Origin of the sequence: Nonomuraea sp. NPDC005983 (assembly GCF_040614375.1) — a bacterium.
Lineage (GTDB): Bacteria > Actinomycetota > Actinomycetes > Streptosporangiales > Streptosporangiaceae > Nonomuraea.
Genome location: NZ_JBEXUP010000025.1, coordinates 1 through 56,889, shown reverse-complemented (window position 1 = coordinate 56,889; position 56,889 = coordinate 1). Strand labels below are relative to the sequence as shown.

Below are 56,889 nucleotides of genomic sequence, written 5' to 3'. Positions count from 1 at the left end.
CGGCTGGGCTCCTGGCTCAGGCCGGTGCCGGTGAACCAGAACACCCGCGCCTCGCGGATCGCGGTCAGGTCGAGGGACTCGGGGGTGACTCGCAGGTCGGGCGGGTGTTCGCCGCGGTAGAAGTAGATCGGGAAGTCGTCAGGCGGGAAGATCTCGCAGAACGTGACGGGGGTGGGCGGCCCCTCGACCGTGGCCACGAAGGCGTCGTCCACGCCGAACCCGCGGATCGCCTGCCGGACGAATCCCCCGAAGGGGTCGTCGCCGACGGCGGTCACCACCGCGGCACGCAGGCCGTGGCGCGCCGCGGCCACAGCCACGTTCGTCGGGCTGCCGCCGAGGAACTTGCCGAAGGTCTCGACATGGGCCAGCCCCACGCCGGTCTGCAGCGGATAGATGTCGACGCCGGAGCGGCCGATCGTGATCAGGTCGAACAACGCACCCTCCTGGGACGAGCCTGCACTATGCCATATTGTCATGACATTCGGATGTCCGCTATGTTCCAGGCGGTAGCCCGGCAGGGAGCCGCTCGCGTACTGTCGGACGGTTGGCGGAACCCTTGCGTTACAAAGACGCAGCATGCGGGCAACTCTCCTGAAATATGGTCAGGTCTTTACGTCATATGGATGTCATGACATATTGGCCTTGACTTCCTCCCCCTTTTAGGACGTGTCGGAGGGTTTGCATGGGATTGCGGAAGAGATCGATGGTCGCGGTCCTCGCCGTGTCCTCGCTGGGGCTCGCCGCCTGCGGCCAGTCGTCCGGCAGCGGTGACACGATCGAGCTGACGATCGCCCAGAACGCCATCGCGGGCGGCAAGAACGCGGCCGCGGCCGACTTCATCGCCAAGTGGGTCATCCCCCAGTTCGAGGCGGCGGAGAAGGCGAAGGGGAAGGACGTCAAGGTCAAGTTCGTCCCCAGCGGTGTCGACGACGAGCAGTACAAGACCAAGCTCTCCCTCGACCTGAAGTCGGGCAAGGGCGCGGACGTGATCGACATCGACGGCATCTGGGCCGGCGAGTTCGCCGAGGCCGGCTACATCAAGCCGCTGTCGGACGTCGTCGGGGCCGACGCCGACAAGTGGGACGGCTGGCAGCAGATCCCCGAGTCCGTCCAGGGGCTGGCCACGTACAACGGCAAGAAGTACGCCCTGCCGATCGGCACCGACGGCCGGGTCCTCTACTTCAACAAGAGCCTCCTCCAGAAGGCCGGGCTGCCCGCCGACTGGCAGCCGAAGAGCTGGCAGGAGATCCTCGACGCCGGCACGAAGCTGAAGTCGTCGGGTGTCCCGGTGCCGATCCAGATCAACGCGGGCACCGCGATGGGCGAGGCCACCTCGATGCAGGGCATGCTGCCGCTGCTCGCGGGCGCGGGCGGCGAGGTCCAGAAGGACGGCAAGTGGACCGGCGCGTCCCAGCCGCTCAAGGACGCCCTCGGCCTCTACCAGAAGATCTACGGCGGCAGCGGCCTCGGTGACCCCAAGCTCCAGCAGGAGGCCAAGGGCCGCGACAAGTCGTTCCAGCAGTTCGCCGAGGGCAAGATCGGCATCCTGATGGAGGGCGACTACTTCTGGCGCGGCGTCGTCAACCCCAAGGACGGCATCGCCAAGATGGCCGACCGCGACCAGAACGTCGGCTACGCCATGATCCCCGCCATCGAGCCCGGCAAGGGGCTGCGCGGCCAGGACTTCGTCAGCATGTCCGGCGGCGCGCTGCGCACGGTCAACCCCAACAGCAAGCACCCGAAGGAGGCCTTCGAGCTGCTGACCTTCACGCTCTCGCCCGACGCGCTGAAGGAGGAGACCAAGAACGGCAACGTGCGCATCACCCCGCGCACCGACGTCAACAAGGAGATCCTCGCGGGCGAGCCGCTGCTCACCTTCATCTCCGAGAAGGTGCTCCCGCTGACGGCCTACCGCCCGCCGGTCGCCGTCTACCCGCAGGTGTCGGCGGCGCTGCAGGAGGCGACGGCGGCCGTGGTCGGCGGCAAGACGCCCGACCAGGCGGCCGCCGAGTACCAGACGAAGCTCGAAGGACTCGTCGGTGGCGCAGGCAACATCGCCTCCTGAGGTCGTCAGGGACGCCACGGCCCGCCGCTACAGTTCGGACGCGGCGGGCCTGGGCAGGCTGAGAGCGGGCGCGTTCGTGGCGCCCGCGATGGTGCTCATCGCGGTGTTCCTGGTGTTCCCCGCGCTCTGGGTCATCTACCTCGGCCTCACCAACTACCGGCTCACCGGCGTCGAGGCCGCGGAGCCGCGGGTCGTCGGCCTCGACAACTTCGTCAAGGCGCTGTCGGACCCCACGTTCTGGAACTCCACCTGGCTGACCGTCCAGTTCGTGCTCGGCTCTGCCGTGATCGGCCAGGTCGTGCTCGGCTTCACGATCGCCTGGCTGCTGCGCGACAGGCGCGGGCCGCTGAAGCGGATCGTCGAGGGCCTGGTCATCCTGGCCTGGATCCTGCCCAGCGCGGTCGTCTCGTTCCTGTGGGTGGCGCTGCTCGACCGCGACGGCGGGACGCTGAACACGCTGCTCGGCATCCCCGGCTTCGCCTGGCTGCTCGACCACCCGATGCTGTCGATCATCGTCTTCAACACCTGGCGCGGCACCGCGTTCTCGATGATGCTCTACGGCGCGGCCCTCGGAAACGTGCCCCCCTCGCACCTGGAGAGCGCCCGCCTGGCCGGAGCCTCCGGCTGGCAGCAGCTCAGGGACGTCGTCTTCCCGCACATCAGAGGGCACATCCTGACCAACCTGCTGCTGATCAGCCTGTGGACGTTCAACGACTTCACCCCGTTCATGCTCACCGCGGGCGGACCCGACGGAAAGTCGGAGGTGCTGGCCGTCTACGTGTACAACGTGGCGTTGAAGGGCGGCCAGCTGGGCTACGGCGCCGCGGTCTCCACGGTCATCCTGCTGATCAACCTGGTCGTGGCGGTGTTCTACCTGCGCCTGCTCAGGAGTAAGAAATGACGCGGTTCGTGCTGGGCAGGATCGGCTTCTACACGCTGATCGCGGTCCTGCTCGCCTTCTTCACGATCCCGCTGCTCTGGCTCGCCTCGGCGCCGTTCACCTCCGACCCGACGTACGAGGTCAAGGTGCCGGACTTCACCTGGGAGAACTTCCAGGCGATCCTGGAGCACCCGTACGCGCTGCCGTCGCTGTTCAACTCGGTCCTGCTGGCGGTCGGCACCGCCCTGCTCGTGGTGCTGCTCGCCGCGCTGGCCGCGTACGCGCTCAGCCGGGTCCGCCTGCCGGGACGCGACGTGCTCCTGTACGCGCTGCTGCTGCTCTCCTCGATCATCACCGGCACGGCCGCGATGGTGCCGATCTTCCAGCTCGCGGTGGAGCTCAACCTGATCGACTCCCAGTTCGGGCTGATCCTCATCCTGACCGGCGGCCTGCTCCCGGCGGCGATCTTCATGCTCAAGGACTTCATGGACTCCACCCCGAAGTCCTACGAGGAGTCCGCCCGCGTCTTCGGCGCCTCGCCGCTGCAGATCGTCCGCCACGTGGTCGTCCCTCTGGTGCGTCCCGGTCTGGCGACCATCGCGGTGTGGGCCGTGGCGAACGTCTGGGGCAACTTCCTGATGCCGTACCTGCTGCTCAGCGACGTGGAGAAGCAGCCCGCCGCGGTGATCATGTACACCCTCTACACCGAGGGCGGCCAGGCCAACCTCCAGCTCCTGTCCACGTTCGGCCTGCTCTACTCGGTCCCCGTGGTGCTCATGTACCTGTTCGTCAGCAAGAAGTACGGCTTCCGCTTCCACGGAGGGATCAAGCGCTGATATGGCCGCAATCGAACTGCGAGGCCTCACCAAGGTCTACCCCGGTGGCGTGACGGCGCTCGACTCGCTCGACCTGGTCATCCCCGACGGTGAGTTCTTCGCCCTGCTCGGCCCCTCCGGCTGCGGCAAGACCACGCTGCTGCGCACCATCGCGGGGCTGGAGACCGCCACCGGCGGCGCCGTCGTCATCGGCGACCGCGACGTCACCGGCGTCCAGCCGGGAGCCAGGGACGTGGCGATGGTCTTCCAGGACTACGCGCTCTTCCCGCACATGGACGTCGCCGACAACATCGCCTACCCCTTGCGCATCAAGAAGGTCGCCAAGGCGACGCGGCGCGACAAGGCGCAGGAGGTGGGGGCCAGGCTGGGCCTGGACCACCTGATGGACCGCCGCCCCGGGCAGCTGTCCGGCGGGCAGCAGCAGCGCGTCGCGCTGGCCCGCGTGATGGCCACGCAGGCCCAGGCGTTCCTGTTCGACGAGCCGCTGTCCAACCTGGACGCCCGGCTCCGCCTGGAGGCCAGGACGTTCCTGAAGAAGCTCCAGCGCGAACTGGGGGTCACCACCGTCTTCGTCACCCACGACCAGGCCGAGGCCCTGGCCATGGCCGACAGGATGGCCGTCATGGAGGCGGGGCACATCCGGCAGATCGGCACCCCGGCCGAGGTGTTCCAGCGTCCCGCCAACACCTTCGTCGCCGGATTCATCGGCTCGACCCCGATGAACCTGCTCGACGGCGTCGTGCGCGGCGACACACTGGAAGTGGCCGGGTGCAAGGTGCGGGTGCCCACGTCCGCCGACGGGACTCTGACCGATGGCGAGCCGATCGTGTTCGGGGTACGCCCGGAGTACATGTCCTACTCCGTCGAGCCCGTCGAGGGGGCGCTGGGAGGGAAGGTGGCCATCGTGGAGAACCTGGGAGCGTCCCATCTGGTGACGCTGGAGGTCGGCGACGTGCCCGTGCAGGCGGTCGTGCCCGAGGGCAGCGAGCCGTCGCCGGGCCAGACCGGATACGCGCTGCCGCGCCGGGACCGCGCGCTGGTCTACCGCGACGGAGAGCTGGTGACGGCGTGACGGTGATCAAGGGCCGTTGGAGCCTGGACGACCGGCTGGAGCGGATGCTGCGCGAGGTGCCGTTCGAGGTGCCCCCGGGCACGGCCGCGGTGACCGTGCGGCTGCGCTTCGACCGCTCGCTCGGGGTCCTCGACCTCGGATGCGGCTCGCCACGGGGCTTCCGCGGCTGGTCCGGCGGCGCGCGCGACGAGTACACGATCACCACCGACTGGGCGACGCCCGGCTACCTGGCCGGCGAGCCGGAGGCGGGCACCTGGCAGGTGTGGCTGCGGCTGCACCGGGTGCCGGCGCAGGGGCTCGACTACACGCTGGAGATCGACACGGCGTCCACGGCGCCCGAGCGGCCCGTCGTGGTGGAGCCCCCCGTCGGGGAGCGGCCACCTCGCCGCGACATTCCCGAAATAGACGGCATGAGGTGGCTCGCCGGCGACTTCCACGCGCACACCCTGCACAGCGACGGCGCGCTCACCATCCCCGAGCTGGCCGAGCTGGCCAAGGCGCAGGGGCTCGACTTCCTGACCGTCACCGACCACAACACGGTCAGCCACCACCCCGAGCTGGCGCGGACCCGCCGCGGCATCGCCCTGCTGCCCGGCCAGGAGGTCACCACCGACCGCGGCCACGCCAACGTCTTCGGCGACGTCGGCTGGGTGGACTTCCGCCGCCCCGCCGACTCCTGGGTCGCGCACGCCCGCGACCACGGCGGGCTGATCTCGATCAACCACCCGCTGGGCGGCGACTGCGCCTGGCTCCAGCCGCTGACCGAGCGCCCCCGGATCGCCGAGGTCTGGCACTCCGGCTGGTGGGACCGGCGCTGGGGCGCCCCTCTGGCCTGGGCCGCCGCCTGGCGCGACGACGTGATCGCGATCGGCGCCAGCGACTTCCACCGCCACGGCGACGACGGCCTCCCGGGCGCACCGACCACCTGGGTCCTGGCCGAGGACACCGGCCAGGTCTTCGACGCGGTGGCCGCCGGTCGCACCGCGATCTCGGCCGGCCCCGGCCGGCCGCTGCTCGTCAGGCTCGGCGACGAACTGCTCGCGCTGGACGCCGAGGGGCTCGTCCTGGTGCGTCCGGACGGGGACCGGCAGGTGATCCGCGGCGAGCGCGTCCTCGTGCCCGCCGGAGCGGGATCGCACCGATTGGAAACCTACGAGAACGAGGTGATGGCGATATGCGCCTGACCAGTGTCGCCAACGCTCCCGTGAGCTTCGGCGTGTTCGAGCTGAGCGACGCGCCGCCGCCGCTGACCGCCGATGAGATGGTCCGCGCGATCGCCGACGCCGGGTACGAGGGCATCGACAGCGGCCCGATCGGCTACCTCGGCACCGGCGACGACCTGGCGAAGCGCCTCGACGGGCTGCTGCTCGCCGGCGGCTGGGTCGATCTGCGCTACAGCGACCCGGACGCGTTCCAGAGCGGCCTGGCCGGGCTCGACGCGGCCCTCGACGTGTTCGCGGCGGCCCCCGCCGCCCCCGCGCACCTGGCTCCGCGTCCGACGCTCGCCTGCTCGGGCACGCCCGCGCGCTTCGCCAGGCCGGGCGGGAACGCTCCAGGGCTGGAACCGTCGGAGTGGGCGGGCTACGCCGCGCGGGTGCAGCAGGCCGTCGACCGCTGCCGTGAGCGCGGTTTCGAGCCCGCCTTCCACCATCACCTCGGCACCTACGTGGAGACCCCCGAGGACGTCGAGCGCCTCCTGGAGCTCACCGACGTGCAGCTCTGCCTCGACACCGGCCACCTGCTGCTCGCAGGGGGAGACCCGGTGACCGCGCTGCGCGACTGGTCGAGCCGGGTCGGGCACGTCCACATCAAGGACGGCGACAGGCAGATCCTCGCGCAGGCGCTCGCCGACGGCGTGGACCTGCGCGAGCTGATGGGCCGCGGCGGCTTCGCCCCGCTCGGCGAGGGCGAGCTGGACCTGCCGGGCGTGGTCCGCACGCTCGACGAGATCGGCTACCAGGGCTGGGTCATCATCGAGCAGGACACGCTGCCGGGCCGCCGGACGGTCGCGCAGAACATCGCCGATCAGGCGGAAAATCGCGAGAAGTTGAGAGAGCTGGGACTTTGACGCGGGAGGATCGGGCTGTGAGGATCGCGCTGGTCGGATGCGGAGCCGTCACGCAGGCGGTCTACGTGCCGCTGCTGTCGCGGCGGCGGGAGCTGTTCGAGGTGACCGCCGTCTGCGATCTGTCGGCGACACTCGCCGACGCCGTCGGCGACCGGCTGGGCGCTCCCGGCCGCTACACCGAGCTGGAGCGCATGCTGGCCGACGGCGGCTTCGACGCCGTCCTCATGCTCGCCTCCGGCTCGCACGGCGAGGCGGTCCGGCAGGCGCTGGCGGCCGGGTACGCGGTGCTCTGCGAGAAGCCGCTCGCGCTGACCAGGGCCGAGGTCGAGGCGCTGCCCGAGGGGCGGCTCATGGTCGGCTACATGAAGCAGTACGACCCGGCTGTGCGCCGGGCCGAGCAGCTCCTGGCCGAGCTGGGCGGGGCGGAGGCGATCAGGTCGGTCGAGGTGACCGTCCTGCACCCGAGCGGGGAGTCGCAGCTCGCCTTCGCCAACCTGACCCGCGCCCAGGACGTCGTGCCCGGCCTGCTCGCCGAGCTGCGCAAGGCCGAGGACGCCCTGGTCTCCGCCGCTCTCGGGGAGGCGGCCGACCCGGCCACGCGGGCGCTCTACAACGTCGCCCTCGGCTCGATATGTCATGACTTGTCGCTCTTGCGGCGCTTCACCGGATCGCCGTCCGTCATCGACCACGTGGAGACCTGGGGCCCCGGGCCCGGGTCGATCGAGATCTCCGGGCCGCTGCCCGCCACCGGACGGTTCAGCATCCGCTGGCACTACCTGGAGGACTACCCCGCCTATCGCGAGACCGTGGCCATCCACCACGAGCGCGGCACGCTGGAGCTGGTCTTCCCCGCGCCGTACCTGATGAACGCGCCCACCACGCTCACCGTGGTGTCGGGTGCCGAGACCCGCACCGAGTTCCGCGACGTGACCGAGGCGTTCGAGGTGCAGCTCGCCGCCTTCCACGCCTACGTCACCGAAGGCCGGGCGCCGCTCACCGGCGAGGCCGGCGGCCTCGAGGACATCGTCACCGCCCAGCGCATCGCCGCCCGCTACGCCGTCCAGCACGGCCTGCCCATCGGAGGGGAAGCAGCGTGACCACGGAGATCGTCGTCGTCCCGCACACGCACTGGGACAGGGAGTGGTACGAGCCGTTCCAGCGCTTCAGGCTGCGGCTCGTGGCGCTGCTCGACGAGGTGCTCGACACCATGGAGCGCGAGCCCCGCTACCACTTCACCCTCGACGGTCAGCTCGCCTGCGTCGACGACTACCTGGAGGTGCGTCCGGAGAACCGCGACCGCGTCGCCGCGCTCGTCGAGTCCGGACGGCTGGCGGTGGGCCCGTGGCAGATTCTGCTCGACGAGTTCCTCTGCTCGGGCGAGAACATCGTCCGCAACCTGGAACTGGGCATGGACCGGGCCGACAAGCTCGGCGGGGCCATGCCGGTGGGCTACCTGCCCGACATGTTCGGGCACACCGCGCAGATGCCGCAGATCCTGAGGCTGGCCGGGCTGCTCCACGCCTGCGTCTACCGAGGGGTGCCGTCGTCCGTCGTCACCGACGCGTTCGCCTGGGTCGCGCCCGACGGCACCGCCATCCGCACCCAGTACCTGCCCGCCGGCGGGTACGGCAACGGGGCGCACCTGTTCGAGGACCCGGGCCGGCTCGCCGAACGTGCCGAGACCTTCACCCGGACGATGCGCGAGTGGCACGGCCCCGACGGGCCGCTGCTCGCCATGTACGGCACCGACCACTCCGCCCCGGTGCGCGGCCTGCCCGAGATGGTGGCCGCCCTCGGCGCCCGCATGGACACCCTGACCGGCTACGTCACCGCCCACTCCGCGGACGTCGACGGGCTGCCCCGCGTGACCGGTGAGCTGCGCTCCCACGCCCGCGCCAACATCCTGCCCGGCGTCATCTCCGTGCGCGCGCACGTCAAGCAGGCCATGGGACGCGCCGAGCGGATGGTCGAACGCTACGCCGAACCGCTGGCCACGCTCTGGGGCGCCGACTGGCCCGGCCGCTTCCTCGACATGGCCTGGTGGCGGCTCGTCGACGCCAGCGGCCACGACTCGGTGACCGGCTGCGGCGTCGACGACACGGCCCAGCAGGTGGCCGCCCGCATCGCCGAGGCGGAACAGCTCGGGCAGGCCGTGCGCGACATGGTGACGGCCAGGCTCGCCGCCGCGGTGCCGTCCGGCGGGATGCTGGTCGTCAACCCGACGCCGGCCACCCGGCGCAGCGTCGTGCTGCTGGACGTCGCCGGCACCGACCCGCTGGTGGACCCGTCGGGGGCGCGCGTGGCCACGCAGCCGCTGGAGCACGCGCCGATCCTGCTGCTGGACGAGCGGATGGACCCGGCCACGGCCCTGACGTTCATCCACGGCACCGAGTTGTACGGGCAGCACATCACCGGCTGGAACGTGAAGGGCGAGACCCTCACCTTCACCGTGGCCCGCGAGTCCACCGTGCCGTTCAACGTGGCGGAGCTGCGCGGATCGCTCGACGGGGTGTCGCGCGTCCGCATCGAGGCCGAGCCGCGCCGCACCGTGGCCGCGCTCGTCGAGGCGCCGCCGCTCGGCCACACCAGCGTGCGGCCCGCGCCGTTCGACGCCGCGGCCGAGGCTCCCGAGATGCCCGAGTCGCCGGTCACGTTCGACGGCGGGCGGGTGCTCGACAACGGGCTGCTGCGGGTCGAGGTCGCCCTCGACGGGACCCTCACCCTGACCGGCGCCGACGGCACCACGCTCACCGGCGCCGGGCGCATCGTCGACGGCGGTGACATGGGCGACACCTACAACTACGCGCCCCCGGTCAACGACCTGCTCATCACGCTGCCGGAGGCCATCGAGGTCGACCTCGTCTGCTCGGGCCCGCTCGTGGCGGCGCTCGACGTCCGGCGCACGTACAGGTGGCCGGCGGCGGGCGACGGCGTCGAGTTCACCCCCGAGCTGCCCGCGAAGTCCCGCACCGCCGAGATGGAGCGGATCGTCGTCGACACCCGCGTCGAGCTGCGGGCGGGCGAGCCGTTCGTCCGGCTGCGCGTCGCCTTCGACAACCGCTGCGTCGACCACCGGGTCCGGCTGCACGTGCCGCTGCCCGCCAAGGCGTCCGTCTCGCACGCCGAAGGCCAGTTCGCGGTCGTCGCCCGCGGCCTGACCGCGGAGGCCGGCTGCGGCGAGACCCCGCTCCCGACCTTCCCCGCCTCCTCCTGGGTGGCGGCCGGGGGAGTCGCGGCCCTGCTGGAGCACGTCACCGAGTACGAGCTGGTCGAGGGCGGCTCCGAGCTGGCGCTCACCCTGCTGCGCTCGGTCGGCTACCTCTCCCGCAACCGCAACGCCCTGCGCCCCGAGCCCGCGGGCCCCCAGCTGCCGACCCCGGCCGCCCAGTCGCGCGGCCTCCGCTCGGTGAACCTCGCGCTCATGCCGTACGGCGGCACCTGGCAGGACGTCCTCCCGGCGGCCGAGACCTTCAGGCACGACCTCGTCGTCACCCCCGGAACCGGCGCCCCCAGCCTCGCCCAGCCCGACCCCGCCCCCGGCCTGTCGGTGACGGGCGACGGCGTGGTCATGACCTCGCTCAGGTCCCGTGAGGAGTGGCGGGAGCTCCGCGTCGTCGCTCTCACCCCGACGCCCACGCAAGCGCTCGTCGAAGGGAGTTTCACCCAGGCCCGCCGAGCCGACCTCCGCGGCCGCCCCGGCGACCCCCTGCAGGTCGAGGACGGCACTCTCCGCCTCTCGCTGCGTCCCTGGGAGATCGCCACCATCCAGCTGACCACCTGACGCCCGTGAGAGGATCCCTTCGCAGTATGTGCTGGTTCGACCGTGAAGGGGCGGAATGTACGCGATATCTCTGGGTGACGACGGCGCGGAGCTGCGCCCGCTCGAGCCGTGGCGGGCCGAGGAGTTCCTGACCCACATGGATCGAGGACGGGAGTTCATCGGGCAGCACATCGCGATCGCGGACGCCGTGACCGACCTGGAGTCGAGCCGCTCGATTCTCCAGTCATACGCGGAGAAGGCCGCGGCCGACACCGGACGGATCTACGGCATCTGGACGGACGGCAACCTGGTCGGCGGAGTCCTCTTCCGGACGATGGACATCGGGCACGGCACCGCCGAGGCGGGCTGCTGGCTGGAGCCGTCGGCGGTGGGCAAGGGGCTGGTGACCAGGGCCGCGCGCGTGATCATCGACTGGGCCGTCGAGGAGCGCGGCATCCACCGCGTGGAGTGGCGGGTCTCGGCGGCGAACGAGGCCAGCATCGCCGTGGCCCGGCGGCTCGGGATGACCAAGGACGGTGTGCTGCGCGAGAGCTACCTGTACCGGGGTAAGCGGGCCGACATGGAGGTCTGGTCGGTGCTCGCGCCGGAGTGGCGCGCGGGCAAGCGGGCGTCCTAGAGCCGACGGCCCGCCGGCTGTCGCGGAGTGCGGGCGCGCGCGCCGTTACTGGTCGTGCAGGCCCAGCTGGCGGGCGGCGCGAATGGCCAGCCAGACCTCGGCGAAGGCGGTTGCGGGCCATCGCCACCTGCAACGCCGCCACGGTGGCGATGTGCTGCACCATCGCCAGCCCCGCCGGGCGCGCGCCCTCACGCTCGAACGCCACCAGGAAACCCGCCGCGCCACCGGGCGCGGGCACCGGGAGCACGAAGCCGCCGGGGATCGTGGGCGGCGCGTCCGGCTGCGAGGGCAGCACGTCGCGAGGCGGCACCGGGACACCCGGCAGCGGTCGGTGCCGCTGATCGTCAGCGCCGCCGCCGAACCGGTCAGGTGAGACCGGTGGAACGGGTGGGTCAGCGGGTACCCCAGGAGTACGTCTGCTTGCGGAGTTTGAGGTAGACGAACGACTCCGTGGCGCGTACGGCGGGAATGGCGCGGATCTTGCTGAGGATCTCCAGCAGGTGCCGGTCACCCTCGCAGACCACCTCGACGATCACATCGAAGGAGCCAGCGGTGAGCACCACATAGTCGATCTCGTCGATCGCCGCCAGCTCGTCGGCCACCGACTCCAGGTCGCCCTCGATGTTGACGCCGATCATCGCCTGGCGGGGGAACCCGAGCGTGAGCGGGTCGGTGACCGCGACGATCTGCATGACCCCGGTGTCCTGCAGTCGCTGGACGCGTTGCCGCACCGCCGCCTCCGACAGGCCGACGGCCTTGCCGATGGCCGCGTAAGGCCGTCGTCCGTCGCCCTGGAGCTGCTCGATGATCTGTTTGGAGAGATCGTCGAGCACCACCTGCCCGGGAGTCGCGTCACTGCTGCGGCGTGCGCGCGGGGGCGTGGTCATTACGAGGAGACCTCCTAGCGGTCCGGCGTTATGGGGGCGTTCCCTCCACATGGCCGTCCTGTGTGCGACATGTTGTCAGTTCTGCTGGCCCTGTCAAGCGAATTCGTAGCAATTTGGTATCTTCACCACGAAATCCCTTGTCCTGATGCACCTGACCTGTAAGAGTCACGGCATCTCAGCCACCTCACCAGGAGGTCATACCTTGACCACCCGTCTGCAGAACTTCATCAACGGTGAGTTCGTGGACGCCAAGAGCGGCCGATTCTCCGACGTCATCGACCCGTGCACGGGCGAGGCCTACCTGCAGGCCCCGATCTCCGGCCAGGAAGACGTCGATGCTGCCTTCGCCGCCGCGGCTGCCGCGTTCGAGTCATGGGGACGGACCACCCCGGGAGAGCGGGCGAACCTGCTGCTCAAGGTCGCCGACGCGATCGACGCGCGGGCCGACGAGATCAACGAGGCGGAGTGCCTGAACACCGGCAAGCCGCGCGCCCGGATGGCCGAGGACGAGACGCCCGTCGCGGCGGACCACTTCCGCTTCTTCGCCGGCGCCGCCCGCACCCTGGAGGGCCCGACCGCGGGCGAGTTCCTCGCCGACCACACCAGCGTCATCAGGCACGAGCCCATCGGGGTCGTCGGCCAGGTCACGCCCTGGAACTACCCGATGATGATGGCGGTCTGGAAGATCGCCCCTGCGCTGGCCGCGGGCAACACGATCGTGCTCAAGCCGTCCGACACCACGCCGGCCGCCACGCTCAAGCTCGCCGAGATCCTCGGCGACGTGCTGCCCGCGGGCGTCTTCAACGTCGTCACCGGCGACCGCGAGACCGGCGCGCTGGTCGTCGGCCACCCGACGGCGGCGATGGTCGCGATCACTGGGTCGGTCGGCGCGGGCATGTCGGTGGCGCGCACCGCCGCCGACGACCTCAAGCGGGTCCACCTGGAGCTCGGCGGCAAGGCCCCTGTCGTGGTCTTCGAGGACGTCAAGGACCTGGCCAAGGCCGCGGCCGACATCGCCACCGCCGGCCTGTACAACGCGGGCCAGGACTGCACCGCCGCCTGCCGCGTGCTCGTCCAGGAGAGCGTGCACGACGAGTTCGTGGCCGCGCTCGCCGAGGCCGCCGCGGCCACCGTGACCGGCGACCTGTCCACCGAGGACGCCCTGTACGGCCCGCTCAACAACGAGAACCAGCTCGCCAGGGTTCAGGGCTTCATCGAGCGGGTCCCGGCGCACGCCAAGGTCCTCACCGGCGGTCAGCGTGTCGGCGACAAGGGGTACTTCTTCGCCCCCACGATCGTCGACGGGCTCAAGCAGGACGACGAGATGGTGCAGAACGAGGTGTTCGGCCCGGTCATCACCGTCCAGACGTTCACCGACGAGGCCGACGCGCTGACCAAGGCCAACGACGTCAAGTACGGGCTGAGCGGCTCGGTCTGGACGTCCGACCACGGCCGGGCCATGCGCATGTCGAACCGGCTCGACTTCGGCGTGGTCTGGGTGAACACGCACATCCCGTTCGTGTCGGAGATGCCGCACGGCGGCTTCAAGCACTCCGGGTACGGCAAGGACCTGTCGGTCTTCGGCCTGCACGACTACACCAGGGTCAAGCACGTCATGCACTACATCGGCGAATAACGCGAAAAGTTGGGACAAGTCCTGGATATGACCGAGCACCGGGAGAGCGAACCCGGCGCGATCGAGCAGAGCGCGATCGAGCTAGAGGACGTCGTCAAGGAGTACCTCTCGCATGGCGAGGTCGTCCAGGCGGTGAAAGGTGTCACGCTGGGCATCGCCGAGGGGGAGTTCTTCTCCCTCCTCGGCCCGTCCGGCTGTGGCAAGACCACGACCATGCGGATGATCGCCGGTTTCGAGGAGCCCTCGAAGGGCCTGATCAAACTGCACGGCCGGGACGTCACGAACGTCCCGCCGAACAGGCGTGACGTCAACATGGTCTTCCAGTCCTACGCGCTCTTCCCGCACATGAGCGTCTGGGACAACGTGGCGTTCGGGCTGAAACAGCGCAAGACGCCGCAGGACGAGATCAGGCGGCGCGTCGGCGAGATGCTGGAGATCGTCGATCTCACCGGCAGGGAGAAGCGCCGGCCCCGCGAGATGTCCGGGGGCCAGCAGCAGCGCGTGGCGCTGGCCCGCGCCCTGGTCAACAGGCCCAGGGCCCTCCTGCTCGACGAGCCGCTCGGCGCGCTCGACCTCAAGCTGCGCCAGGCCATGCAGATCGAGCTCAAGCGCATTCAGCGCGAGGTCGGCATCACCTTCGTGTACGTGACGCACGACCAGGGCGAGGCCCTCACGATGAGCGACAGGATCGCCGTCATGAACGACGGCCTGGTCGAACAGCTGGCAGGGCCGCGCGAGATCTACGAGCGGCCGGCGACGGCGTTCGTGGCGGGCTTCATCGGCACCTCCAACCTGCTGACAGGGCCCGCGACCGGCGGGGTGCTCAAGATCGGCGGCGGCCGGGTGCTGGTGCCGGGGCAGGACGGCGAGGTCACGGTCACCGTCCGTCCGGAGAAGATCACCATCTCCACGGACGAGCCCGCAGGCGACGTCAGCGCGGTGCCGGGCACCGTCGCCGAGGTGGTCTACCTGGGCACGTACAACAGCTACGCCGTGAGCCTCGCCGACGGGGCCGAGGTCACGGTGTTCCAGCAGAACGCGCACGACTCGACGACCACCGCGGAGCGGGGCGACTCCGTGTGGCTCTCCTGGCGGGCGCAGCACTCATATGCGATTGGAAGCTGATAGCACCTCATGAACCCCCTGAACAACCCCGCCCTCCTGAGGGGTATGACGCAGCCCCGCACCCGTCGCGACGCCTTCAGGATCGCCGGCCTGTCCGCTGCCGGGCTCGCCCTGGCCGCGTGCGGCGTGGAGGGCAAGAAGGCCGCGCCGCCCAAGGCCGACGCGGTCAAGGACTTCTGGTCCAAGCAGACCAAGCACGGCCACGTGGTCTTCGCCAACTGGCCCGAGTACATGCCCGAGGACCAGGCGCCGCTGAAGAAGTTCCAGCAGCAGACCGGCATCTCCTACGAGTACAAGGAGGTCATCCAGGAGAACGCCGAGTTCTTCGGGAAGGCCGACCCGGTGCTGCGGGCCGGGCAGCCGCTGGGCTACGACATCGTGGTGATGACCAACGGCGTCCAGCTCCAGCACATGATCGAGCTGGGCTACGTGGTGCCGCTCGACCACTCGCAGATCCCGAACTTCCTGGCCAACGCGGGTGACAAGTACAAGGACCGGTCCTACGACCCGGGCAACGTGTACACGATGCCGTACTCGTCGGGCGTGACCGGGATCGCGTACAACACCAGGTACGTCAAGGACGACATCAAGAGCATCGAGTCCCTGTTCGACCCCAAGTACAAGGGGCGGGTCGGGATGATGAACGACGCCCAGGAGATCGGCAACTTCGGCATGATCGCGCTGGGCATCGACCCGGAGAAGTCGACCGAGGCCGACTGGAAGAAGGCCGGGGAGAAGCTGAAGGCCCAGCGCGACGCGGGAATCGTCCGGAAATATTACGACCAGAGCTACATCGACGCCGTGTCCAAGGGCGACATCTGGATCTCCATGGCCTGGTCGGGCGACGTCTTCCAGCGCCAGCTCGCCGGCGAGCCGGTCAAGTTCGTGGTGCCCGAGGAGGGCGGCACGATCTGGACCGACAACATGCTCATCCCCAAGGGCGCCGCGAACCCGCTCGACGCGCTCATACTGATGGACTACCTGTACCAGCCCGCCATCGCCGCCGAACTGGACGAGTTCATCCAGTTCGTCACCCCGGTGCCCGCTGTCCAGGACCTGCTGCGTGAGAAGGCCGGGGCCGCGAAGGGCGGGGCGAAGAAGTCGCTGCTGCAGATGGCCGACAGCCCGCTGATGTTCCCGTCCGAGGCCGACTACGCCAAGCTGCGCAACTACACCAAGCTGACCACCGCGCAGGAGCAGGTCTTCAACCCGATCTTCCAGTCGATCACGCAGGCCTAGATGAGACGGCTCACCCCCTACCTGCTGGCGCTGCCGAGCTGGATGTGGCTGGCCATCTTCCTGGTCGTCCCGATGGTGGCGATGGCGTCGGTGTCGCTGCAGACCGGCAACGCGATCGACGGCTTCGCCATGACGTTCAGCTTCTCCAACTACACCGACGCCATCGGCACGTACAGCACACAGCTCCTGCGCTCGCTGCTCTACGGCGCGCTCGCCACGGTGGCCATGCTGGTGATCGGCTACCCGGTGGCGTACTGGATCGCCTTCAAGGGCGGCACGCGCAAGTCCGTGTACCTGTTCCTGCTGCTGCTGCCGTTCTTCGTGTCGTTCGTGCTGCGGACGATCTCGTGGAGCTTCCTGCTGGCCGACAACGGCGTCCTGTTCGGCACGCTGAAGAGCTGGGGCGTGCTCCCGGCGGAGTTCCACGTGCTGGCCACCACCCTGGCGGTGGTGGGCGGCCTCACCTACAACTTCCTGCCGTTCATGATCCTGCCGATCTACGTGGCGCTGGAGCGGGTCGATCCGCGGGTCATCGAGGCCGCCTACGACCTGTACGCGTCCAGAGGGGCGGCCTTCCGCAGGGTGGTGCTGCCGCTGTCGCTGCCGGGGGTGTTCGCCGGGGTGCTGATGACGTTCGTGCCCGCCACGGCCGACCCGGTCAACGCGCAGATCCTCGGCGGCACCGCCAACACCATGATCGGCAACATCATCCAGACCGCGTACCTGACGAACCTCGACTACCCGACGGCCTCGGCGCTGTCGTTCACGCTGATGGCGGTGCTGCTCGTGGGTATCTTCGTGTACGCGAGGGCGCTCGGCACCGAGAACGTGCTCGAGGCGGCGGCGCGATGAGGGGCGGCAGGCTCGGCGACAGGCTGCTGCACGGCTACACCTGGCTGATCATCGCCTGGCTGTCGTCGCCGATCGCGGTGATGATCCTGTTCGGCTTCAACGACAAGAAGAGCAAGTCGAACACCACCTGGCAGGGCTTCACGCTGAAGTGGTACCAGGAGCTGTTCAGCATCTCCGACCTGACCGTCGCGCTGCGCAACTCGCTGGTGATCGCGGTGGTCAGCACGGTCATCACCGTCGTGATCGGCACCATGCTGGGGCTGGCCGTCGGCCGCTACCGCTTTCGCGGGCAGGGCACGACCAACTTCCTGGTGTTCGCCGCCATCTCGACGCCCGAGCTGGTCATGGGCGCCTCGCTGCTCTCGCTGTTCGTGTCGGGCAACGTGCCGCGCGACGGGACCACGATCATCGTCGCGCACGTGCTGTTCTCGCTGTCGTTCGTCGTCGTGACCGTGCGGGCCAGGGTGATCGTGCTCGACCCGGCGCTGGAGGAGGCCGCCAGGGACCTCGGGGCCACCGCTTGGGGGACGTTCAGGCAGGTGACGCTGCCGTCGATCATGCCGGGCGTGCTGGCGGGGGCGATGCTGTCGTTCGCGCTCTCGATCGACGACTACGTGGTGACCAGCTTCGTCAACGGCTCGACCATCACCTTCCCGCTGTGGATTGTCGGGTCGGTGAAGACCGGCATCCCGCCGCAGGTCAACGTCATGGGTACGCTCATCTTCGGCATCGGGGTGCTGATCGCGATCGCGAACGCGGTGGCGGCCCGCCGCCGTAGCTGAACCCGTCCCATCAACTTCCCCCCGTGACCGCGGGGGGGTTTGGTGTATTCCGGCAAAGAACAGGGAGGCGAGATCGGATTCCGGCGGGGGGAACCCGCGCGCGATCACCCTTTTAGATCCCGCAATTTCACAACAAACTGACTGACTCTTCGTAGGGAAGTGGGATTTGTGGATCCGCTGAAGGCGCTTGCTGATGCGGAGCGCAAGCCGTACTGGCTGGACAGTCCGGCCAGACCCGAGCCGCGACCGCGGCTCGTCGGAAACACCACCGCCGACCTGGTCGTCGTCGGCGGAGGCTTCTCGGGGCTGTGGACCGCCCTGATGGCCAAGGAACGTGACCCCGAGCAGGACGTCGTCCTGCTCGAAGGCCGCAGGATCGGCTGGGCGGCCACCGGCCGCAACGGCGGGTTCTGCATGGCGACCCTCACGCACGGCCTGGCCAACGGGCTGGAGCGGTGGCCGGACGAGATCGACCAGCTGGAACGCATGGGTGTGCGGAACCTGGACGAGATCGAGCAGACGCTGCGGCGTTACGGCGTCGACTGCTCCTTCGAGCGCACGGGAGAGCTGGTCGTCGCCACCGAGCCGTGGCAGCTGGAGTCGCTGAACGAACACCTCGACCTGATCGACGAGCTGGGCCTCGACTACCAGCCGCTGGACCAGGACCAGGTGCGGGCCGAGGTGAACTCGCCGACCTACCTCGGCGGGCTCTGGGAACGCAGCGGCTGCGCCATGCTCGACCCCGCCAGGCTGGCCTGGGGGCTGCGGGAGGTCTGCCTGCGGCTCGGAGTGCGGGTGTACGAGCGCAGCCCCGTCCGGGCGCTGGACGACGACGGCGTCATGATCAGCCTGCGAACCCCGTACGGCACGGTCACCGGGCGGCGGGTCGCGCTCGGCACGGGGGTGTACCAGCCGCTGCTGCGGCGGCTCAGACACCTCGTCGTGCCGGTGTACGACTACGCGCTGATGACGGAGCCGCTGTCGGACGCCCAGCTGGACTCCGTCGGCTGGCGCAACCGGCAGGGCGTCGGCGACGGCGCCAACCAGTTCCACTACTACCGGCTGACGGACGACAACCGGGTGCTGTGGGGCGGATACGACGCCGTCTACTACAACGGCGGCCTGGTCAAACCGGAGTACGACCAGCGCGACGAGACGTTCGTCAAGCTGGCCGGGCACTTCTACGACACGTTCCCGCAGCTCTCGGAGGTGCGGTTCACGCACCGCTGGGGCGGCGTGATCGACACGTGCAGCCGGTTCAGCGCCTTCTACGGCCAGGCGCACGGCGGGCGGCTCGCCTACGCGGCGGGTTACACCGGCATGGGCGTGGGGGCCACCCGGTTCGGGGCGAACGTCATGCTCGACTTCCTGTCGGGCGAGCGCACCGAGCGGACCGAGCTGCAGATGGTCCGCGAGACGCCGATGCCGTTCCCGCCGGAGCCGGTGCGGTCAGGGGTGATCCAGTTCACCCGGTGGTCGATCGCCCAGGCCGACCAGCACCAGGGCAAGCGCAACCTCTGGCTCCGCACCCTCGACCGGATGGGGCTGGGCTTCGACTCCTAGCCGCCCGTCCACCCGGTGCGGGGAGCCTGCTCGGCTGCCCGCACCGGTTCGCACGGTGCGGGCGGCCTGGCCGGTCGAGGCTCGGTCGGGCCGCTTGCGCGTCACCAGTTCCTTACCTCGTGGGCCCACGCGGTCAGCCCTGCCACGAACCCCTGCCTGTCCTGGGGCGACAGGTTGTCGAGGACGCGCAGGAGAGGTGCGGCCCGGAGGGCGACGAACCCCTCGACCATGGCGCGGTGGTGTGCGGCCAGCGACACCAGGGTCCGGCGGCGATTGGCCGGATCCTCCCGGCGCTCGACCAGCCCGGCCCGGCTGAGGTCGCCGACGAGCTCGCTCGCCGTCGTCAGTGACATGCCCATCCTGTCGGCCAGTTCGCTGACGCTGAGTGACGGCTCGACCGTCAGCTGCGGGATGACCGCGCCGTGCCTGGCGGTGAGCCGGTGACTGCGGAAGATCTCCCGCAGCTCGTCGGGCATCTCGGCCTGAGCTCGCCGGAAATAGGCCTCCACCAGGGGCACGAAGCCCAGGGCCTCCTTGACCTCCTCCGGTCGTGGCATTCGAGGGGAGGGCGGGGTGTCATCCATCACGGTCACAGGATACAGTCCCTATATCCAAACAGTTCGGATATCCGAAGTGAGGCAGTCGTGATACTGGTGACAGGGGCGACCGGCAACGTCGGCCGTCATGTGGTGAACCTGCTGCTCCAGGCGGGAGAGCAGGTCCGAGCGACCAGCCGGAACCCCGAGCGGGCCGGCCTGCCCGAGGGCGTGGAGGTGATCAGAGCCGACATGTCCCAGCCGGAGGACCTGCAGGCCGCGCTGCAGGGAGCGGATCGCGCGTTCCTGCTCCCCGTCGCGGGCCAGGTGCGCGGCTTCCTCGACGTGGCCGCGAAGGCCGGCCTCGGGCACCTGGTGCTGCTGTCCGCGCTGGCCGTGACCATGGAGCACGCGGGCGTGCTCGGGAGCGTCAACGCCGAGTACGAGCAGGCCGTGACCGAGTCAGGGCTGCCGTGGACCTTCCTGCGTCCCGGCGCGTTCATGGCGAACGACCTGCGCTGGGCGCCCGGCATCAAGAACGGCGGCGTGGTGCGCGCCCCCTTCGGGGAGGCCGCGACCGCGCCGATCGACGAGCGCGACATCGCCGCGGCGGCCACGCGGGCGCTGCTCGACGACGGGCACGCGGGCAAGGCGTACGAGCTGACCGGTCCCGAGTCGCTGACGACGGCCGAGCGGGTACGGATCCTCGGCGAGGTCCTCGGCCGTGACCTGCGCTTCGAGGAGCTGTCTCCCGAGCAGGCCCGCGAGCAGATGATCGCGCAGACCCCCGCGGTGGTCGTGGACTCGATGCTCGCGCTGTTCGGCTCGTTCGTCGGCAAGACCGCGGAGGTGTCGCCGGTGGTGCGGGAGCTGACCGGCAGCGCCCCGCACACCTACGCCGACTGGGCCGCCCGGAACGCCACGGCGTTCCGCTGACGGACGAGCCGGGTACCGGCGGATCGCCGCCCCTGGGCGACGGTCCGCCGCGTCTCACGCGAGACTGTACGCATGAGGGTTGAGTTCGCCGTCGACGGCCTCACACTGGTGGGGGAGCTGCGGGTGCCGGAGGGGGCGGGGCCGCGTCCGGGCCTGGTCTTCACCGGCCCGTTCACGGGGGTGCGCGACCAGGTGACCGGCCGGTACGCGGAGCGCCTGGCCGCGGAGGGGTTCGTCACGCTGGCGTTCGACCACCGGAACTGGGGCGAGTCCGGGGGGGAGCCGCGCCAGCACGAGGACCCGCAGGGCAAGCTGCACGACCTCCGGGCCGCGGTGTCGTTCCTGCGGGCCAGGCCGGAGGTCGACCGCGACAGGATCGGCGCGGTCGGCATCTGCTTGGGTGGCGGATATGCCATGAAATTTGCCGCCTTCGACCCTCGGGTGCGCGCCTTCGCCGGCATCGCGGGCGCCTACAACAACACGTACGCCATGCGGGCGACCATGGACTCCACGCTCGGCTCGCTGACGGAGACCCTGGAACGCGAGGACCTCGGCGGCCCGGTCGAGTACCTGCCCGCCGTCGCGACCGAGGGCGAGGCCGCCATGCCGGGCGACGAGCCCCACGCCTACTACGGCACGGAGCGGGGCGCGTCGCCGTCCTGGGTGAACCGGGTGACACGGGCCGGCATGCGCGAGCTGATCACGGTCGACAACATGATGGGGGCCGACTTCCTCTCTCCGACCCCGGCGCTCATCGTGCACGGCCTGATCGACCGGGTCTGCCGTCCTGAGGGGGCCGAGGAGGCGTTCAAACGGCTCGACGAGCCCAAGCAGCTCATCTGGGTGGACGCCAAGCAGCACACCGACCTCTACGACCGCGAGCCGTACGTGACCCAGGCGGTCGAGGCGACGGCGGCCTTCCTCCGCGAGCACCTCTGAGCGAGAGTCCGGGCGCACGCCTCGATCATCGCGGCTCGGGCAGGATCGCGGCGATCTCCGCGTAGCTCGGAACGGGTGGGGCGGGCGTGCCCTGCAGGGCCAGGAGGGTCGACAGCGCGCCCTGCAGCGAGGCGCGGTAGAGCAGCGAGCCGGTGCTCACCCTGGCCACGCCCGCCTCGGCGAGCTGCGCGAGCGTCGGTCCTCCCGGCTGGTACAGCACGTTGACCGGCAGCGGCGTGCTCGCCACCACCTCGGCGATCCCGGCCAGGTCGGCGAGCCCCGGCACGAAGACGCCGTCGGCGTGCCCGTAGGCGCGCACCCGCTCCAGGGTGTCGCCCGCCTTCAGCCAGTGCGTGTCGGTGCGGGCGTTGACGAACACGCCGTGGCCCAGCGCGCCCTCGATGATCCGCTGGTGCAGCTCGATCGGCCGGAGAGTCCCGTCGGGGCGGCCGTCCTCCAGGTTGACGCCCGCGACGCCGAGCGCCGCCAGCGCGGCGACCAGATCCGACACCTGGGCGGGGTCGTCGCTGAAGCCGCCCTCGATGTCGACTGTCACCATGACACCCAGCTCGCTGACCGTCTCGGCCAGTTCGATCGTCTCCGCCCTGGTGGCCGCGGCGCCGTCGGGCTTGCCGTGGACGGCCGCCACGCCCAGGCTGGTCGTGCCGATCGCGGGGAAACCGTGCGCGGCGAGCAGCGCGGCCGAGCCGTAGTCCCAGGCGTTCGGCAGCAGCAGCGGGTCACCGGGACGGTGCAGGTCGCGGAAGGTCACGACTCCTCCGGGAGGGCGTCCAGGACGCCTGCCGCGAGAGCGAGGGCATGGGCCGGCGCGGGGCAGGGCCGCACCCCGTACCCGAAGGTCAGATGAGGTGTCTCGCCACGGGCAGGGTCGAAGCGGGCGGCCTCGGGGAACACGTCCGGGTCGCGGTTGGCTGCCACGAGGTCGATCACCACCTCGTCGCCCGTCCGCAGGTCGAGCCGGCGGGTCGCCTTCAGCGGCGGGTCCTGGCGCAGCGTCTCGTGCAACAGCGCCTCCACGGTGTCACCGGGCCGGGCGTGGGCGAGCGCGTTGCCGACGAGCCCGGCGATGGCCGTGTGCGCCTGCAACAGGACGCAGACGCGGGCGACCGTCTCCGCCTCCTCGCCGGGGAGCAGCCTGACCAGCTCGGCCACTCCGGCGTCGGCCTCCGGGCCGACCACACCCGACAGGTAGCCGGTGGACGCGGCCTCTACCGCCGCGACCAGCTTCGCCGCGTCGTCGACGCCGAGCGCCCTGCCGAGCACCGCCGTGGGCACGCCCTGCCAGTCGCCGTGCCGCTCCAGCGTCATCGCACGGGCGGCCGACCGCAACGCGCCGGGGTCGAGCGCCGCCAGCAACTCGGTGACCAAGCGGCGCCGCTCGGCGTGCGCCGCGCCGGTGCTGAACCGCGACACCCGGGCACGCAGCCAGGCGAGCGTTCCCTCGGGCGCGTCTTGACGGACGGGCGGCGGGACGTAACGGATGTCCGAGAGCACCGCCCTGGCTTCCTCGTGGCGTGTGATGAGCATGCCCCCACGCTAGGTCGGGAACGTTTCGCCGCAGATCGAAGTGTTTCAGGCGGCGACTCGTGCCTCGACGGCGGGCGACTCGGGGGCGGACAGGGCGGGTTCGGCGGTGGCGGGAGCGTGAAGTTGCCTGGACGCCGTCGCCATCACCACGACGAGCGCGATCTCGGCCAGCACCAGCCCACGCTCCAGCAGCCCGTAGTAGGAGGCGCCGCCGATCAGGGACGACGTGACGGACGCCGGATGCGCCGCCAGGTAGACCGCCAGGGCCAGCGCCGAGGCCGCGCTCATGGCCCGGACCAGGTTCCAGCGGGGAAGCGCGGCACGTCCCCTGGCAAGGGCCCAGCCGGCGACGGGCAGCGTGGTGAAGACCACCGCGGCCGCCCAGCGGTGGATCTCGCCGGGCCAGGTGCTGAGCGCGCCGCCACCCGGGTCGGTGGGGAAGACCGCGGTCAGCATCAGCCCGCCCGCGGCCGCCAGCAGCAGCACCCGGGTGGCCGCCGTCCGCGCGGGCTCGTGCACCGCGAGCCCGTACGCCAGCGACAGGCACGCCACCGCGAACGCCAGCATGCCGAGCATCACGGGCACCAGCCCGCCGGAGACCAGCACGTAGTCGCTGATCAGCGGCTGATCGGGCAGCGCCAGCTGGGCGTAGCCGAGCGCAAGCGCCGCAGTGGCCGCGCTCACCGCGGTCACCGGGACCGAGTGCCGGAAACCTTGCGAGGTCATAGCGTCACCTCATCGTAGATCTGCTCAAAACGGGCCAGGGAGGACTGGTGGTCGTGGGTGAGCGCCAGCGCCCGGCTGGCCCTGCCGAACCGGGCCCGCAGCTCCTCGTCGGTCAGGATCGTCGCCAGGTGGCGGGCCATCGAGAGCACGTCACCCGGCTCGAACAGGAAGCCGTTGCCGTTGACCAGGTGCGGCAGGGCCATCGCGTTCGCGGCCACCACCGGCAGCCCGGACGCCATCGCCTCCAGCGTGGCGATGCTCTGCAGTTCGGCGACGCCCGGCATGGCGAACGCGTCGGCGGCGGCGAAAGCCTGCGGCATGTTCTCGTCAGGGACGAAACCGAGGAAGAACACCCGGTCGCCGACACCGATCCGCTTGGCCAGCCGCTCCAGCTCGGACCGCTGGTTGCCCTGCCCGACGAGCGCCACCTGCGCCTCGGTGTCGTTCAGCACGAACGGCAGCGCCCGCACCAGCTCGTCGAGCCGCTTCTCCTCGTCCAGACGGCCGACGAACAGGACGGTCGGCCGGTCCGGCAGGCCGAACATCTTGCGCGCCCACACCTGGGGCTCGGTGTGCGGGTGGAAGCGGGTCAGGTCGATGCCGCAGGAGACGGACTCGACCTCGCGGGTGAAGCCCTGGTCCGACAGCAGCTTGGCGGCCAGGGGGGTGGGCGTGGTGATGTGGTCGGCCCTGGAGAAGATCCGGCTGAAGTCGCGCCAGGCCAGGCGGCCCGCCTTGACCCTGAGCCGCTCGGGGATGTGCCCGAACTGGAAGAGGTTGTCGGGCATGAAGTGGTTGGTCGCCACGATCGGGGTGCCACGGCGCCGGGCGGCGGCGATCGCGGCCCTGCCGACGACGAAGTGGCCCTGGGTGTGCAGGACGTCCGGGTCGATGGCGCGCATCAGCCGGTCGAGCCTGGTCGGCACGGTGACCCGCATCGTCGGGTGGACCAGCAGCGGCGCCGAGCGCAGCCGGTGCACGATGACGCCGTCGACCACGTCCGCGGTGGCGGGCCCCTCGGCGGACTGGCAGATGACGTGCACCTCGTTGCCGCGGGCGGCCAGGCCGGTGGCCAGGCGGTGGGTGAAGACCGCGGCGCCGTTGACGTCCGGCGGGTAGGTGTCGCTCGAGATCAGGATCCGGCGCGGACGGGCGGGGGCGGGGGCGAGCTCGGCGACGGTGCTGTGCAGGGGCATGGCCATGACGTTTGACTCCGGTTTCGAATCGTGTGCCGGCTTGGGGAGAGCCGGATGAAGCGGGTTGGACCGGCTGGGGAGAGCCGGTCGAGATCGGCTGGGGGGCCGAAGGGGCACGGGTGACCGGGGATCAGCTGCGCGCCTCCAGCGGAGTGGTGCGGGCCAGGGCGACGGTGCCCGCCGCCGCCAGCCCCGCCGCGACGACGGGCGCGACACCGGTGGGCAGCGGCTCGTCGAGGAGCAGCGCGCCGAACGCCACCGCGGTCAGCGGGTCGGCGATCTGGAGCGAGGCGAACGAGACTCCGAAGTGGCCGACGGCGTAGGCCCGCTGGAGCATCATCAGGGCCAGCAGCGCGGGCACCGGCAGCGCCAGCAGGTACCACCAGTTCCACGTGCCGTCCACCAGCACCCGCATGAGCGTGGCGGTCGCGCCGTACAGCACGCCCGAGCTGGTGGCGAGCAGCGCGGCCCGGCCCGCCGGCGAGGCGACCTTCGAGCCGGCCCACAACAGCACCGACGCGATGCCGGCGACCCCGAGCAGGGTCACCACCCCGGCCGGGGCGAGGTAGGTCGGCCCGCTGGACTCCGGCACCAGCAGCACCAGTCCGACCAGCCCGGCCGCCACCAGCCCGGCCGCCGACAGCTCCCTGCGCGAGGGCCTGCGGCCGTGCAGCGCGGCCGCGATGGGCAGGGCGAAGAGCAGGCTGGCCACGCCCATCGGCTGCACGATGGTCAGCGGGCCGAGCCCGAGAGCGACGATGTGCAGGCCGCCTCCCGTCAGGATCGACACCCCTCCGAGCACCCACCGCGGACGCCGCAGTAACGCGAGCAGGCCGGACTTGGCCGTCTCCGCCGCCTCGAACTGCTGCAGGGCCGCGCCGAGCGCGAAGAACAGCGAACCGACCAGGGCGATCACCGCGGCCAGCACACTCATGCCCACTCCTCTCGCTGTGGATGGTTACCGGGCAGGGTCAAACGGACGTGTCCACGGGAAGGCGCTCCGGGGAAGCCTGGATGGCGCGTCGCTTCCTGACCCACCGGACCGCCTCGACGATCCCGGTGATGGACAGCGCGATGCCCAGGCCGAGGAGCAGGCCCTTGATCGGGTCGTTCTCGAACGCCATGCCGCCGAAGAAGCCGATCAGCCCGGAGTACAGGGCCCACGACGAGGCGGCGATCGCGTCGAAGAAGCTGAACGAGCGCAGCGGGAAGCGGACGGCGCCCATCGTCAGCGTGGTCGCCGTGCGCCCGCCCGGGATGTAGCGGGCCACCACCAGCACCAGCCCGCCACGCTCGGCCAGCGCCTTCCTCGCCCACACGAACGCCTTGCGCTCGCGCAGCCTGCTCGCGGACTTGTAGCCGATCAGGTAGGAGACGTGGTCACCGGCGAACGCGCCGAGCGCGGCCACCACCACCACCAGCGCCAGGTTCGTCTGGCCGGAGGCCGCGAACACCGCCGCGGTGATCACCGACGTCTCGGCGGGGACCACCGGGAAGAAGCCGTCGAGCAGCGCCAGCGCGAACAGCGCCAGGTACAACCACGGCGACGACATCACCTGTTGGACCAGGTCGAGAATGGCGTGCGACATTGTGTGTACTCCGATCGTTGGGGCGCACTCACAGCCTGGGGGTGCGAGGTGCCGCGGGACATCCGGGAAATCCCCGGTGGAACGCGGACCTGTCCCCGATAGGGGTCAGGGCGCATACCCCAGGACGCTAGAATCTCCGCAGGTCACGGCACATCGGACGATCGGCACATGGCATCCCCTACTTTCGTCGGGGGTCGGGGTGCGACCTCCGGTGACATCTACGATCAAACCGGCTGCCGAGGCGGGGCACAGGAGTGCGACTATCCGCCTTTCAGGTGGTGCTAACCCCACTCCCACCGGGCATCTCGCCCCACCTGCGCCGCTGGGTCCCCCGTGCGGGGGAGGAGGTTCCCCTGCTCGCGTGAGGAGGGCGGGCTCTTCGCGGAGGACGCTCGGAGCATGGGCACTCAGAGGGCCGGAATCGGCCGCATCACCGCCGCGCTGGTCGCGGTCGCCTCCATGCTTCCCTACCTCACGCTGAAGGTGCTCTGGCTGACAGGGCATCCCATCGGCGTCACCGACCCGAATGTCATGAACGACCCGACCATGGTCGGGATGAACGCGATGACGTTCGGCATGGACGTCGTCGGGTTCGTCCTGGCGGTGGCGTTCACCTCGCAGTGGGGGATGCGGCTGCCCTCGTGGCTGGTGCTCCTGCCCCTGTGGGTGGGCACCGGGCTGCTCGGGGTGGTGGTCGCCACGATGCCGATCGCCCTGCTCGTCGAGGGGATCTCGATGTTCGCCACCGGAGGCCCGATCGAGCCGTGGGTCTACATGATGGTCTACGGCGGCTTCATCGGTCAGGGCGTCGGACTGATGGCGGCCTTCGTCCTCTACGCCCGCGACCGCTGGCCCGTGGCCTTCACCACCGCGCTCGGCCACCCGTTCGTCAGCCGTACCAGGGCGTTCCAGACCGTCGTCGCCCGCGGAGCGCTGCTGGTCGGCGCCGTGATCGGCGCGACGCGTCTGTACTGGGCGTTCGGCGGCACCGCGGGCCTTCCCACGGAGGCGGTGGGCAAGGCGTCGTTCATCGGCGCCTTCCAGGACGGGTTCAAGGGGCTGGCGGTGATCGTCGGCGCGATCGCGCTGATCGTCCTGGTCAGGGCCCGAGGGCGACGCCCGTTCTGGCAGCCGCTGATCGTGGCCTGGTTCGCGTCCGGGAGCATGTTCGGATGGGGGCTCTACGCGATGATCCTCGTCGCGGTCGGCGGCCCGCTCGGCCCCGTGCGGGGCACGGTGACGCTGGTGGAGCTGTTCACCCTGCTGACCGGGCTGGTCATGGGCATGAGCGGGGCGTTCCTGCTGACGGAGCGGTCACGCGTGGGCGACGTGCAGGCGGTGCAGGAGCCGCTTGAAGGCGAAGATCGAGAAGGTGATCGCCAGGCCGCTTATCACGGCCACCGCTGACGTCCTGAGCAGCATGAACGTCCCGAGCGACTCGTGCACGGCCAGCCAGATGCTCACCGTCGAGTTGGCCAGCAGGACGAACGCCCACAGCAGGGTGATCCTGGCGAAGAACCTGCGCACCCGCTCGTGCCGCAGCACCGCGGACGGCAGGTGGATGTAGTCGAGCGTGAGCTTCTGCACCAGCGGCCTGTTCAACCGGACGGATGCGAGGAACGCCATGCTGATGCAGATGGTTCCCAGCTCGGGCTGGATGAAGAACCACACCCAGCTGCCCGTCCAGAACGCCACGGCGGCCCGCGCGGTGATCGCGATCGCGGCCAGGAACATCGTCGCGGGCACCCGGACCCCGCGGACCAGCCGCCACCCGATCCCCGCATACACCCACACCACGACCGCCGCCAGCGCGAGCTTGAAGTCCAGCAAGGTCATCGCGCCGTAGAAGACGGCCAGCGGTGCCACCACCCCTTCGAGCAGCCGGGGGATGGCTTGCCGGACGAGGGCGGTGAGGCGTGGCAGGGTTACCGGAGGATGACTCAAGGTTGCTCCGCAGATAGGCCGACGATCAGCGACTACCCGGGCTTCGCGAGACCGGGTTTGCCGGGGTGGATCGTGCGAGGTGACTTCTGGGTTACCTCGGTACGCCGAGCGAGCGCACCGGTGGCTTACCGTACCCGAGGTCTGCCGGTGCCACGGCCTCTTTTGCCACGTTCCGCCTACATCCACCGGTAATCGATCACCCAGAGTGACGTGTGTGACAGGAGAGGCCCCCACCTCACCGCCGCATCGACACCGGACAGCGGCGCACGGCCTCGCGGCAAAGCAGCCGAAGGTGTACTTTGACTCTGTGACCCGATTTGAGAATCCGGTCAACGGGTCATAGGGAGATGTGATGAGCGACGAGCGGGCCGACCGGATCCTGGACGCCGCCGGGGAGCTGCTGGTCGCGTGGGGGTACCGGCGGGTGACGATCGAGGACGTCGCGCGCCGCGCCGGGATCGGCAAGGGCACGGTCTACCTGCACTTCAACACCAAGGAAGTGCTGTTTCTCACCGTGCTGATGCGTGAGCAGGCACGGCTGCTCGACCGGTTTCTGGGCGCGTTCGAGGCCGATCCGTCCCACGCGCTCCCGAGCGAGCTGGCCAGGCTGACCTACCTGCTGGTGCACGAGGACCCGATCGTCCAGGTGATCGTCACCGGCGACACCGAGACGCTCGGTGTGCTCGCCCGCAGCGGCGCCGACCACGTCGGCCCGCTCATGAAGGCGCGCCGGCGGACGATCGCCGACTACTTCGAGGTCATGCGCGAGCACGGTGTCGTCCGCGACGACCTGGCGCCCGAGGAGCGCCTGCACGCGTTCACCGCGATCCTCACCGGATTCCTGACCGTCGATCCGTACCGGACGGACGACGAGATCTCCCGCGAGGCGAGGGGCGACTTGCTCGCGCGCACCGTCAGGTCGTCCTTCGAAACCCCGGACGCGGCCGGGCGGGTGGGCCGCGCCCTGCCGCAGGTGCTCGAGCTCTACCGGAACATGCGCGAACTGCTGGTCGAGGAGATCAGCCGACAGAAACTCACCTGAACCTCTCCTGAGTGGAGGAATCGTGGACGTCGTCAACCTGATAGACCCGGCACTCATGCAGGACCCCTTCGGCGGCTTCACTCGCATCCGGGAGGAGGGGCCGATGGTCAGGGGCTCCTTCCCGGGAGCTCCCCCGATGTGGCTGATCACCCGCTATGAGGACGTGAAGAACGTGCTCGGCGACGCCCGGTTCGTCAACAGTCCGGCGAGCGTGCCCGGGGCGGAGGTGGGCAACATCCGCGAGCAGATGATCGCGGCCAGGGCCATCGACCCGGACCTGGCCCCGTACCTCCTCGACAGCATCCTCGACGTGGACGGCGCCGACCACCTCCGGCTGCGCCGCCTGGTCTCCCGCGAGTTCACCGCCCGCCGGGTCATCGACCTGCGCCCCCGCATGACCGAGATCACCGAGTCGCTGCTCGACCGGCTGGACAACGAGACCGACCTGATCGAGGACTTCGCCTACCCGCTGCCGATCACGGTCATCTGCGAGCTGGTCGGCGTGCCCGAGGCGGACCGTTCCGCCTGGCGCGAGCAGGGGCAGGCCATGATGACCTTCACCCCCGGCGCGGTCAACGCACCGCTGCGGGCGATGGTCGAGCTGTCCCAGGACCTGATCGAACGACGGCGCGCGGAATCGGGGAACGACCTGCTGTCGGCGTTGATCCGCACCCACGACGAGGACGGCGACCGGCTGAGCGACCGCGAACTGATCCAAATGCTCGTCACGCTCATCCTGGCCGGGCACGAGACGACCACGCACCTGATCGGCAACGGCACCCTGGCCCTGCTCACCCACCCCGACCAGCTCGACCTGGTGAAGAAGGACCCGGGGCTGTGGCCGCGGGCCGTACACGAGCTGATGCGCTGGTGCGGGCCGGTACACGGCACCCAGATGCGGTACGCGGCCGAGGACGTCGAGATCGGCGGGCAGACGATCAAGAAGGGCGAGGGCGTCATCCCCATCCTGGTGAGCGCCAACTACGATCCGCGCCGCTTCGACGACCCCGAACGGCTCGACGTGACCCGTGAGCAGGACTCCCGGCGCGAGGTGCACGTGGGCTTCGGCCACGGGATGCACTACTGCCTGGGTGCGGCGCTGGCGCGCAGCGAGGCGGAGATAGCGTTCGACGCGCTGTTCCGCCGCTTCCCCGACCTCGCCCTGGCCGGTGAGCCGGAGCGGCAGTACATGCCGATGTCCTGGCGTCTCGCCAGGCTCCCCGTCCGGCTGTCCTGATCCAGGACGCGTTCGTCACGGCGAGCACCACGTGAGCCTTCACGACCGGCCGTGACGGGCGGCCACCCACGTCGGCGGGTGGGTCAGGTCGGCCTTGCCGTAAAGAACGGGTTCATCCCAGCGACGTGGTGGCGAGCTTCGCGCCGAAGCCCAGGAACAGCGCGGCCACGCCGGACGTCAGGCCCGCACTCAGGCGGCGGCGCGCCCGGAACTGCGAGGCGAGGAACGTGCCGCCGAAGATCAGCACGGTCAGGTAGAGCACGCTGAACAGCTGGATGATCGCGCCGAGGATGATGAACGACAGCGCCGGGGCGCCGTAGCCGGGGTCCACGAACGGGATGAAGAACGAGACGAAGAACAGGATCGCCTTCGGGTTCAACAAACTGATCGTCAACGCCTTGCGGAAGGGGTGCGGCACCGGACCGCCGGCAGCGCCGGGAGACGGCGCGGTCGGAGAAGAGGATGCGGGGGCGGCCACGGATGCCGACGGGGAAGGCGGAGAAGGCGGAGAAGGCGGGGAAGCCGGGGAAGCCGGGGAAGCGGATGGCGGGCGGCGCCAGGATCGCCAGGCGCCGCGGAACATCTGGATGGCCATCCACGTCAGGTATCCCGCGCCCGCGTACTTGACGATCGTGAAGAGCAGCGGGTTCGAACGCAGCAGCGCCGCCGCGCCCGCCGCCGCGAGCGCCATGAGGACGGTGTCGCCGACGAACACGCCCGCGGCCGCCCGGTATCCCTGGCGCACGCCGTGCTGGGCGGCGAACGTCAGGACGTACAGCGAGTTCGGCCCGGGCAGCAGGATGATGAAGAAGGCACCGAGGACGTACGTCCAGAGGTCGATGATGCCGAAGAACATGCCGCGCTCTCCAGGGGAAGTGGTGACACACCACGGTAGCGCGTGATTAATCGCTCGCCGCGAACCATATCCCCCCACGGAGCTGCCGGTAGCCGAGCGAGCGGTACGCCGCGTCCGCCAGCGCCTGCCCTCGGGGGATTTTCCGAATTCATCACGAAAAGATGTGCCGGGTACTCCGATCCCTTTCCCGGCGACCGGACATCAGTACCGGACAGTCGACGAAAGGACCCGATGAAGGAAACCTATTGACCGTGTAGGGAAAATAGTGAATAGCTGAGAAGATGACGCTCTGGACACCCGACCCCACGTTCTACCCCTCGCCCCGCGACGCCGCCGCGGCTCCGGCCGAGAAGCTCGCCTACGTCGCCGCCTTCGACCGCGCCGCGCAACGGCCCGACGCGCTGGCCGTCCTCGACACCGACCCCGCCTCGCCCGGTTACGGCACCGTCGTCGGCTGGACCGACCTGCCCAACACCGGCGACGAGCTGCACCACTTCGGGTGGAACGCGTGCAGCAGCGCGCTGTGCCCGTACGCGCCGCACCCGCACGTCGAGCGTCGTTACCTGGTCGTGCCGGGCCTGCGGTCCTCGCGGATCCACATCTACGACACCAAAGGCCGGGTCAGCCCGGAACTGGTGAAGGTCATCGAGGCGGAGGAGCTGGCCAAGCGGGCCGGCTACTCGCGTCCGCACACCGTCCACTGCGGGCCCGAGGGCCTGTACGTCTCCGCCCTCGGCGGCGCCAACGGCGACGAGGGTCCCGGCGGCATCGCGCTCCTCGACCACACCTCGTTCGAGGTGCTCGGCCGGTGGGAGATCGACCGGGGCCCTCAGTACCTCGCCTACGACTTCTGGTGGCACATCAACCACGACGTGCTCGTGTCCTCCGAGTGGGGCACGCCGTCCATGATCGAGGACGGTGTCGTCGGGGAGCTGCTGCTCGGCCGGAAGTACGGCCACAAACTGCACTTCTGGGACCTGCGCAAGCGCCGGCACGTCCAGGAGGTGGACCTCGGCGACCAGCATCAGATGGCGCTGGAGCTCCGCCCCGCCCACGACCCCACCCGCACCTACGGGTTCGCCGGCGTGGTGACGAGCGTGGAGGACCTGTCGGCGTCCGTCTGGGTCTGGTTCCACGAGGACGGGCGGTGGCAGGCCCGCAAGGTGATCTCCATCCCGGCCGAGCCCGCCGCCGCCGACCTGCTGCCGCCGGTCCTGCAGCCGTTCGGCGCCGTCCCGCCGCTGGTCACTGACATCGACCTGTCCGTGGACGACCAGCGCCTGTACGTCTCCTGCTGGGGCACCGGCGAGATCAAGCAGTACGACGTGTCGGACCCGTTCAAACCCGTCGAACTCGGCTCGCTGCGGATCGGCGGCATCGTCCGGCAGGAACCCCACCCCGCCCAGCCCGGCCTCCCGCTCCGCGGCGGCCCGCAGATGGTCGAGGTCAGCCGCGACGGACGCCGCGTGTACGTCACCAACTCCCTCTACGGGGCCTGGGACGACCAGTTCTACCCCGAGGGCGTCGGCGCCTGGCTGGCCAAGATCGACGCGGACGCGTTCACCTTCGACGGCCGCTTCTTCCCGCACGGCGACGACTTCCGCGGCCTGCGTCCGCACCAGGTACGGCTCCAGGGCGGTGACGCGTCCTCCGACTCCTACTGCTACCCATGACCGTCGCGACCGTGCTCCTGCTCGGTGCCTTCCACGGGCTCAACCCCGCCATGGGCTGGCTCTTCGCGGTGGCCCGCGGCCTGCAGGAGCGCAGCAGGGACCTGCTGCTGCAGTCGATCCCGGCGATCGCTCTGGGGCATCTGGCCTCGGTGGCGCTGGTGGCGGTCGTCGTGGGGGCCACCGGGTCGCTCGTCACGGGCACGGTGCTGTCGATCGGCGGCGGCGTCGTCCTGGTGGCCTTCGGCCTGTGGCGGCTGCTGTCGAAGCGCCACTTCCGCTGGGTGGGCATGCGGCTGTCGCTCTGGCAGCTGGCGGGCTGGTCGTTCCTGATGTCCTCGGCCCACGGCGCCGGTCTCATGCTCCTGCCGGTCTTCACGGGCCTGCGGGTGGAGGGCCATCCGGGCCACGCGCTGAGCGGCGGCCTGGCGGTGGCGGCCCTGCACACGCTGTCGATGTTCGTCGTGGCGGGGCTGGTGGCGATGCTCGTCTACGAGGTGTTGGGGCTCGCGGTACTCAGACGCGCCTGGTTCAACGTGGACCGGATGTGGGCGGTGGCCCTCATGGGCGCGGGCGTCATCACCCTGGTGCAGGCGTGAGTCTCAGTCGAACAGCTCGTCAGCCGACTGAGCGGTGATCGCTCGGCGGATCCACTTCGTGAGGAGGTCGGTGTCGTTGCACGTCATGATGCGCTCGCGTGCGGAGTCGTCGACGGGGATGTCTCTCGCTTTCAGAACCACCAGCACGTTACGTGCTGCCTCCTCCGCGCGTCCTTCCGCGCGGAGCTGCTCTGCGTACTCCGATTGGTAGCGGTACGTCTTGGTGGTCATCGGGATTCTCCGCACCCTTTCGCACGGCCGCGTTTGGGCGTGCCGTGGTTACGTGGACCGGGTGTGAGGGGTGGTCCTCGTGGGCGTGGGCGCCGTCACTGTGGCGCGTGCGTGAGTCTCAGTCGAACAGCTCGTCAGCCGACTGAGCGGTGATCGCTCGGCGGATCCACTCCCTGAGGAGGTCGGTGTCGTTGCACGTCATGATGCGCTCGCGTGCGGAGTCGTCGACGGGGATGTCTCTCGCTTTCAGAACCACCAGCACGTTACGTGCTGCCTCCTCCGCGCGTCCTTCCGCGCGGAGCTGCTCTGCGTACTCCGATTGGTAGCGGTACGTCTTGGTGGTCATCGGGATTCTCCGCACCCTTTCGCACGGCCGCGTTTGGGCGTGCCGTGGTTACGTGGACCGGGTGTGAGGGGTGGTCCTCGTGGGCGTGGGCGCCGTCACTGTGGCGCGTGCGTGAGTCTCAGTCGAACAGCTCGTCAGCCGACTGAGCGGTGATCGCTCGGCGGATCCACTCCCTGAGGAGGTCGGTGTCGTTGCACGTCATGATGCGCTCGCGTGCGGAGTCGTCGACAGGGATGTCTCTCGCTTTCAGAACCACCAGCACGTTACGTGCTGCCTCCTCCGCGCGGAGCTGCTGTGCGTACTCCGACTGGTAGCGGTAGGTCTTGGTGGACATCAATCCCCTCCACAGCTTTCGGGCGGCGGTGTTGCCGAGGCCCACTTCGGTGAATTCGGCGAAGAAACCGGCGGTATCGGTGTCGATGGTGTCCAGGGCGGTGGCCAGGACTTCTAGTATGTCACCGGCCTTTGGCGAGCGCCCGTGGATGAGTGCGGAGAAGACGGTGAGTACCACATCCGACGACGCCTCGGCCTTCTCGATGATCGCCGGGACGTTGTCGGGGCCCAGCGCGATCGTGTACAGCACGAGCGACGGCCACTCGGCGAGGCCGATCTTCTTGGGAAGCCGCGCCCATCTGGCCGTGACGGCGTCCTGGCAGATCACCAGCAGGGTTACCGGACATTTGTACTTCTCGTGCAAATAGCTGAGGTAGTAGGCCCAGCTCCCGGTCTTTCTGTCGTCGCGCCGGGACTGCGACTCGATGACCAGAAGGTGGTCGCCCAGCTTCGTCTCGAGCTTCAGCAGCGTGTCGACGCGCCGCTCGATCGGGGCGATTTCGGTGAGTTCGGGGTTGAGCACTGAGACCTGGAGGGGTTCGGGGAAGGGGAGCTCCAGCCGCTCGAGGGTGCGGGCGAGGAGGGAGGTGTCCTCCTGGAAGATCCGATGGAGCGCCTCGTGCTGCGACGTGACCATGAGCGGAACGTTACTGAACGATGACACCGAGTTTAGGTCATCCATAACTTCTTGTTATCGCCTGCATTGTGAGCCGCCCGGCGCGTTCGCGACGAACACGCCCACAGAAAAAGCTTTACCTAAATTCCCTAGGGGTTTAGTATGGATTTATGCCTGACACCCCCCGAAGCCGCTGGTCGATCAACGAGGACTGGGCGGCGACGATCGTCGGACTGGCGTTGCTCGTGCTGGTCATCGCAGGCGTGATCCCGGTGGGGCTGGTGCCGTGATGAGCACCGAGGCTGCTCGGCAACGCCGTTCTGACCGCCACCGGGTGGCGGGAGGCGCGCCGCCGATCTGTGGCACCGGTTCCCGAAGTTCGTGCTCGGCTTCGTCGCCGCGTCCGTGATCGCCACCTGGTATCTGGCCGCAGGGGGCGACAAGGCGGCCGTCGGGGTGACGAACGACCTTCGGGTGTGGTTCCTGATTCTGGCTTTCGTCAGTATCGGGCTGGAGTTCCGCGTCTCCTCGTTGAGGGAGGCGGGCTGGCGTCCGGTCGGCGTCTTCGCCGCCGCGACGGCGGTGAACCTGCTGCTCGCGCTGGGGCTGGCGGCGCTGTTGTTCGGCGGGTTCGCCGTTTGAGATGAGTACGGCTCGCGCGGCTAGGGGTGGTCGCGCGAGCCGTACCGCATGTCTGGGCCCTTGCCGGGCGCAGAGGTCCGATCTATGCTCCGATTTGCTCGTTAGTTAACTTTCTTAATAAACGAGTTTGGAGCACCCCCCATGCACCGATCCGTGCGGCTGGCAGCCCTGGCCGCGATCGTCGTCCCCTTCATGCACGTCACCCCAGCTCAGGCCGCCGCCACGAGGTACGAGGCGGAGAACGCCACGATCTCCCAGGGCGTCGTCGAGTCCAACCACGCCGGATACAGCGGCACCGGCTTCGTCAACTACGACAACGTGACCGGCTCGTCCGTGGAGTTCACCGTCAACGCGGCCACGGCAGGCACCGCCACCATCACGCTCCGGTACGCCAACGGCACCACGACCAACCGGCCGATGTCCATCGCCGTCAACGGCACCACCGTCACCCGTGACTTCCCCGGCACCGGCGCCTGGACCACCTGGGCGTCCGCCACCCTCACCGCCCCCGTGAACGCGGGCGCCAACACGATCAAGACCACGTCCACCACCGTGAACGGCGGCCCCAACCTCGACTACGTCGACGTGGCGCAGCCGTTGAACGACTACCAGGCCGAGGACGCCGTGATCACGCAGGGCGTGGTCGAGTCCAACCACGCGGGCTTCACCGGCACCGGCTTCGTCAACTACGACAACGTGACCGGCTCGTCCGTGGAGTTCACCGTCAACGCGGCCACGGCGGGCAACGCGACGCTCGCCTTCCGCTTCGCCAACGGCACCACCACGAACCGTCCGATGGAGATCACGGTCAACGGCACGACCGTGAACCGTGACTTCCCCGGCACCGGCGCCTGGACCACCTGGCAGGACGTCACCGTCCCCGCCGCGCTGAACGCTGGTGCGAACACGGTCAAGGCCACGTCCACCACGGTCAACGGCGGGCCGAACCTCGACCGGCTGAGCGTCTCGGTCGCCGGGCCGCCCGACACCGAGAAGCCCTCGGTGCCCGCCAACCCGCGCGCCACGGGCACCACGTCCAGCTCGATCAGCCTGGCCTGGGACGCCGCCACGGACAACAGCGGCACGATCAAGGACTACCGGGTCCGCGAGGGTGACACCGTGGTGGCCACCGTGACGGGCACCAGTGCCACGGTCACCGGGCTGGCCGCGTCCTCCACGCACACCTACACCGTCACCGCGCGCGACCCGTCCGGCAACGAGTCGGACCGCGGCGCACCTGTCACCGCCACCACCGCGGCGGGCGGCACCGGCACTCCCGTGGCCGCGAACGGCCGGCTCCACGTGTGCGGGGTGCGGCTCTGCAACGAGCACGGCAAGGAGATCCAGCTCCGCGGGATGAGCTCGCACGGCCTGCAGTGGTACTACCAGTGTCTCAACACCGCGTCGCTGAACGCCCTGGCCGACGACTGGAAGGCCGACGTGCTCCGGATCTCGATGTACGTCCAGGAGGGCGGGTACGAGACCAACCCCCGGCAGTTCACCGACCGGGTGCACAACCTCATCGAACAGGCCACCTCGCGCGGCATGTACGCCATCGTCGACTGGCACATGCTCGACCCCGGCGACCCCACCTACAACCTGGCGAGGGCCAAGACGTTCTTCACCGAGATCGCGCAGCGGCACAACGGCAAGAACAACCTGCTCTACGAGATCGCCAACGAGCCCAGCGGCGTGTCCTGGTCCACCATCAGGAACTACGCGAACCAGCTCATCCCGGTGATCAGGCAGTACGACCCCAAAACGCCCATCCTGGTCGGCACGCGCGCCTGGTCGTCGCTGGGAGTCTCGGACGGGGCGAACGAGACTGAGGTCGTCAACAACCCGGTCAACGCGTCCAACATCATGTACACGTTCCACTTCTACGCGGCGTCCCACGGCACCGAGTACCTGAACACGCTGTCGCGGGCGGCCGACAAGCTCCCGATGTTCGTCACCGAGTTCGGCACGCAGACCGCCTCCGGTGACGGGTCGAACAACTTCACCAGGTCGCAGCAGTACCTGGACCTGATGGCGCAGAAGAAGATCAGCTGGGTGAACTGGAACTACTCCGACGATGAGCGCTCCGGCGCCGTCTTCACCCAGGGCACCTGCCCCAACGGGCCCTACACCGGCACCTCCCGGCTCAAGCCGGCGGGCGTCTGGGTCCGCGACCGCGTTCGCACGCCGGACGACTTCTGACCCCTCGCGGGTCCGGTGCGGGCCTGCCGCGCCGGACCCGCGAGCCTCACCCGGACGGTGGGCTGCGCGCCGATCCGAACCGCTGGGGCAGGATGTGACATGTGCGGATATCGATCCTCGGCACCCTGGAGGTGACCGGCGACCAGGGCCCGATCGCGATCGGTGGTTTCCGGGTCCGGGCCCTGCTGGCCCTGCTCGCCCTCGAAGCGGCGCGCACCGTGACGGCCGAGCGGCTCATCGACTCCCTCTGGCCGGAGGCGCCGCCGGGCAACGCCCCCAACGCCCTCCAGACCCTGGTCAGGCGGCTGCGGGTGGCGCTCAGGCCGTACGAGGTGGTGGAGAGCCGGCAGGGCGGCTACGCGCTGGCGGTCGAGCCCGACCAGGTGGACGCCCTGCGCTTCCGGCGCCTCATCGCCGCGACAGACGGGCTCGATCGGGCGCTGGCGTTGTGGCGCGGGCCCGCGCTCACCGATCTGACCGGGGTGCCGCACCTGGCGAACGTGGCGGCCACGCTGGAGGAGGACCGGCTGGCCGCCGTCGAGGCACGGGCCGAGACCCGGCTGGCGGCCGGGCTGCCGGTGGACCTGGCCGCGGACGTGGCCGCGAACCCGCTGCGGGAACGGCTGTGCGCGCTCGCCGTGCGCGGCCTCGCCGCCACCGGACGGCAGGCCGACGCGCTGGCCCTGTACGAGCGGACCCGCAGCACGCTCGCCGACGAGCTCGGCGTGGACCCCGGCCCCGACCTGCGCGCCGCCCACCTGGCCGTTCTCACGGGCGACATCCCCCCGGCCATGTCGGGAGAGCCCGTGGTGCGGCGCGGCAACGTGCGGGCCGCACTCACCAGCTTCATCGGCAGGGAGGACGAGCTGCGGCAGCTCACGTCCCTGCTCGGCCACGCCAGGATCGTGACGATCGTCGGGCCGGGCGGTGCGGGTAAGACCCGGCTGGCCACCGAGGCGGCCCTGCGCCTGGCCGGCGAGCTCGACGGCGCCTGGATGGTCGAACTGGCCCCCATCACCGACCCGGCGGACGTCCCGGGGGCCGTCCTGGACGCTCTGGGCCTGCGCGACGACCACCCCGGCTACCCGCGCCCGTCGGCCGCCGCGATCGAGGAGCGTGACACCGTCGGGCAGGTCGTCGAGGCGCTCGGCGCGCGGCCGGCGTTGATCGTGCTGGACAACTGCGAGCACCTGGTCGAGGCCGCCGCGACGCTGGCCGGGCGGCTGGCGGGGGAGTGTCCGGGGGTGCGCGTGCTGGCGACCAGCCGGGAGCCGCTGAACGTCCCCGGGGAGCGGCTGGCGCCCATCCCGCCGCTGGAACAGCCTCCGACAGGTGTGGGGGTGGAGCGCGCCGCCGGGTATCCGTCGGTGCGGCTGCTGCTCGACCGGGCGGTCGCCGCCAGGCCCGCGTTCGCGCTGGACGACGGGAACGTGGCCGCCGTGGTGGCGCTGTGCCGGAGGCTCGACGGGATGCCGCTGGCCATCGAACTGGCCGCCGCCCGGCTGCGGACGATGACGCCGCAGCAGCTGGCCGACCGGCTGGGCGACCGGTTCCGGCTGCTGACCGGAGGCAGCCGGACGGCGTTGCCCCGGCAGCAGACGCTGAGGGCGGTCGTCGAGTGGAGCTGGGACCTGCTCGACGAGCAGGAACGGGAGCTGGCCCGCAGACTGGCCGTGTTCGCGGGCGGCGCGACGCTGGAGGCCGTCGAGGCGGTGTGCGGGAGCACCGCCGACGTGCTGGGTGCGCTGGTCGACAAGTCGCTGGTCCAGGTCTCGCCCGAGGGCCGCTACGTGATGCTGGAGACGATCCGCGCCTACGCGTCCGACCGGCTGGGGGAGGCGGGGGAGGTCGGCGAGTACCGGCGCCGTCACGCCGTCCGCCTGCTGGACTTCGCCGAGCGGGCGGTGCCTGAGCTGAGGACCGGGGCGCAGCTCGAGTGGATCGAGCGGCTGTCGGCCGAGCGGGACGACTGCGCCGCGGCGCTGCGCTGGGCGTTGGACGAGCGGGACGTCGAGCTCGCGCTCCGGCTGTGCGCGGCGCTGAACTGGTACTGGTGGATGTGCGGGTACCGGGAGGAGAGCGCGACGTGGGCCAGGCAGGTGCTCGAGGTCGTGGGCGACACCCCGCCGGAGGGCCTGGTGCGGGCGTACACGGCGTGCCTGTTCGCGCATGGGGTGAGCCTGTTCGCGACGATCGTCGGCGACCGTCCGGCGATGCGCGCATTGTTGGAGCAGATGGACGGCCTGATCAAGGCAGGGGAGCGGGAGGGCCCGGTCCATCCGCTGCTGCGGATCAGCCTGGCGGTCATGGCGGCCGCTTCGGGGCGTGATGAGCACGCCGCCGAACTGCTTGAGCGCTACAGCGACAGCGACGACCTCTGGCTGGCCAGCGCGGCCCGCATGATCGGCCAGAACCGGTCGATGGAGGCGCTGGAGCAGGCGGTGGCCGGGTTCAGGAAGCTGGGAGACCGGTGGGGGCTGAGCGAGGCGCTGCTCGGCCTGGCCACGCTGCGGGCCGCCAACGGCGAGCCGGCCGACGACCTGATAGCCGAGACCGAGTCGCTCACGAGCGAGTGGATCAGCGCCGAGGAGGCGATCTCGACGCTGACGCGGACGGCGCAGCTCCGCGCCCAGGGCGGCGATCTCGACGGCGCCGCCGCCGACCTGGCCAGGGCCAGGGCGATCGCGGACGAAGAGACGTCCGCCTACACGCTGGTCGTGCTGGGGATGGGGGAGGCCGCGCTCGCCTACCAGCGCGGCGACGCGGAGCGCTGCCTTGCGGCCTACCAGGACACGCTCGTCCCGCTGGGTGAGGTGCCGCGGATCGCGCAGCTCGTCGCCTCGGTCCGAACCGGGTACGGCAGGGCGCTGTCGCTCGCCGGGCAGCCGGAGGCCGCGATCGAGCAGCACCGGCTGGCGCTCGGCACGCTCGGCACCTCTCCCGACCAGCCGGTGCTGTCGTCCGTGCTGGCCGGGTTCGCGCTCGCGGCGCTGGCGGACGGCGACCTGGAGCGGGCGGCCGTGCTGTTCGGCGCGTCCGCCGCGGCGCAGCCGCACGACGCTCTACCCGGCGCCTCCCTGGCCGACGCCGCACCCGACACCGCCCCCGACACGGTGGCGGGGGCGGCGTCGGCCAGGGAGGCGCTCGGCGCCGAACGCTTCGACGCCTGCCACGCGAAGGGCGCGGCGGCGTCCCTCCAGGAGCTCTACGAACTGGTCGGGATGGTCGCGTAGGACGGCTGATGCAGGGTGGTGACTCCCTTGTGGAGGTTCCTGGCGAACCGGGGGAAGTTGGACCCGGCCACGTCGATCCTGATCCGGTGCCCGGGACGGAACAGGTTCGCGATCGCCCCCAGCTCCACCCGGACCTCGCGCACCTCGCCCGGCGACAGGCCGGCGACCCGGGTGACGCCGTCGGTCAGCAGCTCGGCCCGCCCATCGGGGTGGACGTCGACCAGCTTGCCCGTGACGTCCGCGCCGCCGGCGGTCGAGGAGATCAGCACGACCAGCTCGACCGGCCCGCTGACCTCGACCCCGTCCTCCAGCGGCTCGCTCTGGAAGCGCAGCACGTCGTCGCGCCCGTCGAGCGGGCGCTGGTCGAGCGGCCCGAACGCGTCGAACGACATGACCGCCCCGCCGACCGTCGGCACCGGACGGTCGGGGTCGGCGGCGAAGTCCAGCGTGCCGGGCTCGCCGGCGGCGGTGCCGAGCGTCCCGTCCACGCCCAGGTGGTAGGTGACGCTCCGGGCGCCGGGCAGCGGCCAGTCGGAGGCGGTGCGCCACTCGTCGGCGCCCATCACGAAGTACTCCACCGGGGCGCGACCCGCCGCTGGTTCGCCGCGCAGCCAGTGGCCGAACCAGTCGAGGTGGATGCCGGTCCAGTCGATGGCGTCCTGCCCGGCCAGCTCGCCGTAGTCGCGCCCGCCGATGGCCCGGTCGTGGGTGAAGTGCGTCCACGGGCCGACGATCAGCCGCGAGTCGCCGCGCAGGTGCTGGAAGTACCCGATCGAGGCGTCGCGGAAGTAGTCGTACCAGCCGGTGCTCACCAGCGCGGGCACGTCGATCCTGTCGTAGTGGATGACGCCGTCCTGCCACAGCCCGGCCTGCGGGTCGGGGGTGTCCATCCAGGCGGCGTAGAACGGGACGAGGTCGGCCAGCAGCGGCTGGTCGCTGAGCGGTAGCCGCTCGGCCAGCCGTCGCATGGTCTCGGGGAGGCGGTCGGGGAGGCCGATGGCAGCGCTGAACCGGTCGAGGTCCGCCTGCTCGGCGGCGCCGCGCCTGATGCGGCGCTTCAGCTCGCCGGTGGCGAGCACGAGCAGGCTGACGGTCAGGATCACGTCCAGGTTCGGGACGCCTCCCGGCTGGTAGACGCACTCGTAGAGCCCGGCGGGTGCGACGTGCGGCGCGATCGCCTTCAGCCCCTCGGGACGTTCCTGCGCGGCGAGAAGCTGGGTGATGCCCAGGTAGGAGTCGCCGAACATGCCCACGTCCCCGTCGGACCAGGGCGCGCGGGCGGCCCACTCGACCGTGTCGCGGCCGTCGGCGGCCTCGCCCGTCAGGAAGCGGAACACGCCGTCGGAGTCGCCGGTGCCGCGCACGTCCTGGGCGACGACCGCGTACCCGGCCTCGACCAGGCGCGGCACGTCCAGGTGGAAGCCGGGTCCGGCTATCGCCCTGCCGTACGGGGTGCGCGACAGCAGCACGGGGAAGCGGCCCGGCCCGTCCGGGCGCCAGAGCGTGGCGACCAGCTCGACGCCGTCGCGGGTGGTCATGGTCTCGGTGGTCTCGATCATCGGACCCTCCTGGTGTAGGCGCGCAGCGCGAGCGGGACGAAGAGGACGAACAGTGCGGCGGTCCAGCCGAGCGTGATCCACACGTCGGAGGCGTACAGACCGCCCACCATGAGGCCGCGCAGCGCGCCCGCCAGATGGGAGACCGGGTTGACGCCCATCCACCAGGTCAGCCAGCCCGGCAGGTCGGTGGCGGGGATGAACGCGCTGCTGCCGAACGTGAGCGGCAGCAGCACGGCCGTCGAGATGCCCTGCATGCTGGTCACCGACTTGGCGACCAGCCCGATCCAGGCCGACCCCCAGCTCAGCGCCATCGCGAGCAGCAGCACCAGGCCGATCCCGGCCAGCGCGCTCAGCGGATCGGTCCGCACGCGGAACCCGACGGCGTAACCGACCAGCATGGACATCGCCATCGTGATCAGCAGCGTCAGCATGTCGGCCAGGACCCGCCCGGCCAGCGGCGCCGACCTGGCGATCGGCATCGTCCTGAACCGGTCGAACACGCCGTTGCCGATGTCGGTCGCCAGGTTCATCCCGGTGCCGATCGTCGCCATCAACGCCACCTGGGTGAGCACGCCAGGAAGCATGTACAGCACGGCCTGGTCCCGGTGGCCGCCCGCCGCGCCGCCGAACAGGTAGACGAAGATGACGATCATGAAGACGGGCTGGAACAGCATCCCGGCCAGCTGGCCCGGGCTGTTCTTCAACGGGACGAGGCTGCGCCAGGCCAGGGTCAGCCCTTGGGAGAGCGCGGTGGTCACGTGGAGGCTCCTGTCAGGGTGAGGAAGACGTCGTCGAGGGAGGGCAGCCGCAGGGCGTGCTCGGCGAGGACGATGCCCGCGTCGTCCAGCTCCCGCAGGACGGCGGGCGGCACGGCGAGGTCGTGCACCGGGACGCTGAGCAGGCCGCCGACGGCCCGGGTGCGCAGGATCGCCTCGGCCTTCTCGACGTCCGCCGGGCGCAGCGGCCGCACGTCCAGCCGGTGGCCTCCGGCCAGCGCCTTCAGCTCCTCCGGGGTGCCGGCGGCCGCCACCCTGCCCTGGTCGATCACCAGCAGGTCGTCGGCGAGCTGGTCGGCCTCCTCCAGGTACTGGGTGGTGAGCAGCACGGTCACGCCGTCGGCGACCAGCTCCCTGACCGTCTGCCACAGCTCGCCGCGCGCGTGCGGGTCCAGGCCGGTGGTGGGCTCGTCGAGGAAGAGGATCCGGGGCCTGCTCACCAGGCTGACCGCCAGGTCGAGCCGGCGGCGCATGCCTCCCGAGTAGCCGCCGGACGTGCGCCCGGCGGCCTCGGCGAGGCCGAACCTGTCGAGCAGCTCGGCCGCCCTGGTCCTGGCCTCGGCCCTGCTCAGGCCGAGCAGGCGGCCCATCATCACCAGGTTCTGGGTGCCGGTCAGCTTCTCGTCCACCGAGGCGTACTGGCCGGTCAGCCCGATCAGCTCGCGGACCTTGCCGGCCTGGCGGGTCACGTCGAACCCGCCGACGACGGCCCGGCCTTCATCGGGGGCCGCCAGGGTGGCCAGGATGCGGACGGCGGTGGTCTTGCCCGCCCCGTTGGGGCCGAGGACACCCAGCACGGTCCCGGCCCTGGCCCGCAGGTCGATCCCGGCCAGCGCGGCCTTGTCGCCGTACCTCTTGACGAGGCCTTCGGCTTCGATCGCGTATGTCATGACGCCCAAGGTGCCCGGGGACGCTGGCAGCGGCCTGGCAGTCACCTGGCAGCCGCTGTCAGCCGGCGCACCGACCTGGTGACGGGCCGGCCCGCGGGCGACTTCGACGTGGACGGCGTCAAGATCACACAGCAGTGACGTCAGGCGCTGCCCGGGTTATGGCGGGGCCTTTCGCGCGTCTTTGGGGTGGCTACCTGCTGTTCCGGACTGGTTCCTGTGTGTCGCGCTGATTGGGCCTTGTAAGGAGCTGTTGTCAAGGCTACGATCGCGGCAACTCTTAGGAAACTTTCCTAAAAGAAATGCGGCGCGCCCACCACACTCCCCTGACCAGGCCCCGCAACCAGCGCCGCTGACGCCCTCGGTGCCTCCGAGGTGCCTCCGAGGTGCCTTCCCGATGCCTCCCGACGGCCCGCCGCACCTCGCGGGCCGTGCCGTGCGGCTCGCGCTCTCACCCCCCGGCGCGGGCCGTGCGGCACGCCAGCCACGTCCGTCAAGCCGCACTTCAGGGAATGCCATGAGATTTCGCCGTAAGTTCCTCGCCTTACTCGCCGCCCTGGCGCTGGCCGGCGCCGGGCTCGCCACCGCCGTGCAGTCCGCGTACGGCGCGGTCCAGCAGGTCGCCGCCTACCCGGCCTGGGCGGCGTGGACGCCCTACGCGATCGGTGCCCGCGTCACCTACAACGGCGTCGACTACGAGTGCATCCAGGCGCACACCTCGCAGCCCGGCTGGGAGCCGCCGAACGTCCCCGCCCTGTGGAAGGTCGTGAGCGGCGGAGGCGGCAACCCCGGCGCCCCCGGCCAGCCCGGCACGCCGAGCGTGACCGGCTCCACGAACAGCTCGATCTCGCTGTCGTGGGGGGCGTCCTCCGGCACGGTGACCGGCTACCGGGTCTACGAAGGCTCCGGCGTCGCCGCCACCGTCACGGGCACGTCGGCCACGATCGGCTCGCTCGGCGCCTGCACCACGCACACCTACACCGTCAAGGCGTACAACTCGGCGGGCGAGTCGGCGGCCAGCGCCGCCGTCACCGGCGCGACCAGCGGCTGCTCGTCCGGCGGCAGCAAACTGCCCGGCGCGCCCTACCTCTACATGGGCTGGGGCGACCCGCCCGCGCCCGGCACGGTGATGAGCGCGACCGGGGTCAAGTCGTTCACGATGGCGTTCATCCTGTCCAGCGGCGGCTGCACCCCAGCCTGGGACGGACAGCGACCGCTGACCGGCGGAGCCGACGCCCAGGCCATCTCCGCGATCAAGGCGGCAGGCGGCAGCGTGCAGATCTCCTTCGGCGGCTGGCAGGGCAGCAAGCTCGGCCCCAACTGCTCCACGCCGCAGGCGTTCGCCGGCGCGGTGCAGCAGGTCATCAACGCCGTCGGCCCCGCCGTGGTGGACTTCGACATCGAGAACACCGACGAGTTCGAGAGCGAGGTCGTCCAGGACCGCATCCTGAACGGCCTCAAGATCGTCAAGTCGAACAACCCGAACGTCAAGGTCGTCGTCACCTTCGGCACCTCCACCTCCGGCCCGACCTACTGGGGCACCCGGCTGATCAACCGGTCGAAGGAACTGGCCGTGCCGATCGACAACTACACGATCATGCCGTTCGACTTCGGCGGCGGCGCGAACATGTACCAGAGCACCGTCAACGCATCCGAAGGGCTGAAGAACGCCCTCAAGTCGGCCTTCTCCTGGTCGGACGCCCAGGCGTACGCGCACATGGGCATCTCCGGCATGAACGGCCTGTCCGACCAGCAGGAGCTGACCAACCAGAGCACCTGGACACAGATCCGCGACTACGCCAACTCCCGGGGCCTGACCAGGCTCGCGTTCTGGTCCGTCAACCGTGACCGGCCCTGCCCGGGCGGCGGCGTCCAGTCGAACTGCAGCGGCATCTCGCAGGCGAACTGGGACTTCACCAAGATCACCGCTGGCTTCTAGCCATCGACGACGGGAGAGCGGCGATCCCGCTCTCCTCAGCCGCCCCACCGCACGTCCCCAGGCGTGTGGTGGGGCGCCCTGAGATCACTGATGCGAGGTACTCCATGAAGATTCGAGGACTCGCGGCGGCAGCCGTGCTCGCCCTGGGACTCACCGCCCTCTCCGCCGCCCCGGCTCTCGCGGCGAACATCCTGGCCAACCCCGGCTTCGAGTCGGGGCTGAGCGGCTGGACCTGCTCGGCCACGTCGGCGGCCCAGGCCGTCTCGTCGCCGGTCCACGGCGGCGCCAAGGCCCTCCAGGCCACCCCGGCCGGCAGCGACTACGCCCGCTGCCAGCAGACGATCACCGTCAAGCCGAGCACGACGTACCAGCTGTCCGGGTGGGTGCGGGGCGACTACGTCTTCCTCGGCGCGACCGGCGCCGGCGTGGACACCAGCACCTGGGGCGCGCCCGGCGCGCAGTGGCAGCAACTGAAGACGTCCTTCACCACGCCCGCCACCACCACGAGCGTGTCGGTGTACGTCAACGGCTGGTACGGCACCGGCGCCTACCTCGCCGACGACCTCGTCCTCGACGGCCCGGGCGGCACACCCGACACCCAGGCCCCGACCGTGCCCGGCAACCTGACGGTCGGCGGCCCCACCAACACCAGCCTCACCCTGAGCTGGTCCGCCTCCACCGACAACGTCGGCGTGGACCACTACGAGATCTCCAGGGACAACGGCGCCCCCGTCACCGCCGCCTCGACCGGCTACACCGCCACCGGGCTCAGCCCCGACACCACCTACGGCTTCCGCGTCAGGGCCTGCGACGCCGCCGGCAACTGCTCCGCCTACACCGCCTCGGCCGGCGGGAAGACCAGCAACGACAGCACGCCGCCCCCAGGGGACATCCGCTATGCGCCCTACATCGACATCACCATGTCCACCCCGTCGCTGGTCAGCGCCGCCAACGCGACAGGCGTGCAGAACTACACGCTGGCCTTCGCGCTCGGTGACAGCACCGGGTGCAACCCCGCCTGGGGCGGCACCATCCCGCTCACCGACGCGCGCATCATCAACGACGTCAAGGCCCTCCAGGCCCAGGGCGGCCAGGTGATCGTCGCCAGCGGCGGCGCCCAGGGCCCGTACCTGGAGCACAACTGCGCCACCACCGCCACCCTGCTCGCCGCCTACAAGAAGGTGCTCGACACGGTCGGCACCAACCACCTGGACGTGGACGTCGAGGCGTCGATCGACGTCAACAAGGTCAACAGCGCGCTCAAGCAACTCCAGTCGGAGCGCGGCACGTCCATCAGCTACACGCTGCGCATCCAGGGCCAGGACTACGGCCTCGACCCGTTCTCCGTGCAGATCCTCCAGGACGCCGCCGCCAAGGGCCTCAACGTGACCGTCAACCCGATGCTCATGGACTTCGGCTACACGGGCAACTGGGGCGACGCGCTGGTCTCCGCCGCCCAGGCCACCCTCAACCAGATGAAGGGCATCTGGCCGTCTAAGACCGACGCCCAGCTCAAGCGGCTGCTCGGCGTCACCCCGATGATCGGCAAGAACGACACCGGGCAGACCACCACCCAGGCCGATGCCCGCAAGCTCCGCGACTGGGCCAACGCCAACCACCTCGGCTTCGTCGGCTTCTGGTCCGTCGGCCGCGACAACGGCGGCTGCCCGAACGGCAGCGTCTCGCCGACGTGCAGCGGCATCTCCCAGACGGCCTACGAGTTCACCGGCATCTTCAAGGGGTTCACGGGATGATCGAGCGCACGAGCTGGGTCGGCTTGACCGGCAGGCCCGGCCCGGGCGGGCGATAGGTCGGCAGCGCCTCGCCGTACTCGTGCATCCAGGCGTGGTCGACGAGCAGCCGCATGCGGTCCTCCTCCTGCGGGGGCGGCTCCGCGTGCGGCTGCTCCACCCGGTGGTCGAGCCGGTGGTCGAGCTGGTGGTCGAGCGCCAGCCTGGCCACCGCGTCAGCGACGAGGCGCACGTCCGGCAGGGCCAGGTCGCACCCGTCGTCCGGGCCGATCAGCAGCTCCACCTGCGGCGGCAGCGGGTAGATCGGACGCGGGACGGCCAGGACGCGCGGCGCCGGCGCCATCGGCAGCCCATCGCGCACCGCCTCCAGCAGCACCGACCTGGTCGTGCGGCGCTCGAACAGCCCCTCGCCGTGCGGCCAGCTCAGCGACCCCACATCCGAGGCGTCCTCGCCGCACGCGTGCAGGCACAGGTACGGCACCAGCGGGATGGCCGACCCGCCGCCCGGCTGCGCCCAGCCGTCGCCGCAGCCGGTCAGCGCGAGGAGCGCGAGCATCGCCCGGTAGGCGGTGTCGGCGTGCGCCGTCTCCAGCCAGCCGGGCACGATCATGCACCGCCCGCCGGTCTTCTCCGCGGTCACCCCCAGCTCCCGGGCGATCTTCAACGCCCGGGACGCCGCCACCCCCGTCTGCGCCTCCTGCCAGGCCGGCGTGTACGGCTCGCGCCGGTCGTCGTAGCCGCCGGGCCAGCTGCCCGGCAGCCCCCCGCGGGCGACCCCGTACACCGCGAGCAGCAGGTCGAACACCGTCGTCACGAGCTCGTCGCCCTCGCGCGCCACCGGCACCCCGCGCCGCAGCACGCCCGGCCCGTCGTCGAAGCGCGGCAGCAGCACCTCGACCGCTTCGGCCCCGTACAGGCTGAGCCGCCCGGACGCCCGCCCCAGCAGCCCGCCCGCGACGAACGCGCCGCCGCGCTCGCGCAGCCGCACCAGGAACGGCAGGTCGGTGCGGTCCATGGCATGCCCGGCGAAGGCGGGCCTGTCGAGGAAGAACTCCTTGAGCAGCACGTGCCCCATCGCCATGGCCAGCGCCCCGTCGGTGCCGGGACGGACGACCAGCGTCTCGTCCGACAGTCGCGTCGGGTGCGGCCCGATCGCCACCACCTTCTGCCCCTTGTAGCGCCCGGCGATCACCCACGGCGTGTCGGGGGTGCGGACGGTCCGGTTGTTCTCCCCCCACAGCAGCACGTACGGCGCCCGCGCCCAGTCTTCCGCCCGCGGCCCGCGGAACCCGCGGCCGAGCACCTGCTCAGGCGCGATCGGCTGCTCGGTCAGCACCGCACCGCCGAGCCCGCCGACCAGCCCGGCCAGCGGTGAGGTGGACAGCGCCGCCACCCGGTCAGGGCCGTGCTCGGCGGCGGTGTGGACGATCGCCGCGGCCGTCAGCTCCGCCGCCGTGCCGTCGTCGAGCGGCACCCGGCGACCTCCCCGAGCGTGGCGGTACAGCTCTGAGTTTCCTGTGAGTTTCGCCCAGGCTGCGACCGGGTCGCGAAGCCCGTCCCGCACCTCGAAGTAGAGCCTGACCAAAGCCTGGTTGACCTGCGATCCCCCCATGGAAAGAGTTCAACACAGACGGTCATGTTCTATCGCGTTACGACCCGGCATGTCGGCACACAGAATGGACAACCCCAGGTGCGAAGCACTTCAGTCCGTACGGCAGGCTAGATGTCGCCATGGATTACGCAGTTCTCACGGGGATCATCCTCGTCGCCGGAGTAGTGACCGCTCTGATCGCCCAGTGGCGCGACTGGCGGCCACCACTCATCGTCGCGATCCTCGTGGGCGTGGTCGTGCGCGTCCTGCTCATGTTCACCGCCGCGCACGACTCCTGGCAGCCCGTCGACTTCGTCGAGAGCTTCAAACCCGCGGGCGAGGCCGTGCTGAACGGCCAGGACCCCGTCCTGGCCAGCGAGGGTGGCTGGCACTTCCTGCCGACCATCCCCTACATGTACGGGATCCTGCTCTGGCTCGGCATCCCGTGGGAGTACGCGGGCCGCCTGGTCACCGTGGTCGCCGACATCGTGCTGATCCCGCTGGTCGCCAAGCTGGCGGGCGGGCCGAAGGCGTCGCTGCGCGCCCTGCAGTACGCGCTCAACCCGCTCGCCCTGCTGGTCGCCGCCATCCACGGCCAGGTCGAACCCGTCGCCCTGGTCTTCGGCGTGGCCGCGTTCGTGGTCGCCCGCGGCCCTGGCGCGCCCGAACGCGTCGGCGTCACCACCGAGATCGTCACCCGCGTGCGGCGGGGCGTCACGGTCTACGGCTGGCGGGCCGCGCTGCGGCGGGTGCTCGGCCCCGGCGGCATGCTGCACAGGGCGCTGCTCCCCGGCGAGAACGACCGGGCCGACCTGCGCAGGGGCGCGCTGGCCGGGCTGCTGATGGGCCTGGCGTTGTGCGCGAAGAGCTGGCCGATCTGGCTGATCCCCGGCATGGTGCTGCTCCTGCCCAACCTGCGCGCCAGGATCGCCGCGCTCTTCATGACCGGCCTGGTGCCGCTGTTCTTCCTGGTCACGCTGCCGATCTTCGCGGGCACGTCGCTGCAGCAGATCCCCGAGGTCATCAAGGTCATCCAGGACATCAGGCCGATCGTCGGCGAGTGGGGCTGGACCCCTCAGCTCACCCAGGGCAACTGGTCGCTGGAGCCGACGATGGCCAAGATCGGCACCTACCTGATCTACGCCTGCGTGGTGGGCGCGGTGCTCCTGTGGCGGCGCGCCGACCCGATCGACCTGACCACGGCCGTCCTGCTGATCTTCATGGTGGTCACGCCCCGGCTGGGCGCCCAGTACCTGCTGTGGTTCATGCCGTTCCTGGTCGCCAGGCCCACCAGGTTCGCCTGGCCCGCCATCATCGGCGTCTCGGTGTGGTCGGCGTACGGGTACCTGTACATGACCCAGTTCGGCGACAACGACTGGTGGCTGCTGCACGCCGACTGGTCACGGGCGTCGATCGTGCTGCTGCCCGTCCTGCTGGTGGCGATGCCGTGGGGCCGCCGCAACCCGACGGCCCCACCGCTGGCCGAGCCCATCGAACCGGCGGGCCCGGCGCGGGTCAGCTCACCGGTGTAGCCGCTCGAACAGCCTGACCCACTGGTCGGGGTGGACGAACGCGACCACGGTGTCACGCGCGATGCCCGCCTCGGCGAGCGCCGCGTCCACCCCCTGGTAGCGGGTCCGCAGCGACGCCCGCAGCGAGCCACCCACCCCGCCGAACCCCAGCTCGACCAGCTGCTGGTAGTCACGGCGGGACGCGACGAGCGGCTCGGGCCGCCGCTCGATCCGCAGGATCGCCGAGTCCACCGACGGCACCGGGCGGAAGCTCTCCCGGCCGATCCGGTCGCCCAGCCTCCAGCGGAACCACGGCCAGGACCTGACCGTGACCAGGCTCCAGCGGCCGAAGTCACCCGACCGCTTGCGGGCGTACTCCAGCTGCGTGACCAGCGTCGCCGAGGTCAGCGCGGGCGCCCGCAGACACCACTCGACGATCCCGGACGTGACCGAGTACGGGATGTTGCCCACGACCGCGAACGGCTCGCGCGGCGCCCGCGCGGCCGTGAAGTCGCCCCTGACCACGTCGATCCGGGGATCGTCGTGGGTCCTGGCGGCCAGCCTGCCCGCCAGCCTGGGGTCGATCTCGTAGCCGACCACCTGGGCGCCCGCCTCGGCCAGCGCCAGGGTCAGCACGCCCTCGCCGGCCCCGGGTTCCAGCACCAGCCCCTCCGGAGCGGCGGCCTTGACCACCAGCTCCAGGGCATGCCTGTCAATCAGGAAGTTCTGCGACAGCTCGCGCCGCGCCCTGTCTCTGGGCGTGCGACCGCCGCCGCCGTTCCTGGCCTTCTTCTGAGTGTGTGAATAGTTTCCGTGCGCGAAGTTCTGCGCCACAGCTGCTGCCCTTTCGGGTCCTCGAGATGGGAAAGGTCTCGAAGGGCCCTGGGCGCGCCGCGGACGCGCGCGTGTGAAGAGCCGCGTCCGCTAGCGGGCCAGAGCCCGGCTGTGGCGGATGCGTACGAACGGACCGGCGAAGAAGCACGACATGCCCGGGAGCCTAGGCGGCGGCCACCGGCGGCGGCAACGCGATTATTCGCCGCGCCGTGCCGCAGCGCGGCGCATGGCACACGGTCAGGGCCCTGTGACGATCAGCCGCACCAGGTGCCCGTGCGACGCGAACCCGGGCGGGTCGCCGGGCATCACCCCGGTCACGCAGTCGAAGACGTTCTCGGCGCTCTGCCGTACCAGGAAGGTCGGCTCGGCGATCGTCGACAGCAGCCTGATCGCGGCGCGGTGCGCGTCGATCCCGCCCAACGGCTCGACCGGACGCGCGGCCACCTCGTAGACACCGTCCTCGAGCAGCCGCTCGCCCAGCACCTCCCACCCGGGCACGGCGCGCAGGTGGGGGAGCAGATGCGCGTCCGGATCCTCGGTCACCCAGCCGTCCACGCGCATCGCCTCCTCCAACTGCCGCACCGCGGGCAGCATCGCCGCCGCGTCGCACAGGCCGGTGAACCGCTCGTCGTCGTCCCATCGCCGCATACGTCCGATCCTTACAAGAGAGCCGCCCAGGCAACAGGTAGCGTCGCCGCGTGGACACACTGGCCAGAGCCGAGAGATACCTGCAGCTCAACGCCCGCTTGATCGACAGACTCAGGTTCGAGGCGCTGTTCGCCGGCGCGCCCCGCGAACGCGTCCTGGACGTCCTGCGCTGCTACCAGAACCCCGACGGCGGGTACGGCAACGCGCTCGAACCCGACCTGCGCGGCGCGGGCAGCCAGCCGGAGCCGGTCGAGGTGGCGTTCTGGATCCTGGACGAGCACGACGCCCTCACCGGGCCCGCGGTCGCCGCCGCCTGCGACTACTTGCTGGGCGTCACCGCCAAGGACGGCGGCGTCCCGTTCGTGCTGCCCACCGTCCGCGACACCCCGCGCGCCCCCTGGTGGGAGACGGACCCGGGGGAGACGGACGGCCCGCCGGGCAACCTCGTCCCGACCGCCTCGATCGCCGGGCTCCTGCACAAGCACGGCATCGACCACCCGTGGCTCGGCCCCGCCACCGACTTCTGCTGGGCGAAGATCGCCGACATCTCCCAGACCACGCCGTACGAGGCCCGCGCCGTCGTCACCTTCCTCGACCTGGTACCCGACAGGGCGCGCGCGGAGGCCGAGTTCGCGCGGCTGCGGGAGGCGATCCTGGCGACCGTCGCCCTCGACCCCGACACCCCCGGTGACGCGCACTTCCCGCTGGACTTCGCCCCGGCACCGCTGCGGCTTCCCCTCTTCGAGGCGGACGTCCTCGACCGTCACCTCGACGCGCTCCTTGCCGCCCAGTCGGCCGAGGGCGGATGGACCGGGAACTGGCTGATCTGGACGCCCGTGGTCGCCCACGAGTGGGGCGGCTACGTGACCGTGCAACGCCTCAAGACTCTCCGCGCCTACGGCCGCCTGCCTGAATGACGCGGCTCCACACCGCACTGCCTTGCTATGGGCGGTCCGTTACGGGTGGTTCCACACGCAAACTGACTCGCGTCCACCAGGGCCCAGACCAGCCTCCTGAAGGCCGGCCCGCCGCTCCCCGCCACGCCCACCCTGCCGCCGGCGATGACACTTCAGCGCCCCTGCCCGCATCCCGTACGGATGGTGGCTCCTGGACCGCCCTGTTCGTGCCTGCTGCAGGCGACGACTCCTGAACGGTCCTTCCACGCGACTGCCGGGGAACCGCTCACCGACGTCCTCAGCCTGGGCGGTTCTGTCAGTGCCGGGTCGTAGCGTGGAGGCATGTACGCGGAGTGGCTCCCCGACCGAGATCTCGCCGACCGCATCGCCTGCTTCTGGCACCAGCACGGCGAGGCCGACGGCGTCCAGCTCGTGGTGCCCGACGGCTGCGTCGACCTGATCTGGGGGCCCGACGGGCCCTTCGTGGCAGGCCCCGACACCGGGCCTGCACCGGTGTCCGTACGAGAAGGCGACACCTTCACCGGCATCCGCTTCAAGCCCGGCGCGGTCGGCGAGGCGTTCGGCGTCCCCCTCCAGGAACTTCGCGACCAGCGCGTTCCCGTCTCGGCCCTCGACGCGCTGCCGCCCCTCAGCGAGCCGTTCCCGGAGCGTGAGGGGGCGTCCATCGGCTTCGACGCGGTCGCGGGGGAGTCGACACCCGCGTTCGGCCTCGACGAACACTCCGCACGGCGGTTGCGCGCGCTGCGGGCGACGGTCGTGGCCAGGCTTCGGCAGACACCTGGGCCCGACCCCGCCGCCTCCGACATCGCCGCCGCCCTGCGCACCGGGCGGAGCGTGGGCGAGGCGGCCTGGCACCTGGGGTTCAGCGAGCGGCAGCTCCAGCGGCGCAGCGTGGCCAGCTTCGGCTACGCGCCCAAGACGTTGCAGCGGATCGTCCGTTTCCAGCGGGCGCTGAAGCTGGCACGGGCGGGGGTGCCGCTCGCCGAGGTCGCCGCCACGGCCGGGTACACCGACCAGCCGCACCTGTCCAACGACGTCAAGCGGCTGAGCGGGGTCGCTCTCGGGCAGCTCGTCTAGGCCTGCTTCAGAGGTCGATCAGCACCTTGGCGTCCGGGTGCGGTGTCCGGGAGCGGGCACCGGGTTCGCTCGCGTGTGAACGCGTCCCTGCCGACCCGGCGGGGCTTTCGACCACTAGGTCCTGCCGGGCGGGGTGCCCGAGATCAGTGCGGCGGCCCACCTGGCGTTCGGGTCGCTGTCCACGAGCAGCGCCCGCGTCAGCAGGCTGAGCGGGATCGCGAGCAGCGCGCCCAGCGGTCCGAGGACGAACGCCCACACGACGAGCGACACGAACGTCATCGTGGTCGACAGCCCGACGGCATCGCCCAGGAACTTGGGCTGGATGAACGACTGGATGACGACGTTGATGACGCAGTAGGCGGCGATGACGAGCAGCATCTGCTTCACGCCGCCGTTCAGGAGCGCCAGCATCGCCGGGGGAATCAGCCCCAGGACGAACCCCACATTGGGGATGTAGTTGGTGATCAGTGCCAGGACACCCCAGAGGAGGGGCAGCGGGACTCCCAGGATCGACAGCGCGGCCACGTCCAGAACGGCGCAGATCAGCCCGAAGATGGTCGACACGATCAGGTAGCGCCTGGTCTTGTGGGCGAACGTGGCGAGCGCGGTCACCAGGTGCGGCTTGTCTTCTCTTTCGGAGGAGAGGATCTTCGCCGTCACCGGCGCGTCCAGGCACATGGCCAGCAACAGCACGACGATCAGGAAGAGCCCCGACAGGACGTCCAGCACGCTGGAGAGCAGGCTCTGCAGGATCCCGATCACCTTTGCCGGATCGAACGACTGGATCAGCTTGTTGAGCTGGGCGTTGCTGATGCCGTGCGTGGTGGCGAAGTGCTCCGCGTTGTTGACGAGCCGCTGGAACTGGTTGGTGTAGGCGGGCAGCAGCGAGGCGAGCTCCGTCGCCGAGATCGTCAGCACTCCCACCATGGCGAGTAGCACCAGCAGCACGATGAGAAACGGCACGGTCACCTGGACCCAGCCCGGGGTCTTGTGGTCACGCAGCCAGTCGCGCACCGGGGCGACGGCGACGACCAGCACCAGGGCCAGCACGACCGGTCCGACGATGGACGCGACCTCGCGCACGCCGAAGAGGGTGACCACCGCGCAGGCCATCCCCAGCAGGATGGCGAGCGTTCGCGGCATGGGTTGATCGCTCACGGCGGATTACCTACCCCTTCGGTGTCACCACACCGGAGCGAAATCCTCGATTTGACGGTTGCCGGAGGCGTACATAGAGTTCACCAGTCCCACGAGGAAGACGTTGATCGTTGGCCTCGCTCCGGTGACCACCTCCAGCAAGATCCCTTTCGTGGACTGATCATGTCCGCGGTAGTGCGATTCGACAAGAGTCGGGCTTGGGAGTAAGTTAGAGGGGTTGCCCTGGAGACGGGGTGGGTCTGAAATTCCGAAAGCGCCGAATTTGACAGAGAATACGGTCGCTGAAAGAATAAAGACACAACGAAATGAGCGCCTCTCGCAGGACCGGGGAGTAAGCGTCCGTTTCTTGAGAACTCAACAGTGTGCTAAAAGCCAGTGCATGATGCACAAACCCCGTCATTGATTTGACGGATTCCTTTTG

General features: G+C 70.4%; 51 protein-coding genes and 2 pseudogenes (1 of these 53 only partly in view). 32 read left to right on the top strand and 21 right to left on the bottom strand.

All coding sequences use genetic code 11. The annotated features are described in order from the left end of the window. Positions 1–434, bottom strand: partial view of a 5-dehydro-2-deoxygluconokinase gene (gene iolC / locus ABZ297_RS14555; protein ID WP_355344877.1) — the 5' end (the start) only. The gene continues 508 nt to the left of window position 1, outside the view; only the first 434 of its 942 coding nucleotides appear in the window; it begins with the start codon at positions 432–434; its stop codon lies beyond the left edge, outside the window. Positions 435–682: 248 nt separating this feature from the next. Here iolC and ABZ297_RS14550 point away from each other — a divergent pair, with 248 nt between their 5' ends. The 10 genes from ABZ297_RS14550 (at position 683) to ABZ297_RS14505 (ending at position 11,691) form a co-directional block, all read left to right on the top strand. After that, the gene (locus tag ABZ297_RS14550; protein WP_355344875.1) at positions 683–2,065 is read left to right on the top strand and encodes an extracellular solute-binding protein; all 1,383 of its coding nucleotides are present in this window, start codon (positions 683–685) and stop codon (positions 2,063–2,065) included. Continuing rightward, positions 2,040–2,966, top strand: coding sequence for a sugar ABC transporter permease (locus ABZ297_RS14545; RefSeq protein WP_355344872.1), 927 nt, complete (start codon positions 2,040–2,042; stop codon positions 2,964–2,966). Before ABZ297_RS14550 ends, ABZ297_RS14545 begins: the two co-directional genes overlap by 26 nt. Further along, positions 2,963–3,781, top strand: a complete 819-nt coding sequence (locus tag ABZ297_RS14540) for a carbohydrate ABC transporter permease (protein WP_355344869.1) — start codon at positions 2,963–2,965, stop codon at positions 3,779–3,781. The genes ABZ297_RS14545 and ABZ297_RS14540 overlap by 4 nt, the downstream gene beginning before the upstream one ends. Before the next feature lies 1 nt (position 3,782). Further along, positions 3,783–4,853 carry an ABC transporter ATP-binding protein gene (locus tag ABZ297_RS14535; RefSeq protein ID WP_355344866.1) on the top strand — a complete coding sequence of 357 codons (1,071 nt, stop codon included), beginning with the start codon at positions 3,783–3,785 and terminating at the stop codon, positions 4,851–4,853. Further along, positions 4,850–6,037, top strand: coding sequence for a CehA/McbA family metallohydrolase (locus ABZ297_RS14530; RefSeq protein WP_355344863.1), 1,188 nt, complete (start codon positions 4,850–4,852; stop codon positions 6,035–6,037). Before ABZ297_RS14535 ends, ABZ297_RS14530 begins: the two co-directional genes overlap by 4 nt. After that, the gene (locus tag ABZ297_RS14525) at positions 6,028–6,921 is read left to right on the top strand and encodes a TIM barrel protein (protein ID WP_355344860.1); all 894 of its coding nucleotides are present in this window, start codon (positions 6,028–6,030) and stop codon (positions 6,919–6,921) included. The genes ABZ297_RS14530 and ABZ297_RS14525 overlap by 10 nt, the downstream gene beginning before the upstream one ends. 17 nt (positions 6,922–6,938) lie before the next feature. Continuing rightward, a complete protein-coding gene (locus ABZ297_RS14520) occupies positions 6,939–8,018 on the top strand; it encodes a Gfo/Idh/MocA family oxidoreductase (protein ID WP_355344857.1) in 1,080 nt (359 codons plus the stop codon). Next, positions 8,015–10,702, top strand: a complete 2,688-nt coding sequence (locus ABZ297_RS14515) for an alpha-mannosidase (RefSeq protein WP_355344854.1) — start codon at positions 8,015–8,017, stop codon at positions 10,700–10,702. Before ABZ297_RS14520 ends, ABZ297_RS14515 begins: the two co-directional genes overlap by 4 nt. Positions 10,703–10,757: 55 nt before the next feature. After that, positions 10,758–11,318 (top strand): GNAT family protein, encoded by a 561-nt coding sequence (locus tag ABZ297_RS14510; RefSeq protein ID WP_355344851.1) that lies wholly within the window; start codon positions 10,758–10,760, stop codon positions 11,316–11,318. 151 nt (positions 11,319–11,469) lie between these two features. Next, positions 11,470–11,691, top strand: a complete 222-nt coding sequence (locus ABZ297_RS14505; protein ID WP_355344848.1) for a hypothetical protein — start codon at positions 11,470–11,472, stop codon at positions 11,689–11,691. Between the two features lie 19 nt (positions 11,692–11,710). On the opposite strand, the gene ABZ297_RS14500 is transcribed toward ABZ297_RS14505, so the two are convergent. Further along, entirely contained in the window at positions 11,711–12,205 is a 495-nt protein-coding gene (locus ABZ297_RS14500) for an Lrp/AsnC family transcriptional regulator (protein ID WP_355344845.1), read from the bottom strand. Positions 12,206–12,407: 202 nt separating this feature from the next. Between ABZ297_RS14500 and ABZ297_RS14495 the strand changes: the two genes are divergently transcribed. The 6 genes from ABZ297_RS14495 to ABZ297_RS14470 all read left to right on the top strand — a co-directional run bounded on the left by ABZ297_RS14495 (position 12,408) and on the right by ABZ297_RS14470 (position 19,402). Continuing rightward, entirely contained in the window at positions 12,408–13,841 is a 1,434-nt protein-coding gene (locus ABZ297_RS14495) for a gamma-aminobutyraldehyde dehydrogenase (RefSeq protein WP_355344842.1), read from the top strand. Between the two features lie 27 nt (positions 13,842–13,868). Beyond that, entirely contained in the window at positions 13,869–14,966 is a 1,098-nt protein-coding gene (locus tag ABZ297_RS14490) for an ABC transporter ATP-binding protein (protein WP_355344839.1), read from the top strand. Between the two features lie 45 nt (positions 14,967–15,011). Continuing rightward, positions 15,012–16,205, top strand: a complete 1,194-nt coding sequence (locus ABZ297_RS14485; RefSeq protein ID WP_355344836.1) for a spermidine/putrescine ABC transporter substrate-binding protein — start codon at positions 15,012–15,014, stop codon at positions 16,203–16,205. After that, positions 16,206–17,057: an ABC transporter permease gene (locus ABZ297_RS14480; protein ID WP_355344833.1), complete on the top strand. Its 852-nt coding sequence runs from the start codon at positions 16,206–16,208 to the stop codon at positions 17,055–17,057. Further along, positions 17,054–17,839 carry an ABC transporter permease gene (locus ABZ297_RS14475; RefSeq protein ID WP_355344830.1) on the top strand — a complete coding sequence of 262 codons (786 nt, stop codon included), beginning with the start codon at positions 17,054–17,056 and terminating at the stop codon, positions 17,837–17,839. The genes ABZ297_RS14480 and ABZ297_RS14475 overlap by 4 nt, the downstream gene beginning before the upstream one ends. 168 nt (positions 17,840–18,007) lie before the next feature. Next, positions 18,008–19,402 (top strand): FAD-dependent oxidoreductase, encoded by a 1,395-nt coding sequence (locus tag ABZ297_RS14470; RefSeq protein ID WP_355344827.1) that lies wholly within the window; start codon positions 18,008–18,010, stop codon positions 19,400–19,402. Positions 19,403–19,503: 101 nt separating this feature from the next. On the opposite strand, the gene ABZ297_RS14465 is transcribed toward ABZ297_RS14470, so the two are convergent. Then, a complete protein-coding gene (locus ABZ297_RS14465) occupies positions 19,504–19,986 on the bottom strand; it encodes a MarR family transcriptional regulator (RefSeq protein ID WP_355344933.1) in 483 nt (160 codons plus the stop codon). Positions 19,987–20,046: 60 nt separating this feature from the next. On the opposite strand from ABZ297_RS14465, the gene ABZ297_RS14460 reads away from it, so the two are divergent. After that, positions 20,047–20,874, top strand: a complete 828-nt coding sequence (locus ABZ297_RS14460) for an SDR family oxidoreductase (protein ID WP_355344824.1) — start codon at positions 20,047–20,049, stop codon at positions 20,872–20,874. Positions 20,875–20,946: 72 nt separating this feature from the next. Further along, complete coding sequence (locus ABZ297_RS14455) at positions 20,947–21,813, top strand: alpha/beta hydrolase (RefSeq protein WP_355344821.1); 867 nt, start codon at positions 20,947–20,949, stop codon at positions 21,811–21,813. Between the two features lie 25 nt (positions 21,814–21,838). On the opposite strand, the gene ABZ297_RS14450 is transcribed toward ABZ297_RS14455, so the two are convergent. The 6 genes from ABZ297_RS14450 to ABZ297_RS14425 all read right to left on the bottom strand — a co-directional run bounded on the left by ABZ297_RS14450 (position 21,839) and on the right by ABZ297_RS14425 (position 26,872). Further along, on the bottom strand, positions 21,839–22,585 hold the full coding sequence (locus tag ABZ297_RS14450) for an isocitrate lyase/phosphoenolpyruvate mutase family protein (protein ID WP_355344818.1): 747 nt from the start codon (positions 22,583–22,585) through the stop codon (positions 21,839–21,841). Further along, entirely contained in the window at positions 22,582–23,361 is a 780-nt protein-coding gene (locus tag ABZ297_RS14445; protein WP_355344815.1) for a cytochrome P450, read from the bottom strand. The genes ABZ297_RS14450 and ABZ297_RS14445 overlap by 4 nt, the downstream gene beginning before the upstream one ends. 45 nt (positions 23,362–23,406) lie before the next feature. Then, on the bottom strand, positions 23,407–24,087 hold the full coding sequence (locus ABZ297_RS14440; RefSeq protein ID WP_355344812.1) for a DUF998 domain-containing protein: 681 nt from the start codon (positions 24,085–24,087) through the stop codon (positions 23,407–23,409). Then, on the bottom strand, positions 24,084–25,289 hold the full coding sequence (locus tag ABZ297_RS14435; RefSeq protein WP_355344809.1) for a glycosyltransferase: 1,206 nt from the start codon (positions 25,287–25,289) through the stop codon (positions 24,084–24,086). Before ABZ297_RS14435 ends, ABZ297_RS14440 begins: the two co-directional genes overlap by 4 nt. Before the next feature lie 124 nt (positions 25,290–25,413). Beyond that, complete coding sequence (locus ABZ297_RS14430; protein ID WP_355344806.1) at positions 25,414–26,217, bottom strand: DMT family transporter; 804 nt, start codon at positions 26,215–26,217, stop codon at positions 25,414–25,416. A gap of 37 nt (positions 26,218–26,254) precedes the next feature. Next, on the bottom strand, positions 26,255–26,872 hold the full coding sequence (locus tag ABZ297_RS14425; protein WP_355344803.1) for a DedA family protein: 618 nt from the start codon (positions 26,870–26,872) through the stop codon (positions 26,255–26,257). A gap of 399 nt (positions 26,873–27,271) precedes the next feature. On the opposite strand from ABZ297_RS14425, the gene ABZ297_RS14420 reads away from it, so the two are divergent. After that, positions 27,272–28,279, top strand: a complete 1,008-nt coding sequence (locus tag ABZ297_RS14420; RefSeq protein ID WP_355344800.1) for a hypothetical protein — start codon at positions 27,272–27,274, stop codon at positions 28,277–28,279. Here ABZ297_RS14420 and ABZ297_RS14415 read toward each other — a convergent pair. Further along, positions 28,187–28,816: a VC0807 family protein gene (locus ABZ297_RS14415; RefSeq protein ID WP_355344797.1), complete on the bottom strand. Its 630-nt coding sequence runs from the start codon at positions 28,814–28,816 to the stop codon at positions 28,187–28,189. The two genes, ABZ297_RS14420 and ABZ297_RS14415, sit on opposite strands and share 93 nt — an antisense overlap. A 352-nt stretch (positions 28,817–29,168) precedes the next feature. Between ABZ297_RS14415 and ABZ297_RS14410 the strand changes: the two genes are divergently transcribed. Beyond that, entirely contained in the window at positions 29,169–29,858 is a 690-nt protein-coding gene (locus ABZ297_RS14410) for a helix-turn-helix domain-containing protein (protein WP_355344794.1), read from the top strand. Positions 29,859–29,880: 22 nt separating this feature from the next. Next, a complete protein-coding gene (locus ABZ297_RS14405) occupies positions 29,881–31,095 on the top strand; it encodes a cytochrome P450 (RefSeq protein ID WP_355344791.1) in 1,215 nt (404 codons plus the stop codon). Positions 31,096–31,207: 112 nt separating this feature from the next. Here the strand turns inward: ABZ297_RS14405 and leuE are convergent, their stop codons facing one another. Continuing rightward, positions 31,208–31,951: a leucine efflux protein LeuE gene (leuE, locus tag ABZ297_RS14400; protein WP_355344788.1), complete on the bottom strand. Its 744-nt coding sequence runs from the start codon at positions 31,949–31,951 to the stop codon at positions 31,208–31,210. A 281-nt stretch (positions 31,952–32,232) separates the two neighbouring features. On the opposite strand from leuE, the gene ABZ297_RS14395 reads away from it, so the two are divergent. Further along, positions 32,233–33,624, top strand: coding sequence for a selenium-binding protein SBP56-related protein (locus ABZ297_RS14395; protein ID WP_355344785.1), 1,392 nt, complete (start codon positions 32,233–32,235; stop codon positions 33,622–33,624). Then, positions 33,621–34,220, top strand: coding sequence for a hypothetical protein (locus ABZ297_RS14390; protein WP_355344782.1), 600 nt, complete (start codon positions 33,621–33,623; stop codon positions 34,218–34,220). Before ABZ297_RS14395 ends, ABZ297_RS14390 begins: the two co-directional genes overlap by 4 nt. A 3-nt stretch (positions 34,221–34,223) precedes the next feature. Here the strand turns inward: ABZ297_RS14390 and ABZ297_RS14385 are convergent, their stop codons facing one another. The 3 genes from ABZ297_RS14385 to ABZ297_RS14375 form a co-directional block, all read right to left on the bottom strand. After that, entirely contained in the window at positions 34,224–34,451 is a 228-nt protein-coding gene (locus ABZ297_RS14385; RefSeq protein WP_355344779.1) for a hypothetical protein, read from the bottom strand. A gap of 118 nt (positions 34,452–34,569) precedes the next feature. Continuing rightward, positions 34,570–34,797 (bottom strand): hypothetical protein, encoded by a 228-nt coding sequence (locus ABZ297_RS14380; RefSeq protein WP_355344776.1) that lies wholly within the window; start codon positions 34,795–34,797, stop codon positions 34,570–34,572. Between the two features lie 118 nt (positions 34,798–34,915). Further along, positions 34,916–35,767 carry a hypothetical protein gene (locus ABZ297_RS14375; protein WP_355344773.1) on the bottom strand — a complete coding sequence of 284 codons (852 nt, stop codon included), beginning with the start codon at positions 35,765–35,767 and terminating at the stop codon, positions 34,916–34,918. Positions 35,768–36,103: 336 nt separating this feature from the next. Here ABZ297_RS14375 and ABZ297_RS14370 point away from each other — a divergent pair, with 336 nt between their 5' ends. From ABZ297_RS14370 to ABZ297_RS14355, 4 genes and pseudogenes are all read left to right on the top strand, one after another. Beyond that, complete coding sequence (locus ABZ297_RS14370; protein WP_355344930.1) at positions 36,104–36,388, top strand: putative sulfate exporter family transporter; 285 nt, start codon at positions 36,104–36,106, stop codon at positions 36,386–36,388. Between the two features lie 141 nt (positions 36,389–36,529). Then, positions 36,530–37,582 (top strand): annotated as a pseudogene (locus ABZ297_RS14365) (CBM35 domain-containing protein); the annotation flags it as partial. A 78-nt stretch (positions 37,583–37,660) separates the two neighbouring features. After that, positions 37,661–38,587, top strand: a pseudogene (locus ABZ297_RS14360) (glycoside hydrolase family 5 protein); the annotation flags it as partial. Between the two features lie 101 nt (positions 38,588–38,688). Further along, positions 38,689–41,820: a BTAD domain-containing putative transcriptional regulator gene (locus ABZ297_RS14355; protein WP_355344770.1), complete on the top strand. Its 3,132-nt coding sequence runs from the start codon at positions 38,689–38,691 to the stop codon at positions 41,818–41,820. Here the strand turns inward: ABZ297_RS14355 and ABZ297_RS14350 are convergent. Genes ABZ297_RS14350 through ABZ297_RS14340 form a run of 3 tightly spaced genes read right to left on the bottom strand, consistent with a single transcriptional unit; the run spans position 41,793 to position 45,045 of the window. Continuing rightward, complete coding sequence (locus ABZ297_RS14350; RefSeq protein ID WP_355344767.1) at positions 41,793–43,379, bottom strand: CocE/NonD family hydrolase; 1,587 nt, start codon at positions 43,377–43,379, stop codon at positions 41,793–41,795. The genes ABZ297_RS14355 and ABZ297_RS14350 overlap by 28 nt on opposite strands. After that, positions 43,376–44,137 (bottom strand): ABC transporter permease, encoded by a 762-nt coding sequence (locus ABZ297_RS14345; protein ID WP_355344764.1) that lies wholly within the window; start codon positions 44,135–44,137, stop codon positions 43,376–43,378. Before ABZ297_RS14345 ends, ABZ297_RS14350 begins: the two co-directional genes overlap by 4 nt. Beyond that, positions 44,134–45,045, bottom strand: a complete 912-nt coding sequence (locus tag ABZ297_RS14340; protein ID WP_355344761.1) for an ATP-binding cassette domain-containing protein — start codon at positions 45,043–45,045, stop codon at positions 44,134–44,136. Before ABZ297_RS14340 ends, ABZ297_RS14345 begins: the two co-directional genes overlap by 4 nt. A 514-nt stretch (positions 45,046–45,559) precedes the next feature. On the opposite strand from ABZ297_RS14340, the gene ABZ297_RS14335 reads away from it, so the two are divergent. Together ABZ297_RS14335 and ABZ297_RS14330 are read left to right on the top strand one after the other, a co-directional pair. Next, on the top strand, positions 45,560–46,981 hold the full coding sequence (locus tag ABZ297_RS14335; RefSeq protein ID WP_355344758.1) for a carbohydrate-binding protein: 1,422 nt from the start codon (positions 45,560–45,562) through the stop codon (positions 46,979–46,981). Between the two features lie 104 nt (positions 46,982–47,085). Next, positions 47,086–48,735, top strand: a complete 1,650-nt coding sequence (locus tag ABZ297_RS14330) for a carbohydrate binding domain-containing protein (RefSeq protein WP_355344755.1) — start codon at positions 47,086–47,088, stop codon at positions 48,733–48,735. Here the strand turns inward: ABZ297_RS14330 and ABZ297_RS14325 are convergent. Then, entirely contained in the window at positions 48,725–50,344 is a 1,620-nt protein-coding gene (locus tag ABZ297_RS14325; RefSeq protein WP_355344752.1) for a molybdopterin-dependent oxidoreductase, read from the bottom strand. The genes ABZ297_RS14330 and ABZ297_RS14325 overlap by 11 nt on opposite strands. Before the next feature lie 119 nt (positions 50,345–50,463). Between ABZ297_RS14325 and ABZ297_RS14320 the strand changes: the two genes are divergently transcribed. Next, positions 50,464–51,855 (top strand): hypothetical protein, encoded by a 1,392-nt coding sequence (locus ABZ297_RS14320; protein ID WP_355344749.1) that lies wholly within the window; start codon positions 50,464–50,466, stop codon positions 51,853–51,855. On the opposite strand, the gene erm is transcribed toward ABZ297_RS14320, so the two are convergent. Together erm and ABZ297_RS14310 are read right to left on the bottom strand one after the other, a co-directional pair. Beyond that, the gene (gene erm / locus ABZ297_RS14315) at positions 51,844–52,668 is read right to left on the bottom strand and encodes an ErmE/ErmH/ErmO/ErmR family 23S rRNA (adenine(2058)-N(6))-methyltransferase (protein WP_355344746.1); all 825 of its coding nucleotides are present in this window, start codon (positions 52,666–52,668) and stop codon (positions 51,844–51,846) included. The two genes, ABZ297_RS14320 and erm, sit on opposite strands and share 12 nt — an antisense overlap. A gap of 237 nt (positions 52,669–52,905) precedes the next feature. Next, complete coding sequence (locus ABZ297_RS14310; RefSeq protein ID WP_355344743.1) at positions 52,906–53,316, bottom strand: hypothetical protein; 411 nt, start codon at positions 53,314–53,316, stop codon at positions 52,906–52,908. 50 nt (positions 53,317–53,366) lie between these two features. Between ABZ297_RS14310 and ABZ297_RS14305 the strand changes: the two genes are divergently transcribed. Then, complete coding sequence (locus tag ABZ297_RS14305) at positions 53,367–54,233, top strand: hypothetical protein (RefSeq protein WP_355344740.1); 867 nt, start codon at positions 53,367–53,369, stop codon at positions 54,231–54,233. A 321-nt stretch (positions 54,234–54,554) separates the two neighbouring features. Next, positions 54,555–55,310 (top strand): DUF6597 domain-containing transcriptional factor, encoded by a 756-nt coding sequence (locus ABZ297_RS14300; protein ID WP_355344737.1) that lies wholly within the window; start codon positions 54,555–54,557, stop codon positions 55,308–55,310. 114 nt (positions 55,311–55,424) lie between these two features. On the opposite strand, the gene ABZ297_RS14295 is transcribed toward ABZ297_RS14300, so the two are convergent. After that, positions 55,425–56,468 carry an AI-2E family transporter gene (locus ABZ297_RS14295; protein WP_355344734.1) on the bottom strand — a complete coding sequence of 348 codons (1,044 nt, stop codon included), beginning with the start codon at positions 56,466–56,468 and terminating at the stop codon, positions 55,425–55,427. Between the last annotated feature and the right edge of the window lie 421 nt (positions 56,469–56,889).

What these genes read in the sequence shown, in the direction of transcription:
- ABZ297_RS14550 (WP_355344875.1), top strand. Translation starts at nt 683, where the DNA reads ATGGGATTGCGGAAGAGATCGATGGTCGCGGTCCTCGCCGTGTCCTCG.
- ABZ297_RS14540 (WP_355344869.1), top strand. Translation starts at nt 2,963, where the DNA reads ATGACGCGGTTCGTGCTGGGCAGGATCGGCTTCTACACGCTGATCGCG.
- ABZ297_RS14535 (WP_355344866.1), top strand. Translation starts at nt 3,783, where the DNA reads ATGGCCGCAATCGAACTGCGAGGCCTCACCAAGGTCTACCCCGGTGGC.
- ABZ297_RS14525 (WP_355344860.1), top strand. Translation starts at nt 6,028, where the DNA reads ATGCGCCTGACCAGTGTCGCCAACGCTCCCGTGAGCTTCGGCGTGTTC.
- ABZ297_RS14510 (WP_355344851.1), top strand. Translation starts at nt 10,758, where the DNA reads ATGTACGCGATATCTCTGGGTGACGACGGCGCGGAGCTGCGCCCGCTC.
- ABZ297_RS14500 (WP_355344845.1), bottom strand. Translation starts at nt 12,205, where the DNA reads ATGACCACGCCCCCGCGCGCACGCCGCAGCAGTGACGCGACTCCCGGG.
- ABZ297_RS14490 (WP_355344839.1), top strand. Translation starts at nt 13,869, where the DNA reads ATGACCGAGCACCGGGAGAGCGAACCCGGCGCGATCGAGCAGAGCGCG.
- ABZ297_RS14485 (WP_355344836.1), top strand. Translation starts at nt 15,012, where the DNA reads ATGACGCAGCCCCGCACCCGTCGCGACGCCTTCAGGATCGCCGGCCTG.
- ABZ297_RS14480 (WP_355344833.1), top strand. Translation starts at nt 16,206, where the DNA reads ATGAGACGGCTCACCCCCTACCTGCTGGCGCTGCCGAGCTGGATGTGG.
- ABZ297_RS14475 (WP_355344830.1), top strand. Translation starts at nt 17,054, where the DNA reads ATGAGGGGCGGCAGGCTCGGCGACAGGCTGCTGCACGGCTACACCTGG.
- ABZ297_RS14465 (WP_355344933.1), bottom strand. Translation starts at nt 19,986, where the DNA reads ATGGATGACACCCCGCCCTCCCCTCGAATGCCACGACCGGAGGAGGTC.
- ABZ297_RS14455 (WP_355344821.1), top strand. Translation starts at nt 20,947, where the DNA reads ATGAGGGTTGAGTTCGCCGTCGACGGCCTCACACTGGTGGGGGAGCTG.
- ABZ297_RS14445 (WP_355344815.1), bottom strand. Translation starts at nt 23,361, where the DNA reads ATGCTCATCACACGCCACGAGGAAGCCAGGGCGGTGCTCTCGGACATC.
- ABZ297_RS14440 (WP_355344812.1), bottom strand. Translation starts at nt 24,087, where the DNA reads ATGACCTCGCAAGGTTTCCGGCACTCGGTCCCGGTGACCGCGGTGAGC.
- ABZ297_RS14435 (WP_355344809.1), bottom strand. Translation starts at nt 25,289, where the DNA reads ATGGCCATGCCCCTGCACAGCACCGTCGCCGAGCTCGCCCCCGCCCCC.
- ABZ297_RS14430 (WP_355344806.1), bottom strand. Translation starts at nt 26,217, where the DNA reads ATGAGTGTGCTGGCCGCGGTGATCGCCCTGGTCGGTTCGCTGTTCTTC.
- ABZ297_RS14425 (WP_355344803.1), bottom strand. Translation starts at nt 26,872, where the DNA reads ATGTCGCACGCCATTCTCGACCTGGTCCAACAGGTGATGTCGTCGCCG.
- ABZ297_RS14420 (WP_355344800.1), top strand. Translation starts at nt 27,272, where the DNA reads ATGGGCACTCAGAGGGCCGGAATCGGCCGCATCACCGCCGCGCTGGTC.
- ABZ297_RS14410 (WP_355344794.1), top strand. Translation starts at nt 29,169, where the DNA reads ATGAGCGACGAGCGGGCCGACCGGATCCTGGACGCCGCCGGGGAGCTG.
- leuE (WP_355344788.1), bottom strand. Translation starts at nt 31,951, where the DNA reads ATGTTCTTCGGCATCATCGACCTCTGGACGTACGTCCTCGGTGCCTTC.
- ABZ297_RS14395 (WP_355344785.1), top strand. Translation starts at nt 32,233, where the DNA reads ATGACGCTCTGGACACCCGACCCCACGTTCTACCCCTCGCCCCGCGAC.
- ABZ297_RS14390 (WP_355344782.1), top strand. Translation starts at nt 33,621, where the DNA reads ATGACCGTCGCGACCGTGCTCCTGCTCGGTGCCTTCCACGGGCTCAAC.
- ABZ297_RS14385 (WP_355344779.1), bottom strand. Translation starts at nt 34,451, where the DNA reads ATGACCACCAAGACGTACCGCTACCAATCGGAGTACGCAGAGCAGCTC.
- ABZ297_RS14380 (WP_355344776.1), bottom strand. Translation starts at nt 34,797, where the DNA reads ATGACCACCAAGACGTACCGCTACCAATCGGAGTACGCAGAGCAGCTC.
- ABZ297_RS14375 (WP_355344773.1), bottom strand. Translation starts at nt 35,767, where the DNA reads ATGGTCACGTCGCAGCACGAGGCGCTCCATCGGATCTTCCAGGAGGAC.
- ABZ297_RS14350 (WP_355344767.1), bottom strand. Translation starts at nt 43,379, where the DNA reads ATGATCGAGACCACCGAGACCATGACCACCCGCGACGGCGTCGAGCTG.
- ABZ297_RS14340 (WP_355344761.1), bottom strand. Translation starts at nt 45,045, where the DNA reads ATGACATACGCGATCGAAGCCGAAGGCCTCGTCAAGAGGTACGGCGAC.
- ABZ297_RS14335 (WP_355344758.1), top strand. Translation starts at nt 45,560, where the DNA reads ATGAGATTTCGCCGTAAGTTCCTCGCCTTACTCGCCGCCCTGGCGCTG.
- ABZ297_RS14330 (WP_355344755.1), top strand. Translation starts at nt 47,086, where the DNA reads ATGAAGATTCGAGGACTCGCGGCGGCAGCCGTGCTCGCCCTGGGACTC.
- ABZ297_RS14325 (WP_355344752.1), bottom strand. Translation starts at nt 50,344, where the DNA reads ATGGGGGGATCGCAGGTCAACCAGGCTTTGGTCAGGCTCTACTTCGAG.
- ABZ297_RS14320 (WP_355344749.1), top strand. Translation starts at nt 50,464, where the DNA reads ATGGATTACGCAGTTCTCACGGGGATCATCCTCGTCGCCGGAGTAGTG.
- ABZ297_RS14310 (WP_355344743.1), bottom strand. Translation starts at nt 53,316, where the DNA reads ATGCGGCGATGGGACGACGACGAGCGGTTCACCGGCCTGTGCGACGCG.
- ABZ297_RS14300 (WP_355344737.1), top strand. Translation starts at nt 54,555, where the DNA reads ATGTACGCGGAGTGGCTCCCCGACCGAGATCTCGCCGACCGCATCGCC.